Origin of the sequence: Rickettsia endosymbiont of Ixodes pacificus, assembly GCF_000965155.1 — a bacterium.
GTDB classification, from domain to species: domain Bacteria; phylum Pseudomonadota; class Alphaproteobacteria; order Rickettsiales; family Rickettsiaceae; genus Rickettsia; species Rickettsia tamurae.
Genome location: NZ_LAOP01000001.1, coordinates 460,686 through 518,356, shown reverse-complemented (window position 1 = coordinate 518,356; position 57,671 = coordinate 460,686). Strand labels below are relative to the sequence as shown.

Sequence of the window (57,671 nt, the reverse complement as noted above, 5' to 3'; positions counted from 1 at the left end):
GGAACTATATGAGATGGGCGGAGAAGCGGCTCTTGTGGATATGAGTCGTAAGAAACCTATAGTAAAGAATCGTGTATCAGAACATATAGAACAAGCAGTAATAAATCTTGCTATAGAGAATCCTGCTCTTGGTCAGCTTCGTGCGAGCCAAGCACTAATAAAGCAAGGTATTATAGTGTCATCCAGTGGTGTACGTTCTATCTGGCTACGCAACGATCTTGAAACTCTAAAGAAACGACTCAAAGCTTTAGAAGCTAAATCTGCACAGGACGGTATCTTACTGACAGAAGAGCAGATATCTGCTTTAAAAAAAGCAAAACAAATTAAAGAGGCTCATGGAGAAATTGATACTCAGCATCCCGGTTATCTTGGTGCACAAGACACCTATTATGTCGGTAATATGAAAGGAGTAGGTAGAATATACCAACAAACCTTTATTGACACTTATTCTAGAGTGGCTATTTGCAAACTCTATACTGATAAATCTGCAATAACATCCGCTGATATTTTAAATGATAAGGTAATACCTTTCTTTAATAATCATGATGTACCACTACTGAGAATCCTTACAGATAGAGGAACGGAATATTGTGGTAAGGTAGAACATCATGCTTTTGAGTTATATTTGGCTATAGAAAATATTGATCATACTAAAACTAAGGCACGTTCTCCTCAAACTAATGGAATATGCGAAAGATTACATAGAACTTTAAAAGATGAATTTTATGATATAGCTTTCCGTAAAAAGATTTATAGCTCATTAGAGGATTTACAGATTGACTTAGATCAATATTTAAACAAATATAACAATACTAGACCGCATTCTGGAAAGTTCTGTTATGGAAAAACTCCTATGCAAACTTTCAAGGATAGCATTAAAATTGCTCAAGATAAGTCTATTAATTCTTACTTATCTGACAGCACTTTTGCTGCTTAATCAATCTCTACCTGTCAGATCAAGTGTACGGGCTGTTGAAAAAATCAACAAGGTTGCAAATACTTTAATATTTTTTTATCTTTAATAGCAGTAGATAAAAAAACCAAAAAATAATTTTAAGTATCCGTTTAAAATTTTGTACTATCGCAATCATCAGTATTTGAATCTGTGTTTTCTGTACACTTCTAAATTTTGCTCCTCGTAAACCATGATTCTCCTTAGCTTCACCAAATAGACCTTCTATTTTCCACTTTCTCTCAATTAGTTTTTTCTTAAAATCAATTCTATTCTGTCTGACCTTTACCTCATCTATTTCATCCTGATAAGGATTACGATAAATAAATCGTCCTCTATTACTATAATTATCAGAAATACAACCTGATTTTAGAGAGCAATTTTTACAATGCCCTCCTGTAATACGATAACGTTTTATTTGTTTTTTATCTAATTTATCATACGGATAAAGATAATGTCCCTGTGGACACTTATATCTATCCTGTTCTCTATCATATTGAAATTCCCCCCTACTTATTTTTCCTTCACCAAGATTATCTACATGTAAAGGTATATAAGTTGTAATTCCAAGTAATTTAAAATATCCATAGGTTGGACCTCTACCATAACCTTTGTCTGCTATCCATTCTTTTACTCTAAAAGAAAAATTATTTAATATATTCCAAACTCTACTTGGAAGTACAATACACTCATGTTGTGATCCTGTACTTACATAACAATCTATTATAATACGTGAATCTGAATCAATTGAGTAGTGGGTCTTATAACATAGCTTTTTATAACCATTAGTTCTTGATACAAGACTACAATCAGGATCTGTCCTACTGACATGAGTTTGATTAGATATTTTCCTTACTTTTTTCCCTTCTCGGAAATCATGATAACGACGTTCATATTTTTTTAATTCTCTCTTTTGTGAATCACCTTGATCTTTTCTTAATATTAGGCTATTCATAGAGGCATTAGATTCAACTAAAGAGGCATCTGAAATAATTGTTTCTCCTTTTATAATATCTAGTTCATACCATTGCTTAATCAAGCTTATAAATATTTCTTGAAATAGTTCTACCCCAAATCTATCTCTTATCCTACTTAATGATGAATGATCCGGTACTTTATCCTCTAAACTTAAACCACAAAACCACCTATATGCTATATTTAACTGAATTTCTTTACATAATCGTCTATTTGACTTTATACCATATAAGTAACTTATTATTTGCATCCTAAAAAATAATACAGGATCAATTGATGGACGTCCGTAATTAGCACAATAACGATTCTTAGTTATTTCATAGATAAAAGAAAACTCTAATTCTTTAGCTTCATGAATCCTCACTAATAAATGATCATTAGGTATCATGTGCCTTAAGCTAAGGCTATTACATCTCACACTTTGATCAAGCTTATAACCCTGCATCTTTACACCTTCATTTAAGCATAAAAATACAGCTTATTCCTTAGATTAACTCTTTTCTACTTCTTTTTATAACTTTTTCAACAGCCCGTGTAGAGTTTTACAAATAATTTAGAAAAATATAGTAATTTGACAGGTATGCAACAAAACATTTCTCCACACAAATTACGTCATTTTTTATTTACTTGGCTTAAAAAAAGAGGAATAGACGATGCCCTTATTCAACCATACTCTGGTCATGAAACCCGCAAGTCTCTAGAGATTTATTCAAAATTATCGTTATCGGAAGCTCAAAAAATATATGAAGAAAATATAAAAAACTTCCCAGTTTAGGCTCCTCAACTTTGCCGCTCCTTGCACGATCTTTAGTATTGGGCCTATTACTGGACGTCTTAATGATTTAGAGCAGTTCCTTAAGAAATTAATTATAGATTGGAGAAAATTTTCTTTGAAAGATAAATATCGTAAAACCAGATTATCTTCCTTAAATACACTAAAATTATTAACAATTATGGCTTAACTTGATGCGTATGGTAAAACCCACTGTGTCACCCCGTGGTCAAGCCACGGGATGACAGAGATAAAATTGATCCACGCAACAATGCTTTGCGAGCAGCCGTAGGCTTCTGAGATTGCTTCGTCAATTGCTATGCAATTTCCTTACAATGACGGAAAATTACGAAGCAATCTATAGTCAATTCAGCCCCATTTGGTGACAGGCGTGAGAGTAGAGCCTATAATAATAGGCGAAAGGGCGAACAACGTGCTACCTCGTTCAAATCAATTGACTATACATAACAAAAAAGCTAGAAATATTAATATTTCTAGCTTTATATTTAGTATTTAAATAGTTTGAAATTTTATTCATCAAACATTTTTTTACGAGCAAATTTTCTCTGTCTTCTCGCTGCTTCTTGTGCTTTACGAACACGCTTCGCTGAAGGTGTTTCATAATAACGCTGTTCTTTCATCTTACGAAAATAAAGCTCTCTTTGTAGCTTTTTCTTAAAATTCTTAAGCGTATTATCACAATTACCGGCGTGAACATTTACTAGTATCACTAAAATTACTCTCCTTAAAAGATATTGTGGTTTATTGAACTATACCCTATAATTAAGTTATATGTCAAGGTTAAAAATATGAGCATTCAAGAAGAACACCATATCAAAAAAATAAGCTTCGTGCAATCTTTATTAGAATTATTACCGTTTAATGAATGGAATAATAAGCTATTCGAAGAAGCAGAAGAAAAATGCGGCTTTGCAAAAGGTTATGCTTTAATAGTTTTTCCGGAAGGTTTATCTGAAATAGTAGAATTCTTTGAAAGCTACTTAGATAATATTATGTTAGAAAGCTTAAACACAATAGAAGAACCAAAAAAAATAAGAGAGAAAATATTTTTAGCCGTAAAGATCAGAATCAAAACCGTGCTTCCTATTATTCATAGTAAGAATGCCGCTTATTTTGCATTAAACCCAATGCAAGGCACTCAAGTTGCATTCCGTAGTTGTGATGCTATTTGGCGTTATGCCGGCGATAAATCTCTTGATTTTAACTATTATACCAAAAGAGGCTTATTACTCTCGGTTTATGTCTCATCTATTCTTTTTTATATCCAAGACGAATCGGAAAATTATATTGAAACTGATAAATTTATTGAGACTGCCGTAGAAAATATAGTAAAAACTTTCTCACAGATGAAAAAATTACTTGATCCTTCAAATATCCCCATAGTTAGAATGTTTACGTAGATATACTTAAATGGGGTAAAATATATTTTTATGTAATATTGGTAGGCTTTAAATAAATACATGATTAATAATTGACACTATATGTATATTATAATATTCTATTTTAGAATTTATTAAGTGATATAATTATGAAAGCTTTACATAGTAGCATTGATAAAAACGGTAGGTTATTAATTCCTCATCAAATTAGAAACACTATGAAACTTAAAGCCGGCGATTCTTTCATTATAAATAAAGTTAATAATGAACTACATTTAGTAACTCTTCATAAGGCTGTAAAAGAAGCTCAAGCATTGTTTAAATAACATGGCTCTAAATCAGAATCATTTGTTGATGAATTTTTAAAGCAGAAATATCAAGAAGCAAATAAAGAAAATTCTAAGTTTTAATTTGTGGTTCGATAATGTCTTCTCATAACGATAAATCTGTGATTCTAGATAGCTCTTCCTTGATAGCTTTACTTGCTGAAGAAAAAGGACAGGAAAAAATTATAGAAGTACTACCTTACGCTGTAATGAGTACTGTAAATATTGCAGAAGTAGTAAAATTCTTGATAGACCGAAAAGGTTTAACAAGAGAGCAAACACATAAGCTAATACCAAATCTTATTCCAACAATTTTACCGTTTGATGAGGAGCAAGCTTTTTTAAGCGGAGAGCTAATAACTAAAACTAAACAACTAGGATTATCACTTGGTGATAGAGCTTGTCTTGCTCTATCAAAAATTATCCCGTATATACAGCAGATAAAGCTTGGGCTAACTTGCAATTAAGTTGCAATATTGTTTTGATTCGCTAATTTTTATCAAAAAAATATTTTTATAGAGCTTAAATGCTTCATTTAAAAAACTTTTCTGATTCTTTTGCTGATAACCACTGTGGTTGTTGTTCAATATTTGCCGCTGTTTTCCCCCAATAATTATCTTTAAGATTTTCTATCCAAGCTTTATCTCTTATTTCTTCAAAAGAAAGCTCATTATTTTTCTTATATTTTGAAAATATTCCTCCCACATCCGGAATAGGAGATAACATAGCTTGGTTATTATTAATTTTCTTATTAATAATATTAATGTTAAAAGGTTCTCTGATTTTCATTTGTTCATTAAAATTAAATAGTTTAGTACAAATTATGTATTTATCTCTTAGTCATTATCTATTATTATAGACCAAACTATTATAATAATTTCTAAAATAATGACAAATACTAAATATTATCCTGAAGTTAGTTCGAATGCTGATTTTGCAGGCTTAGAGCGAGAGATACTAAAATTTTGGCAAGACAATAATATATTCCAAAAATCTATTGACGATAGGAATGGAGAGGCGGAATTTATTTTTTATGACGGTCCACCTTTTACAAACGGTTTGCCGCATTACGGTCACTTGCTTACCGGCTTTGTTAAAGACGTGTATGCTAGATACCAAACCGTAAAAGGTAAGAAAGTCGAGCGTCGCTTTGGCTGGGACTGCCACGGTCTACCTGCTGAAATGCAATCAGAGAAAGAACTTGGTATTTCAGGACGTCTTGCAATAACTAATTTCGGTATAGAGAAGTTTAATGCACATTGCAGAGCTTCGGTAATGAAATATGCTAGCGATTGGGAAGAATATGTAACTCGTCAAGCAAGATGGGTGGATTTTAAAAATTCTTATAAAACGATGGATAAGAATTTTATGGAATCCGTCCTTTGGGCGTTTAAAGAACTATATAATAAAGGGCTATTATACGAGTCAATGCGGGTAATGCCTTATTCTTGGGCATGCGAAACACCGCTTTCTAATTTTGAAACAAGGCTTGATAATTCTTATCGTGAGAGAGCAGATAAAGCAATAACGGTGAGTTTTGTACTATGTCATCCCGTGGCTACGACCACGGAATCTTTTAAAGAATACCGTATACTCGCTTGGACGACTACGCCTTGGACATTGCCATCGAACCTAGCCCTCACAGTCGGTAGTGATATAGATTATGCATTAGTCCCCAAAAATGGTGTTTGTTATATTATAGCTGCTTCTTCCGTCTCTAAATATGCTAAAGAATTAGGACTTAGCGGTGAGGAAAATTTTGAGATAATTAAAGGCTCAGAGCTTCAGGGATTAAGTTATAAGCCTTTATTCGACTATTTCGAGAATCATCCAAACAGCTTCAAGATATTTGCAGGTGATTTCGTGGTTGAGGGTGACGGCACGGGCGTTGTTCATATGGCTCCAGGCTTTGGTGAAGATGACCAAATACTTTGTGAATCAAAAGGGATCTCACTTGTTTGTCCTGTTGATAATAGCGGTAAGTTTACCAAAGAAATTCCTGATTTAGAGGGTTTGCAAGTATTTGACGCAAATGACAAAATAATTATCAAACTGAAAGAGCAAGGAAATTGGCTAAAAACCGAGCAGTATATTCATAATTATCCTCATTGCTGGCGAACAGATACACCTCTTATATATAAGGCTGTTCCGTCATGGTATGTAAAGGTTACACAGTTTAAAGATAGAATGGTAGAATTAAATCAGCAAATAAATTGGATTCCATATCACGTTAAGGATAATTTATTCGGTAAGTGGCTTGAAAATGCCCGTGATTGGTCAATAAGCCGTAATAGATTCTGGGGAACGCCGCTGCCTGTATGGAAATCAGACGATCCAAAATATCCACGCATAGATGTTTACGGCTCTATAGAGGAATTAGAGAAAGATTTCGGAGTTAAAGTTACTGATTTACATCGTCCGTTTATCGACGAACTTACTAGGGCCAATCCTGATGATCCAACCGGTAAATCAACAATGCGTAGAATCGAAGACGTGTTTGATTGCTGGTTTGAAAGCGGCTCAATGCCATATGGGCAAGCCCATTACCCTTTTGAAAATAAAGAATGGTTTGAGGATCATTTTCCGGCTGATTTTATAGTTGAGTATTCAGCTCAAACACGCGGATGGTTCTATACTTTAATTGTGCTATCTACCGCTTTATTTGATCGTCCACCATTTTTAAATTGTATATGCCACGGCGTAATTTTGGATGCTACAGGTCAAAAACTTTCAAAACGTCTTAATAACTACGCCGATCCGCTGGAGCTATTTGATAAATACGGCTCAGATGCCTTAAGAGTTACGATGTTATCTTCAAACGTTGTTAAAGGTCAGGAGTTATTAATTGATAAAGACGGTAAGATGGTGTTTGATACGCTTCGTCTATTTATCAAACCTATATGGAATGCTTACCATTTCTTTACGATGTATGCTAATGCCGATTCACTTAAAGGCGAGCTTAATTTTGCTTCCGAAAACGTGCTTGATGTTTATATATTATCCAAGCTTAAAATAGCCGTACAAAAAATTGAAGAGAGCTTAGATAATTTCGATACGCAAACGGCTTATCATGCAGTTTCAGAATTTTTTGAAGTATTGAATAACTGGTATATAAGACGAAGTAGAGCTAGATTTTGGAAAAGTGAAAAAGATACAGATAAGCAAAATGCTTATAATACTCTGTATTCATGCCTTGAAACCATGGCTATTGCGATGTCAGCACTAGTGCCTATGATTTCGGAGGCGATATATAAGGGATTACGTCATTGCGAGGACACTCTGTCATCCCGTGGCTTGACCACGGGATCCAGTAAATCAATAAACAACAACACTACAAGTTGTTTTTTGGATCCCGTGGTCAAGCCACGGGATGACACCCCATCAGTGCCTCGCAATGACGAGATTAGTGTACATCTCTGCAACTACCCTACTCTCTCAGACTTTGAAATAAATCATGAGCTAGTTGCTACTATGGATAATGTGCTTGATATTTGCAGTAATAGCCTGTTTATCCGAAGCACTGAAAATATCAGAGTAAGGCAACCACTAGCTAGTATAACTATCATTAGTAAACATAATGATAACCTTAAAGATTTTGAAGATTTAATTAAAGATGAAATTAATGTTAAGGCGGTAATTTATCGTGACGATCTAGAGAATTACGCAAGCAAAAAACTATCGATTAATTTCCCAATGCTTGGTAAACGTTTGCCGCATAAAATGAAAGAGATTATAGCCGCTTCTAAAAAAGGTGAGTGGGAAGCTATCGCAGGCGGTTTAGCTATATGCGGTGAAACCTTAAATAGTGACGAATATAAGCTAGTTTTAGAGCCATATTCACATATTAAAGGAGCAGCAAGTTTTGAGAATAATAGTAGCTTGTTAATACTTGATTTAGAGCTAACACCTGAGTTAATAGAAGAAGGATACGCAAGAGACATTGTACGCTTCATACAACAGGCTCGAAAAGATGCCGATTTTTCTATAACTGACAGGATTTTAATTGAGATAATAAGCGAGTTTGATTTATCCAAGATAATTGATAATTATGGAGACTTTATTAAAGAACAAACTTTAGGCGAGTTTGCTAAAAATTTCACGCCTGATTATGTAAGTAAAGTAGAATTAGAGAACCATCAAATACAACTTAAAGTTAAGAGATCATAAATTATTTTACTATCAATTAAGATATTGATAATTTACTTAGATTAATCTATAGTACGCACGCTATAAATTAATTTAAGGTAAATTATGCATAAAAGCTTCTCTTTTAAAGCTCTAAGAGATTCTTTGAAAACTGAAAAACAAAAATGATAGTCTTTATGAAGCGGTTCCTTCAAGGTCGTTTAGATTTAGTTAAATATTTTATTGAAGAAAAAGGGTTTGATGTTAATACTACAATTGATGATCCTGTATACGGAAGTGCTATATTTAAGTATTGCTACTATGGAGGAGCATACTGATGTAATGGATTACCTCCTAACAAAAGGTGCTATCCCATCTCAAGGTGTTATATCCGCAATAATAAAAGTTAATGTCAAAATTTTAGAAAAGTTGTTTGAATATGGTGCAACAGCTCGTGGTGATTATTCAGAAGATCCTGTTGCTTTAGTAGTATGCGGTGCGATCGAAGCCTATGAACCCAATTATAATAAAGCCCCACCTAAAGAACAAGATCTGCTTAAGTATGTAGAAATGCTTAAATTTTTATTAGAGCATGATGGTAACCTAATGCTCTAATTTTAGAAAGAGGTATAGTAGTCCTTGTAGCATTAAATGCACTTATAGATAAGCCGGAAAATCCTATATATAAAGATATTTGCAAATTATTAATTAAGCATGAAGCTGATACTTCGAGATTTAAGCATAATAATGATAAGCATAAGAAAATATATAGCAATTATAGAAAAGTTAAAAGCAGAAATAATACAAGAAACAAGCATAAATAATGTAAATGTTTCTGAGGCTAATATTGAAACTAAAACAGGTTCTAGATTAGGAGAAACTGCTAAATCAAAATTCTTTTCACTTGATGAAATTAATACACTTGGTGAAAGTCAAACTCCTTTAGGCGGTGATATAAAAGATATATTTAATTCTGAGCTTGAATAATGTTATTCCTACGGAGAGGAAAGTATTGTTGAGTAGATACCCAATTCGTCATTGCGAGGAAAAACTATAAGTTTTGACGAAGCAATCTCAGGAGTTTGTTATTATTTCATGAGATTGCCACGCAGCCTACGGCTGCTCGCAATGACGATTTGCTATCCATGCTGGAGTGATATCAACTACTTTATGCAAACTCCAATAATACCTGCCCTCTTACAACATTATCCTTTTCATTAACAAAAATTTTAGCTATTTTTCCGTCTCTTTCGGCTAAAATAAGATTTTCCATTTTCATAGCAGTTAAAATCATAATTTCTTGTCCTGCCGTCACTTCCTGCCCTTCTTTTACCTTTATTGCAGCAATCTGACCGCTTAGAAGAGCTTGTAGTTCGGAGCTTTCTTCCACCACTACTTTTGAGACCATCAACGCTTCAAGTTCTGATATACGAGGAGAGCGTACAAAGGCTTTTACGCTAATACCGGCATGCGATAATAAATAACCGGTTCTGATATTTTCAATTTTAACATTTGTCTTTTTACCATTAATGATAGCCGTAAAAAGTTCATTACCTAAATTCCAGTTACTACGAATATATATTCTATCGCTTTCGTGACGTATATTATAGCCGTTTTCAACAGGTGTAATTAATACGGGGAATAGTTTATCATCGATAGTTACTACCCACCTTGTACCTATTTTGTTAGCCTGATTGTTAATATTGCCGGAAATTAAAGAAGCACGTCTTTGCTCCGATATATAAATAAAAATAGCCGTTGCTAAAAATACGGTAGTTACTTCTGAAGTTAGACTAGCCCCGGAAAAACCGTCAGGATATTCTTCTTGAATAAAGGCAGTAGAAATATCGCCGCTAACAAAGCGTGGATGTAGCATTACCGCTTCTAAGAAACTGATATTATGAGCAATACCGTTAATTATATAAGAACTCAAAGCAGAACGCATTACTTCAATTGCCTGCTCTCTTGTTTCACCGTAAGTACATAATTTCGCAATCATTGAGTCATAAAACATACTTACTTCACCGCCAAGCCCAATCCCTGTATCTATACGGATATTAGGACTCTTTGCAGGTTCGGAATAAGCTATAATTCTACCGCTAGAAGGTAAGAAACCTCGGCTTGGGTTTTCGGCACAAATTCGTGATTCAAATGCCCAACCTTTTAATTTTACATCATCTTGCGTAAATGATAATTTCTCGCCGGCTGCGATTTTTATCATCTCTTCAACGATATCTATACCGGTAATTAGCTCAGTAACAGGATGCTCGACTTGCAACCTAGTATTCATCTCTAAAAAATAGAAATTTTTATTGCTATCTACTATAAACTCAACGGTACCAGCCGAATAATATCCCACTTTTTGAGATAAGGATATTACCTGCCGATACATTTCTTGCCTTATATCTTCGGTAATAAAAGAACTTGGTGCTTCTTCAATTACTTTTTGATGGTGACGCTGTATTGAACATTCCCGCTCTCCGAGACATACACTATTGCCGTATTGATCGGCAATTAGCTGAATTTCGATATGACGGGGAGTTTGAATTAACTTCTCAATAAATAATCTATCGTCACTAAAACTATTGGCTGCTTCAAGCTTTGCCGACTCAAAAGCATTTGCCATTTCAGCGGGATTATTCACTACTCTCATACCACGTCCACCGCCGCCGGCAGCCGCTTTTACTATTACCGGAAAACCAATCTCTTTAGCAATATCCACCGCTTGCTTAACATCGTTTATAGTTCCCATATAACCCGGAACGGTACTAACTCCGGCTTCTATCGCTATCTTTTTTGCTTCAATTTTATCGCCCATTTTTTTAATAGTTCCGGCACTCGGTCCTATTAAAACAACACCTTCTCTTTTAAGAATATTAGCAAAATTTGGATTTTCCGATAAAAAACCGTAACCTGGATGTACTGCACTTGCTCCACTTTCACGAATCGCCGAAATAATATTTTTAATAGATAAATAACTTTCCGTTGCAGGGGAATCACCTATATAATAAGCCTCATCTGCATGCTGCACATACATTGAGTTTGTATCTGCTTCAGAATATACTGCAACCGACTTTATCCCCATCTTTTTTAAAGTACGTATTATCCTAACGGCGATCTCGCTACGATTAGCAATTAAAATTTTATCAAATAATGGTTTATTCATAGTTTTTTGTTACAATTTTAGTTTTTGTCATTGCGAGAAAAATTACAAAGTAATTTGACGAAGCAATCTCAGGAGTTTGTTATTGTTTCATAAGATTGCCACGCAGCCTACGGCTGCTCGCAATGACGATTTGGTATCCACACAGGAATAACGGTTATAACGGCAAGTTATCATGTTTCTTCCAAGGCAGTTCTACTTTTTTAGTACGCAGGAAATTTAATGCCTTACATATTCGCCATCTAGTATTTTGCGGTCTTATAATATCATCTAAATATCCCCTAGATGCCGCAACAAAAGGCGATGTTACTACTTTCCTATATTCATCGATTTTTTGTTTTTTAGCTTCAGGGTTTTTACATTCTTCCTTAAATATTATCTCGGCTGCTCCCTCTGCCCCCATAACGGCGATTTCTGAATTAAACCAAGCATAGTTTATATCGCCTCTAAGATGCTTGGAGTTCATAACTATATAAGCACCTCCGTAAGCCTTACGGGTAATTACGGTAATCTTCGGCACTGTAGCTTCCGCATAAGCGTATAACAGCTTAGCCCCGTGCTTAATAATACCATCATGCTCTTGAGATGTACCAGGCAGAAATCCAGGCACATCAACAAGGCTTACTATAGGAATATTGAAAGCATCGCAAAATCTAATAAATCTTGCTGCTTTTCTCGAGGCGTTTATATCTAAACATCCTGCTAAATACAAAGGCTGATTAGCCACAAATCCTACCGGATAACCTTCCATATAACCAAAACCAATAATGATATTCTTAGCAAAATCAGGTTGTAGTTCAAAAAATTCTCCCTCATCAACGATACGCTCAACAAGCTCTTTCATATCATAAGGCTTATTAGGAGTGTTAGGTATTAACGTGCTAAGAGACATATCGACTCTATCGGCAGGATCAACAGTCGAACGAACAGGGAGAGGACTACGATTGGATGACGGAAGGAAATTAAAGAACTTACGAATTTCGAGCAATGCTTCTATATCATTGTTGAATGCAAGATCGGCAACGCCGCTTTTAGTGGTATGCATCCTAGCACCGCCGAGCTTTTCTTGGCTTACTTCTTCACCTGTAACGGTTTTTACTACATCGGGACCGGTTACAAACATATAAGAGCTATTCTTAACCATAAATATAAAATCGGTTAAGGCAGGAGAATATACCGCACCACCGGCACAAGGTCCCATAATTAGGGTAATTTGCGGGATAACACCCGAAGCTAAAACATTACGCTGAAATAATTCACCGTATCCGGCAAGAGCATCAACCCCTTCTTGAATTCTTGCTCCCCCTGAATCGTTAATACCGATTACGGGAGCACCGGTTGCTATAGCTTGATCGATAATATCGCAGATTTTCTTAGCATGATATTCGCCTAGAGAGCCGCCGAGTACGGTAAAATCTTGGCTATAAATAAATACCAATCTACCATTTATCGTACCATGTCCCGTTACAACACCGTCACCTAAAAACTTTTTATCCTGCATCCCCAAATTATCGCATCTATGGGATACAAACATACCTGTTTCGGTAAAGCTATTCGGATCTAATAATACTTCTATGCGTTCTCGTGCAGTTAACTTACCTTTTTGATGTTGTGCGTTGATCCTAGCTTCACCGCCCCCTTGCCTTGCAATATTTTTTCTCTCATCCAGTAACTCAGGAGAGATTATATTACTTTGATTCATAGATTATTTATAGTTTTATTTTCCAAAATATCCAATATAATATAATAATGCTAATGTGAAAAGATAATTATTTATGTCATCTACCGAAGATACCAAAGAAAAACCTTCAATAGCTAAACCGGCAGCTAAATTTAATAACTTATCAACTGCTTTAAAAAAGAATTTACAAAGAAGAAAGAAAGTACAAAAAGAAAAGAATAATAAAGAAAAAATTGATACTAGGCTCTGTGAACATTTCTAATTGATTTGTTATTTTGAGGAGAATAAAATATGAATTTACATGAAGTAATAATTAAAATTAGTAAAATTTTTTCTCTTTATTATTCCCAAACAAGATATAAAGCAATCTAATAATAATATTCCTGCTAATAGAGAAGCAATGCACGATTATTATGAAGATTTAAATAATCCTCATTAAAAAGTATTTATCTATATGCAATTTGACATATTAATATAAATTGCTAATATTATTTGACAAAAACCTTAGGTTAGGGTAATAGTTAGGAACTATGACATAATTAAAGTAATATGACAAAATGGTAATTTATGCAAACTATGCGTACTAAACTTGGAGAAGGTGGCAGAATTGTTATTCCTGCATCATTCCATCAGAATCTTCACCTACTACCAGGTGATGATATAGTATTACATATGAAAAAAATATAATCTATATTACAACCCCAAATCAAGCTCTAGCTGAACTACAAGCAATGGTAAAAAATTACACTGATTCTACAGGAGAAAGAATCTCTCTTGTAGATGAATTAATAAAATCAAGACGTTTAGAAGCAAGTCATGAGTACATAGAGTAGTACTTGATACTTCAGCACTTTTAGCCTTACTACAAAATGAACCAGGTAGCACAATAGTTAAGCCTTTGATACAATTTTCTTGTATGTCTACAGTAAATATTACAGAAGTATTAACTTCATTGCAACGTATGAAAATTACTATGGATACAGCTTACACCTTAGTTACAGAAATAATACCGTCTATTATTCCATTTGATCTAGAGCAAGCCGCTCATACAGCCCAATTACAACCACCATACGCATCAAGTTAAGCCATAATTGTTAATAATTTTAGTGTATTTAAGGAAGATAATCTGGTTTTACGATATTTATCTTTCAAAGAAAATCTCCCCCAATCTATAATTAATTTCTTAAGGAACTGCTTTAAATCATTAAGACGTCCAGTAATAGACAGGAATAATTCTCTTGACCTTTTCTGTAGTTCAATAAATGCTTTGGTTAAACTAATTTCTCTATCATTTGCTAATTCTACACAATTCGATAATCCATGAAAAATAAGCACACTACATAATTTACCATATAATTCACACAAAACTCTTGCAGGTTTACTTCTCCCTTTAAGATTTTCAATTTTTGCATGACTTTTATATAATTTAAATAATAATTCAATTTGCCATCTTGCTCGATAAATTATCATTATATGCTCAGCATTAACCATATCCTCTGATATATTAGTGATAAATATTGACCAATCTAGTAATCTCTGGTTTCTTGAAGAAGATTTATATTTATGAGACTTAGCTAATAAATTAGCCTTCCTTCTTCTACCAATAGCCTGTTCATCAGTCAATTTATGACATATAATCCGTAGCTTAACTTTTGCTTGTTTACCTAAAAGTACATCTTTTGATAAAAAGAATTTATTATCTAATAGGTTTAATAAATCAATTTTTTCCTCAGTGATAGGGTCATATATATTAGTATCTGCTTTATAACGACTAATAAAATATGCACCAAGTTCGATAATTTGAATAAATGAAGCTGGGACAAAATAACCTAAATCAGATATTAATAAGTCCTTAGTAGATATGTTTGATAAATGTTCTCTATATCCTTGATCAGCCCTTATACCTTATCCGCCATATTGGCAGGTAGAATAATATGGCTACTATCCAATAATTTAACGCTATTAAATTGCTGCAAAATGTTGCATGCTGCAAAATGTTGCAATCAAGCGGCATAGTATTTCTAAATAATTTCAAGCATTGTTCATACATTGACTGCATAAATTTTACTGCTACCTCAGTAAACCTAAAGTCTAAGCCTTGGGCAGAAATATCTATAGTTTCTTCACTTAAAAAGTTACGCATTCCATCAAGACTACAATTACTATCGCTCATATTACCAAACACTATAGCTTTTAGAAAAGCTGAACCAGTTATTTTTCGTTGTCTCTTAATAAATCCTGTTGTAATGGATAAATTATTGGCTGTCTCTCCAAAAAACTCTTGGCATAGTTTTGCTAAGTTTACTATTTTCCCCATAGGATAAATTCTCACAATTTAGTTGTTAATCTTGCAAAAATTTATACCATATATTAGCTTCTTTTTAATTCATAATTTACTACCGTAATACCAGTATAACCTACTTGCTTTTCTTAACTTGATGCGTATGGTCACGGGTGTTGTGCGACTTATTATTCCTCTCTGTGTCATCCCGTGATTTATTCACGGGATCCAGCAAAACATATAGTGCAGTAACAATGTTGAAGTTATTTTTTCTAGACTTAGTTAGCAAGCAAACTAGATGACAGTGAAAAACTCGTAAATACCCACGTTTTGATACAGTTATTCCTGTGCCAAACCTAATGGATACACATCCTTTGTTTCCTCAGTATCTAATACCAAATTAGGTATGTTTTTAGGGGAATCTTGAATTGCTTCAGTAATTTTTGCTGCTTCTTCATCATAATTTGCTTTTTTAACAAAATAATAAGGTCTTCATATAATGATTTTTTATTTGGATTTAACCCTATAGCTCTTTTGATAGAAGCGAGTGCTTCCTCTGGATTTATTCTATGTAACTTATTAAAAAGCTCTTCGTGGTAGTATGCTTTACTTGGATCTAGTTCCATAGCTTTCTTTAATGATTTAATCGCATTATCTTGTTGTTTTTCCATTAAAATAGAACTTAAGCTATGAAAAACTTCAGCTTCCCTATTGTTATATTTTTCAGTTTTATTATAAGTTTCAATAAAATTTGAAAGTTCTTCAGGATCAGTTTCAACGAATTTTCGTAAATTGTCTTTTTCCTCTTGATATTGATATCTGTTATGAAGAGCAAGACATTTTTTAAACAGCTCCGCAATTTCATCTTTAGTCATAATCTATCCTCTATTAATCTACTATAATATAAAAAAACTAACTTGGTAAAGCTAATATTTACCCATATTGTTTTTTCCATTCTATTTTCATCTTTTTATATTTCTTATTATCTTCTGCCTCTTACCATTTTTTGAAAAATATATAGGCACTTTTCACTTTTTTTGGATCCCCCTCCTCTTTCTAATTTCTTATAATCATTTTCTTTGTCATATTTTTCCCCATCTTTATAATTAGCATAACGTCTACTTTTAGTAAAACCCATCTGCAAATATTTACGAGCCATATCAGCTCCAACAAAATCATTATCCTCTAAGTATTTTAAAAATATTTCATATATTTTTTCACTACTTTCTTTAGCAATTTTAGGAGTTTTAAACTTCCAATAAGGCAAAATTTCATTTTTATATGGTTGACAAATTAATACTCCTTGCTCACCTTTACCTACTCTATAACTTTCCAGGCATTTACGATAATCAATATCATTTTTCCATTTATAATTTTTATTATCAAAATTTAGATAGCTTGGTTTTTCCATAACTTATGATATATTTGTAATTAATAATTTATAACTACAATTTCGATGTAAGTAAATAAATCTGAAGTTTGTGAAGCTAAGTAAGTATTTTAAATAAACTTTAATTTAAAATCGTATGATTAAAAAAATAGTACAAAATACGAAAGCATGTACGTCCTAATGAAAGATCAGCTGATTACATAACACCTAACTTCATATATGGCTGTGCCGGAGGTTACAGAAATAGTTATTGTTATGTTATGCGTCATAACTATGAGACATTATATATAAATGAAAATATAGATCAAATACTTGACGTATTGGATAAACATATAGCAAGTTTACCGACTAAAATTTCCAATCAAACAGATTCTAAATATTGGACATATGATATAGGTTGTTCTACTGATGTAAGTTTGCATTGGAAACACACTAATTGGTTAAAGATATTTAATTTCTTTAAAGAACATCCACGTGCTAAAGCAACTTTTGCTACTAAATATGTTAATCCTAAACTGCTTAATTTTAATCCTGAAGGCAAAATAAGGATTAGATTTAGTTTGATGCCGGCAAGGATAAGCGAGATATTAGAGCCAAAAACGAGTCCGATTATTGAGAGAATAAAAGCAGTGAATATTTTTATTGAAGCAGGTTACGAAGTTCATCTAAACTTTTCTCCTATTATTGCTTATGAAGGCTGGCTCACCGAATATGCAAAGTTATTTGAAGATTTAGATCAATACATAAATAACCAATATAAACCGTTTATAAAAGCGGAATGCATATTTTTAACACATAACGACAAGCAGAATGAAAGAAATATTGCCTCAAATAGATTAGAGAGTGAAGCTTTAATTTGGCAACCAAACATACAGGAAAATAAAGTAAGTGAATACGGAAGCAAGGCTGTACGTTATAAAGCCGGTATTAAGAGTAATTTTATCCAACGATGGAATGTATTGCATAACAGATTGATCCCATGGAATCAAATCCGATATATCTTCTAACTCTTCCTACTTATCAAAATTACGAAACAAAAGAATAAAATTTGAAAATTACAGTTATAAATAAAAAATCACTTGCATAAAAATAAACTTATGATATGTTTCTTCACGTTGGGTTTCAATTTTATCTCCCATAAAAGTAACCCAACACTATTATCTCTCAACTGATAGGGGATATAGTGTTAGTTGAGTACAAAAGTAAAAATATAAAAAACAAGTAAAATATCGAATAGGCAAAAAATCGTTTAGCTTGTTTGTTATCAGGGGTATCATAGAATAAAGAACCGGAATAATATAGAAATACTAACCCAAGAATACCGGAAATTATTAAATATATAAAATTATTCATTCCGATAAAAAAAGGCATTAGCGAAACAATAAATAAAAGAATACTGTAAATTAGAATTTGTTTTTTAGTATATAAATTCCCTTTTACTGCAGGCATCATCGGTACTTTACAGTTTTTATAATCTTCGTTACAGAATAAAGCAAGAGCCCATGAATGCGGCGGTGTCCAAATAAAAATAATCAAAAATAATATAATCGACTCTAGAGATATAGTATTGCTTACCGCTGCATAACCTATCACAGGAGGTAATGCTCCCGATACTCCGCCAATAACAATATTTTGTATAGAACGACGCTTTAACCAAATAGTATAAATACAGATATAATAAAAAATAGTGAATAGCAGTAAAAAGGATGCAAGTAGATTAACACATAAAGCCATAAAAAATACTGCAAAAAATCCCGTTATCAAACCAAAAGATAAAGCTTCATCAGGTTCTATAGCACCTCTGACTATAGGTCTTTTTTGAGTACGTTTCATTAAGCTATCGATATCTCTATCGTACCACATATTAATTGCCCCTGCACTACCTGCACCAAGAGCTATGCAAACAACTGCAATACCGGCAATAAAAGGATGCACGGAATAAGGAGCAAGCCACATACCTACAAAACCCGTAAAAATCACAAGCGACATCACACGTGGTTTCATTAATAATATATAGTCTTTAACTGTACTCTGAGAGTAATTTATTTTACCTAAATTTATTGATTTTACCAAAGAACTCATACGATTTTTTTATTTAAGTATAAAAAGTTTTAGGTTAAAAATCAATGATTGACTTTGATGTAAGAAATGTATATATTTTCTTACAAAGCTAGATTCAAAAAGCTTTAGACAAGATGAATTGACGACTGAGCCTGCGGAGCGTACAAAAAGTACGTGAGCAAAGGCGAATGTCAGAAAATTCGCTTGTATCAAGCTTTTTGAATGACGCTGTAATTCAAATAAAAGTTAAGGATATTATCAGTGACAAAAATTGTTCGTTCTAAATATAAAGCTAGTAGAAGACTTGGGGTAAGTCTATGGGGTGATAGCAAGGATGCTTTCAATACACGAAATTATCGTCCCGGACAGCATGGGCAGAATACCATGATTAAAACTTCAGATTATGGTTTACATTTAAAAGCTAAGCAAAGATTAAAATGCCACTACGGTCGTGTCACTGAAAAACAATTTAGGAATATTTTTGCACTTGCTCAAAAAATGAAAGGTAATACCGGTGAAAACTTCATTGGGTTACTTGAAAGCAGACTTAATACTGTCGTTTATAGAATGAACATAGCTCCAACTATTTTTGCTGCAAGACAGTTAGTTTCACACGGACATATTAAATTAAACGGTAAGAAAGCCGATATAGCAAGCATACGACTAAAGGAAGGTGATGTTATAGAAGTTAAAGAATCCGTAAAACAAATACCGCTTATCCAAGAATCCGTTTCAAAACAAGGTCAAACAACACCGGGCTATTTATCATTTGATGTACCTTCATTAACCGGTAAATATTTAAGAGTTCCTGCTCTTTCTGATGTTCCATATCCTTTTGAAGCAGAAGTTCATTTAGTAATCGAGTTATATTCTCGTTAATACATAATACTGTCTTTACAAATTAAACCCACTAAGAATGTTCGTAATGTCATTCCCGCGAAAGCGGGAATTCAGTTAAAAATACTAACATTATTAGTATTTTTAGTTGTTTTTTGGATACCATGGTCAAGCCACGATATGACACTGAGTGCTTTTTTCGATACACGCAACAACGCCCGCTCGCAATGACTATATCTATTTTTAATAAACAATGCCCCATATATAGCTAGACCATAGTAAATAGGTACAGTTAAATAAACTTTAGTACGTGTTCTACAGCCATACTGATATCTTGAATTGCCCCGTAACTTTTCTTATTTCGTTCTTAATCTTAAACCAATAATGTTCTATAGGATTTAAGTCTGGGCTATATGTAGGTAAGAATAAAATTCTGCACCCAACCGACTCGATTAATTCTCTTATTATATTATTCTTATGGAAGTTGATATTATCCATAATTACTGTTTGTCCAGGATGTAATTCTTTAGTTAATATAGTCTCTACATAGGTTGTAAATATTTCTTTATTACAATTTCCTTCAAATATTACTGGCGCTATAATTTGATTATTACGAAGCCCCGCTATCATACTGATCCTGGATTTATGTTGATACACTTTGTTTCCATAACATCTAGTACCTTTTATACTCCATCCATATTCTCTACAAGCATTATCTTCTATTCCTGACTCATCAATGAATACTAGAGTTTCTTTAGAAATTTGCTGTATCTTTTCTATAAATTCATTCCTTAAACCAATATCCCTTCTGGGATGAAGATGACTTTTTTTTATAAGTGTACCCTAGTAGTTTTCTATAGTAATTTATTCTAGTTCTTTGTAATCTATTACCTAGTATAATACTTAATTCTTTAGCTGTTTTATCATGATTATTGATAATTAATTCTTCAAATTCTTTGAGATTTATTTTTGCATTATAACCCTTTGCTGGACCATAAGGTTTTGCTTTTATATCTCCTGTTTCCCATTTAAGAGTTTTCCATCTATATATAGTGTTACGACCTATATTGAATATTTTACATGCTTTAACAATTGAGAGCCCATCATCTAGAGCTTTGAATAGTTTCATTCTTAAATCGTAACTGTAACTGCTTGCCATAATTTATTTATTATCATTTATAACATATATATTAGCATAGTATGTACCTATTTACTATGGTCTAGCTATATAATAATTGTTTCTACTTGCGTATTATTTTTAAGAACATATAATGCCATAATTTTTAATAAAAATTATGATGTAATAAATGTACCAAGTGGCGGTCAAAAGAAAAAAATTGGAATCATTAAAGCTATAATTTCAAACCCTAAAATATTAATTTTAGACGAGGTGTTTGCCAATCTTGATAAAACATCTATAGAAAATGCACAACAAGCTTTAAAAGAATTTTTACCGGAAACTTTAATGCTTGTAGTACATCATGACGGTAAATTCATGACTATAATAATTTTTATGATCAGTATATAAATCTTGAAGATTTGTATGCCGGAATAGAATTATTAGGAGAATAGTCATTCTATTCAACCCTATATATTTCGAGTAAATGAAGAGTAATCTAGTTTTTTATATATGTTTTTTCTTCCTTCCCGCCGTTGCTGGAAGGTATTGTTGCGTAGAGCGTTTTTTCCGTTATTGCGAGGAAATTACGTAAGTAATTGACGAAACAATCCAGTAAAAAATTCTGATTTATAGAATTTTTTTTGTTATTTTTTTTGGATTGCCACGCTCCTTGCAGTCGCTCGCAATGACGATTAGGCGTCTACGCAACAATGCCACACGGGAATGACATAAACCACACTACTAACTAATAGCGATTATAATAAAATTTTAATTATGGGAGTTTTTTAAGATTTCTTTATAGACTTCAAGGTTTTTTCTTAGCATCAGATCAAAAGAGAAATTATTAATTACCGTATGTCTTGCCGCTTCTTGGATTTTCTTAGCAGTATCAGTACCTAAAATTGAGAAACAATAATCGATTTTCTGTGCTAACGCTTCGGCATTATTTGGTTCTACGTGGAAACCGGTTATATTATTATTTATCGTTTCTACTGCACCGCCGATATTAGTTGCAATAACAAGCTTCTCCATCGCCTGCCCTTCTATAATAGTACGACCGAAAGCTTCAGGCTCGATTGAGGCAGAAACGATAATATTGGAAATCCCATATAGGTTTATTATATCCGAATCATTACCGAAAATTTGAATTTTATTTTGAAGTTTTAGAGTAGCTATAAGCTCTTTTACTCTATTAGTAAAATTGGGATGTCTAGATATATCACCGACCATTAAACAATAAAAATCTCTATGTTTTAACTTACTTAATGCTTCTACTAAAACAAGATGCCCTTTCCAGCTTGTCATTCTAGAAGGCATTAATATTATCGGCACGTTGCTCGGTGCATCATATTTATCACGACATTTTTTAAGTTTTTCGGATGTTAAATTTGCCGGATTAAAATAATCACAAATTACTCCACGTTCAATTACTACTATTTTATCTTCATCAATTTTATAGTTTTCAAGCAAATGTTGTTTTACAAAATTAGATACGGCAATAACTTTCTCGCCTTTTAGCATTATGCTATTATAATATTTTTTAAAACTATTCGGAATATTATAAACCCCATGAAAAGTAGTCAGAAATTTAGCATTAGTCCATTTTGTTGCTAGATATGAACTCCATGCCGGTGCCCTTGATCTTGTATGAACTATATCAACATTATATTTTTTGATTATTTCTGCTATCAATTTTGCATTATTCAGAATTACAAAAGGATTTTTACTGCTACTATTCATTTTAATATGTAATATATCTTCCTTATCTAACTCTTTAACTAAAGTACCGCCTGCTGAAATTATGATAGGAGTATGACCGAGAATTTTAAGATATTTTGCAACTTCTATAGTACCTCTTTCAACCCCTCCCGAAACTAGAGCAGGAACTACTTGCAAAATAGTATATTTATTGTATCGTTTACTTGACTTTAATGAAGACATTAAATCTCAATCTATTAAAATAATTATTTAAAATGCACAAGCTTTATAATAAAACACAAGACAAATTTATTGTCTATGATAATTATAGAATAATTAATACAAATATTCCATCTGTAATTTTTTTACACAGCTTGATGTCTAGTATGAAATCAACTAAGGCTATCTATTTAATAGATTATTGTAAAAAAAACAATTATAATTTTATTGTTTTTGATAATTTCGGTCATGGAAACGCATCAGGACAATTTGAGGATCAAACAATTAGTGATTGGTTAGAAGGAGTATCACTAATTTTAGATAAATTAATTGATAAAGAGGCGATATTAGTAGGTTCGAGCATGGGAGGATGGCTAGCACTTCTTGCGGCTTTAAGATTTCCTGATAAAATAAAAGGGCTTGTGTGTGTAGCCCCTGCTCCAGATTTTACTGAAAATATTTGGCAAAATATATCTCTAAATGATCAAAATAAGATGCAAAAAGAAGGAATACTAGAAGTAAGCGGTAAAAATTGTGAGCATAAATATCCTATAAGCTATAAACTGATAGAAGATGCAAAAAAACATTTATTATTGACAAAGAAACAGATTGATATAAATACACCGCTACATATAATCCATGGGATGTTAGATGAAGACATGCCTTATAATGTTTCAGTAAAATTATTAGAAAAAATAACGAGTAAACAAATAGTAATGAAGCTAATTAAAGACGGTCACCATAATTTGTCTAGAGAAGAAGATTTAAAGGTAATGACAAATTCCTTAGAAGAAGTAATTAGCCTCTCTAATATTAAATAAATAATAAATATGTATAGCAAAATAAATAAAGTTCACAATTTTAAAGAAGTTATAGAAGCGGTAAAACAAGCCGATAATACTAACTTGGTGCTTTTTGATGTAGATGAAGTAATTGTAATGGATAGTGATGAATCTAGGTTAACACATGATTATAGAAAAGAATTAATGAAGAGCATTGAAAAAAGACTTACTAGAAAAGAATGTGAATTATTACTTAGCATCGTTCTTAAAGATAGAAAAGCTAGATTTGTTAATCAAGATATATTAACAATATTTGCTCTACTTAAAGAAAAAAATATACCCGCAATGGGTCTTACTAAACTTCCTACCGGTAAATTCGGCGTAATTGAAGATATGATCGAATGGAGAATTCGTGAACTCACTGAATTAAAGGTAATTTTTCAAGAATTTTCACCTTTAGAAGATGAGATAATAATAGAAGATTTTAATGCCGGCTGCGGTAAACCTACATTAAAAGACGGCATAATTTACACCGCAGAATATGATAAAGGAAGCGTACTTGAATATGTATTACGCAAAACAAATTATTATCCGCAATCAATAATATTTATTGATAATATAGAAGAAAATTTATTATCATTACAAGAAACTTGTAAGAAACTTAAAATTAACTATCAAGGATTTGAATTTATGGGTTCTGCTATCGTTCCTGAACCTGATCTTGATGAACAATTAGAAAAAATCAGATTTGAAATTCTAGAAAAAGAATATAAATGGTTAACAGATGAGGAGCTTAAAAAGCACACTTTGTCATACCGTGGCTTGTCCACGGTATCCAGCTAAAAATGTTACAACAACATACGCTTTTAGTTACCTTCCCTAGATGCCGTGGACAAACTACTAGAATAACACTTATTCACCTTAGAGTATAATATTATGCCTGCAAAACTTATTGTTCTTTTTACCTTACTTATCTCACTTTCTACTATGGCAAGTAAAAAGGAAGAAGGAAAAATTACAGGAGTAAAAGCAACTAAAGTACAAATTGCCGAGCTTTACGACATATTTAATATTGTAGGGCAATGCCAGAATGATAATAGCCGTGATTATTATGCTAATGCCACCAGAGTAGTTGAAAAAGTCTCAGCACATCAAGGAGAAATAGTAAAAAAGGGGATATATTGCTGGTTATAGATAAAAACATAGCAGAAACTACTAAATCTAGAGCAGCAGCTTTATTAAATACAAAACAAGAAGATTATAATAGAAAAGAAGCTTTATTTGCTAAAAAATTTGTAAGCAACGAGGAATATAAAAGGTCAAAAAGCGAACTTGAAGATACAAAATTTAATTATTCCAAAACTCTAAAACATACAACGACATGATAATTACTGCACCCTACTCCGGTAAAATAGGCGTAATTAAGTCTATGGTTGGCGATGAAGTAAAAATAGGCGATTATCTTTTTAGCATTACCGGAACAGAAAACTCACAAAGTATTTTTACCGGAGTCTTTAAGCGGAAAAGTTGGAGTCGATACTGAAGTTTTAATTGCAGGAAAAATTAAAAGCACAATCGGAGCAGTATCGCATTACTTATCAGATAACGGTACTTTAACAGCTAAAATTATTTTACCTATGGGTACAAGAATCCTGCATAATAGCTTTGTAGATGTGATGCTTATACTTAATCCCCATAAAAATCTAACCGTCCCCGAAAGTTGTATTCAACGAAATAATCAAGGTAACTTTATCTATAAAATAGACAGTGATACAGTAAAACAATTATATGTAAAAATCGGTACACGTACAGAAGGTTTAATTGAAATTACCTCTGACGATATTAAAGAAGGTGACTTAGTCGTTACCGAAGGTATGACTAAAATCAGCGACGGCTCAAAAGTTAAGATACTTGAGGAATAGTTATTTATATATGCTTTCTAAGCCATCTCTGTATTCTAGAGATTGTTGTACGTATTCCTTCTTGCCTTATAGAAGTAATAGTTAATAAAATCAAAATTTTTGTCACAAAGCAATAGGTTCGTATTTTTTGAATTACATAGTTATTTTTGAAAAAAAAAAATATTACTTTTTTTATAGTCTTCATTTTTATTTTCTAGTAATCTTAATTGTGTAACAGCTGCTAATAACAAATTAATAGTAAACGGACTAAATTTATTTAAATAAGAATCATTAAGAACATAAGAAGTAATATTTATTAAACCTACTGAATATTTATTTGGGTCCATAAACGTATTAGTACCACCGCTAATTCGTACTTTAGACAATTCTTTGTCTATACCGCCTATTGAGTTTTTACTAGCAATAGATATCCATAAACAACAATCTTCACCGCTTCTTATATTTTCAGGGAATAAATTTTCTTGGAATAACGTCAAAGTTCCCATAACTGTCGGCGTTGCTATTGGACAAGTTTGTATGACTTGAGGAAAAACATTTCCACTAAAAAACCCGGAATGAACAGATTCTATATATTTTCCTTTTTCATTTATTTTTTTATATGAAGTATGAGAAAATATAAAATTATTTTCTTCCATAAACTTTAATTGGATTTCTATTTTATCCCCATAAAATAAATCGTCCGAATCAAGGAAAGCAATATATTTTCCTATAGCATTTTTAATACCTAAGTTACGTGCAGCAGCAGGTCCTTCATTTTTTTTATGAAAATATTTTATTCTTTTATCTTTTTTGCATATTGAAGTTAATTCTGATATATCATCAGTCGATCCATCATCTATTATAAGTATCTCAAAATTTTTGTGTGTTTGAATAAGTACACTTTCTATAGCTTCAATTGCCCAATTTATTCTATTATATACCGGTATAATAACACTAACTTTAGTATCATGTAGTACTTGCTTAGCCATAGTATTTGCTAAATTACAGGCTTTATTATATGGAGTATTATTTGATAAAAAATTAGCTGTACGAGTTAAAAATAAATAAGAAGAACCTTCCATTTTAATCATTTCTTCTTCTGTTAACTCACGAAGAAACGATGACCATAATACATTACATTCTTCGTTATGATTTGATATTTTTTTACTACCTTGCTCTGAATGAAAACGAGATTTAATTAGGATAGACTCATCAAAATGAATAGGAGCAACACGGAAAATTTTAAACCATAAATCATAATCTTGCGTTGTCGGTAAAGCTTCATTAAATATACCGACTTCATGAAAATATTTAGCAGGAATTAATAACGAACAACCATGTATTAATCCTCGTAATAAAGGTAATAAAGAAATATTAAGTTTATTTATATGTAGCACACTATCCGGTTTAATATAACGTAGAGAGTTTCCTTTTTCATCAATTAATTCATAACCGCCATAAATGATAGTATCTTTATTATCTAATTTATTTAATATGTTAACTTGATACTCGATTTTATTAGGATAATATATATCATCATGGCTAAGCCATGAAAAATACTCCCCTTTCATGTTTTTTATACCATAATTTAAAGCCGAACCGCAGCCGCCGTTTTCTTTATGAAAATAGCGTATTTTATCACCGTATGATAATGCTACGCGTTCTGTCTCTCCATTATCTTTTGAACCATCATTAACAACAATAATTTCAATATTTTTGTAAGTTTGTGCTAAAGCACTATTTATAGCTTCTTTCATATAATTAGCCCCATTATAGACAGGTATAATAATGGAAACTAAAGTATGATAAATATTTAGAGGTTTATCTTTTCTAGTTGTCATAACTTTTAAAAATAATTTATAAAATGTTAGTTTTATTGTTTAAATTTTCTATAGAGCTTTAAAAAAATAGATTTTTCTTCTTCACTAATAATTAGTTTATTTTTAAGAATTTTTATTTCTTCTAAAGCATTATTTAGCTCTGTTACAGTATTATTTAATTTACTTTCATAGTTTAAGTTTTTCTCTTCGCTATTTTTAAATGCATCCCTAGTTTGCAGCAATTGTTTTAATATATCTTGGAATTGCAAACCTAACTTTTCTAAAAATTCCGGGTTCCAAGCTGAGATTGGATAGTTAAATAATTGTTTTATAGGCTTTAAATCTGAGTTACTGGATATACAGATTATAGAATTAGGAGGATTTTTTTCAGAATACGTGTCGTTAGTTACGCCATCTAATCCTTCATATAAAAATTCTTGGTTCTGATATGATTCAAAATCTTTTTCAGTAATCCAATTAACTAAATGATATATATTCCCTTCCGGTTCATTAAAAGGTACATTTACTATTAATCGTTTTTTATATTTAAGATTAAGCACCAGATTTAACCCATCTTTAATATGCTCAAGTGCATGTCTTGATACAATATAATCATATTCTTCTGCCTTTTTAATAAAACTAACTAAATCAGATTTAATATATTTTATATTAGATGCTCCATAATTTTGTTCAGCATAAATTATAGATTCTTTACTGATATCTATTGCTATAATTTCTACTCCTAATATATCGCTAAGCATGAAAGTTCCGTGTCCTGTTCCACAACCTATATCTAAAATTTTTATTTTTTGATTTAGCATTAATGGGCTATTAAGTATATCGACTTCTATAATTTTTTTAAAAATCTTATAGCTACTTTTATGACGAATTACCTCTAAAATATCATGAGTTTCTCCAGGAATTAATCTTTCTCCGTCATTATAAATTTCTTCTAACATAAATTATTTAAACTATTATAATTTTAATAAATATTCGGCGATAAATGCAGCAGGGTTTTCTACAGGATCAAGCATCTTTTTAAATTGATTTCTGCCGCTACTATTTTCATGATAAGGCAAATAATGATTTTGCTTAATAAATTCTATATAGTTAATAATATCTTGCGGCTCATAAGCAAAATACATATATTTTTTTAATTCTTTAGATAGAGCATTGCTATTAAATTCATTATTCCAACCATTACTTAAGTAAATTATAGGCTTATCGGCAACTACTACTTCAGCAAGAGATGAAGTACCGTCACTTATTACAATATCTGACACCATTATATCATCTAGTAACGACCTGAATGCATGTGCAGAAACAGTAACATTCTTTAAAGAATTAAATCTACTTAATATATTATCCATATCACTTTGGCTTAAGTAATTTTTACCGACCGCATAGGTAAATAGTGTAACATGCGGTCTTATAATAAAATGAATATTAGGATGTTGTAATGCATAATTATAGAAAAAATAGTGATAATTTAAGAAAGTAGAACCTCCTTCATATAAATCTCTATTTTTAAATGATAATTCCCATCTAGGAAGCCATAAAATGGTTTCCGAGTTTGGTTTTTCTTTAATATTATAATTTCTTACTTCATAGTATGGTTGATAACCTGAAACAATAACTCTATCCTTAGAAAATTTATAATTACTAATAAAGATATCCTTTGTACTTTCTGAATCAACAAATACCGTCTCTATGAAACTTGATAACTTATCATCATCAATATTTTTTTGATGAAAGATATGCGGACCATAGACTATATACATAATTTTTGTTTTAGTTCCTCTAAAGCTCTTATACAAATTAGCAGCCGTAAAAGGTTCTGATATATAGCCTTGGAAATTTTCGTAAGGGTTTTGCGTAAAGATAAAATCCGGCTGATAATTTTTTAGTTCAGAAATTTCACATTTTGTATTAACATTTGAATAAGAAGCATACTTACCGCATGGATATATCACATCTTGTGTATCAAATTTACTAATAAACCCGGTATCTATTCCTCCTTGAATATTAGGATGAGGATGAGGTACTATTACAATTTTGACATCATGACCTATTTTTTTCATCTCATTATACATTGCGTATACACCTTTGCCGCCGAATGTCTCTGTACTAACAAGGAAAACTATTCTTTTATAAGAATTTTCGTTGGAATAGCAAAAAGAAGATATAAGAGTTATTAGTAAAAAAACACTTAAAAATAAAGTGTTAAGTTTTATTAATTTAAAGAATTTCATGTTTTTGATATGGTAATAATGAATAGGATTACTTTTTAAACCACACTGTGCGATTAACACAATCCACATAACTTAAAACTATACGCAATATTTTCTTTGATACAAGACCTGCTTCAGCATAATCCGGTACAATATCTTGCGTATTTTTATTATTCTCGTGTTCTTCCGTAATAGCTTTTACCGATTGCAGCACCCGCTCAGCCTTAAAACCTGACATAATAAGCGTGCCGGCGTCCATACCTTCAGGACGTTCATGTGCTTCTCTAATATTTAAAGCAGGTAAATTAAGTATTGATGCTTCTTCGGTGATAGTACCGCTATCGGATAAAATACAAAAAGCATTCATCTGAAGTTTGATGTAATCCGTAAAACCAAAAGCCGGTAAAAACCTTATTTTATCACCAAGCTCCTTAAATCCCTCTAAATCCTCAAGCCTTTTTTTAGTCCTTGGGTGTATTGAGAAGATTACGGGGAAATTATACTCTTTAATAAGCGTTTGTAAACTACTTAATAATTCTTTCAGATTATTTTTGACATCGACATTTTCTTCACGATGTGAACTAATTAAAAAATATTGCTTAGCGGTTAATGATAATTTATCTAAAATATCAGACTTTAATATTTTAGGCATAAAGCGATCAAGGACCTCAGGCATATGCGAACCTGATTTAAAAATAAGCTCAGCAGGTAGTCCCTCAGCGATTAAATAACGTCTTGCATGCTCGGTTAACGTAATGTTAACGTCGCTAATATGATCAATGATTTTACGGTTTATTTCTTCAGGTACACGCTGATCAAAACAACGATTTCCTGCTTCCATATGAAAGATCGGAATTTTACGGCGTTTAGCGGCAATTGCCGATAAACAAGAGTTAGTATCACCGTAAAATAAAACGGCATCGGGCTTTTCTTTCTCAAGTACTTCATCAACTTTTTCAATAATAAGCCCGATAGATTTTGCCGTATTATCTGCCGCTACTTCTAAGAAATAATCCGGTTTTCTAATTCCCATATCATCAAAAAAAACCTGATTTAATTCATATGCATAATTTTGACCGGTGTGAACTAGGATGTGATTAGTATATTTATCAAACTCGGAAATCACACAGCATAGTTTAATAAGTTCAGGACGAGTACCGACAATCGTCATTACTTTAAGCATTTTTTAGCTCCTCTTGCACATAATCAAGATTTAGTAGCAGCTCTTTTACTTCTTCCAAATTTAAACGTTTTGTATTATGAGAATTGTAATCCTCTAAAAGAGCTACTTTCTTTTCACCCTCAACAAAATATTTGGCATAATTAAGATCACGTCCATCCATAGGAATACGGTAATAACCACCTAAATCATCAGCTTTTGCCATTTCTTCCGATGATACTAACGATTCATAATGCTTCTCTCCGTGACGTGTACCAATAAAGCGTATTTCATTTTTGCTACCGAATATTTCTTGTAACGCTCTTGCAAGTACCTCGATTGTACTTGCCGGAGCTTTTTGTACAAAAATATCGCCTTGACGTCCATGCTCAAACGCATATAAAACTAAATCTACGGAATCTACAAGCGACATTAAAAAACGTGTCATTGAAGGTTCAGTGATGGTAAGGTCTTTATCCTGCTTAATTTGATTGATAAAAAGAGGAATTACTGAACCACGGGAAGCCATAACATTACCGTATCTAGTGACACAAAGCACGGTCTCACCCTGGCTACACATACGAGCTTTTGCTACTGCTAACTTTTCCATTAACGCTTTAGATAATCCCATTGCATTAATTGGATATACAGCCTTATCGGTACTCAGTACTATAACTTTTGCAACTTTATTATTAATGGCTGCACTTAAAACATTTTCAGCCCCTAAGACATTAGTATTTATTGCTTCCATAGGATAAAATTCGCAAGTCGGAACTTGCTTTAAAGCAGCGGCATGGAATACATAATCTACACCGTGCATTGCCTCATCAATACTTTTATAATTGCGTACGTCCCCGATATAGAATTTAAGTTTCGGATTATTTAAAGCAATACGCATATCCTCTTGCTTTTTTTCATCTCTACTGAAAATTCTAATTTCTTTAATATCATTAATAATATCGGATTTAAGAAAACGAGAAAGCACCGCATTACCAAACGAACCGGTGCCTCCTGTAATCATTAAAGTTTTATCTACAAACATTATATATAAATACCCATTTTGTTATTATTCATTCTGTCATTGCGTAAATCGAGAAACACTCTAAGGTAGTCATCCCGTGGCCAAGCCACGGGATGACAAGAGTGGACAAACCTATATTCGCAATGACGGCCTTACTACCCAAACTCACACATACGCTTTACAAGCTCACGCCATTCAGGAGGCGTATATCCCGTTACCTCGTTAAAACGAGTAGCATCTAGTGATCGATCTATTACAAGCTCATCTGACGGAATAATATCGATTTCTTTATTATATATTTCCGCTACTAATTTTAATAATTCTAACTTGTTAATCGGTTTTGATGCAACATGATAAAGCCCATGCAGCTCTTTATTAGGTAACACAAAATCCCTTATTATTCTTGCAAGCTCTACAGTCGGGAATCCTGAATAAATAGCTTTCTCAAAACCTTTCACTTGCCCTTCTGCACTTAAAAACCAATTTATTAAGCTTCTATTGCCTGCCAGCTCATGACCTATAATTGAAGTACGCAAAGTGATAGCATGAGGATAATCTACCTCACCAAGAAACTTAGAACGACCGTAAAGGTCATAACAATCAGGAAAATCGCTTTCCTTATAATTACCTTTTTTTCCTGAAAATACACAATCCGTACTAATATGGATTAACCTTGAATTAGCTAATTTACATAAATTAGCTAGCCTATGCGGTAACAAACTATTTATCGGCAATGTTTTTAACGGATCGTTTGCATCAGCTAGTTGTTTTACAAGCCCTATACAATTTATTAATATATCGGGTTTTGCTTTATTAAATACCTCAACTAACGAATCATGGTTCTCAACATCTACATTTGTAATTAATTTATCGGATAAATCCTTAGAAAAATAAGAACGAGCGGAATTATTTCGGGCTGTCGCAAAAATGTCAAATTTTTTATCACTACTTAAAAACCTGAATATGCTATTACCTAGCATACCGGTAACACCTAGAATTAATATTTTCATGGTATATCTTATTTATTTTTACCGGATCGGTTTTATCATAAATAATATATCTTTACAATAAGGTTTTTGAAAAGCTAGAAAGGCATTACTTAAAAAAGGGAATAATTTAAAAAGTTTACGTCATTGCGAGGAAGATTACAAAGTAATTGACGAAGCAATCCAGTTAAAAATTCTGATTTACAGAATTTTTTTATTATTTTCTGGATTGCCACGCTCCTTACAGTCGCTCGCAATGACGATATTCAATTAATGATAATCTAAAGTTTTTTTATAGAATCAAGCACGGTTTCAAGAATCATACTAGCAGCTACTGCATCATCGTTATTATTACGGTCTTTTCTTTTCACGCCGAATGATTTAAGGAAATTATTTGCAGCTTTTGTAGTTAGTCTTTCATCTTGTAAATATATAGGCAAGTTTATAGATTCTGCTAGCTCTTCAGCAAATTTCATCACTATATTTGTTTGCTCCGTTACTGCTCCGCTCATATCAATCGGTAGACCTATTACCACGCCACAAACTTTATATTTTTCGATGATATTAAGCAAGGAAGTAATAACAATTTTTTTATTTATCTCGGTTATAGTATTTAAGGGCATAGCAATACTACGTTCTTGATTAGATAATGCGATTCCTAATTTTTTGCTTCCGTAATCAATAGCGATAAGCGGAGCATTTGGTATTAAAAGCCGATAAAATTCTTGAAGATTTTTTATGATCATGATAGTTATAAAAATTACTTTATTAATTATTATATATGCTAAAAACTATTCAAAAACACATAGATATCAAATTAATTAAATTATCGGCGATTTTAGCCTTTATTTATTGTTTGTTATTTAATACCGCAATATTGATTTATAAATTTGATTATTATAAAGCAACGATCTTTAGAGGGATATTAGAGTTATCAAAAGATTTTTGTTATATTTATATATTTTCTTTTATAGCATTTTTTGGTCTTAGCGTACATAGATTAGTGTTAAAAATCGGCGTGGGGTTTTTATTTATAACATCCGCTATTGCTAGTTATTACATTTATTTCTTCAAAATCAATCCTACTAAACAAGTAATAGGTAGTTTTTTCTCAACAGATTTAAACGAAGTTTATGAATTAACCAGCATTAAGTTAATAATATGGATAATTTTTTGTCTTTTTACTTGTTTTTATACTCTCAAATCTTTTGCCGCCGAAAATTCTAAATCATTCGTAACAAAACTATTATCTGCCGCTTGCTTACTTATTTTTGTATATAATATTATTACTCCTTCATTTAAGATACTAAAAAATCATTTTCCCATTCAGTATTTACATAATAGCTACCTTAATTTTGCTGGAAATTTCGGTGATAAAAATTATGCATGTATAGATATTAGCAAACAATATAACTTTATAGATAAGTCAGATAAAGATATTATCGGTGTTTTAGTTATAGGAGAATCAGCAAGATTTGATCATTTCGGTATTAACGGTTATGAAAGAGATACGACCCCTTACTTAAAGACTACTCAAAACCTAATTTCTTTCAAAGCTAAATCTTCTTCTAACCTTACCTATCTTTCCGTACCGTCATTACTTTCACGTTATCCTGCAAGTCAAATTGAAAATACTAGACAAGAGAACAGCTTTTTATCAATTTTAACAAATCTTGGATTTAATACTACCTGGATCGGTACTCAAACTTTAATGAGGAGTTTTGCAAATTTTGACCTCAGTAATATATATAACGACGTTAATTTTACTATAGTACCGGGCGGCTCTGCCCTATTCTCTTTAAATGATTATGATGAAAAAATATTGCCTTTTATAAAAGAAATAATAACAAATTCAGAGAAACAATTTTTAGTAGTTCACACCTCAGGAAGTCACTGGAACTATAACGCAAGATATCCAAAAGAGTTTGAGTATTTTACCCCTACCTGCCCTATTAAGGTTAAGGGGGATGCAAGTGATTGCGATAAGTTTGCTTTAGTTAACAGTTATGATAATTCAATTTTATACACCGATTTTTTTTTATCTAATTTAATAGATTTGCTTAAAGATAAAAATGCATTTTTATTATATGTATCCGATCACGGCGAATCGCTAGGAGAAAATGGTTATTACGGTCACGGTGGCCCACTACTTGCAGAACAAATAACCGTACCTCTTATAGTTTGGGTATCGGACGATTTTAAAGCAAAATATCCTGACTCAGTATCTTCAATTAAAAATTATGCTAATACCGAAATTAGCCATGATTATGTATTTCACTCAATCCTTGACTGTTTAAATATAGATTCCGACATAGTAGATAAAGACTTAAGTATATGTAAATCTAGTTAAAAATTATTGAATTATTAAAAATTAATATATAAATTAAGATCTCAATAATTATATGATTTATTATTATGTCTGATATACCTAAACTAGACGACTATTATTATAGATTTTTACAAAATATTTTACTTAAAACACTAGAACAAAATAAAGCTGCTGAAACTTATTTATTACAGAAAGATTTTAATAGTGCTTTAAATGAGATAAAAAATGTAAATGAACAACTTGAAGAATATTCAAGCATTCTTTCTTTACTCAAAGTAATTAAAACCCATTTTATTGATAAAAAAATATATAATTTAAGTACCGTTTAACTTTAATCCTTTTTTTATAATTAAAAATAATATAGAGTGGAAATAAAAAAAGTATTGAATTATGGAATATGCATTATTAATTTTCAGTATTATAGCGATTTTAGTTATAATACAAATGGTTAAAGTTGTACCGCAACAACAAGCATGGGTAGTAGAAAAATTGGGAAAATTCGATAAGGTACTGCAGCCTGGCTTAAATTTACTAATCCCTGTCATTCAAAGAGTAGCATACAAACATACTTTAAAAGAAGAAGCAATAGACGTTACCGCTCAAACAGCTATTTCAAATGATAACGTAACATTATCTATTGATGGCGTTTTATATGTTAAAATCATTGATCCAATGGCAGCATCTTATGGTGTTAATAATCCTTACTATGCCATAACACAGCTTGCTCAAACTACTATGCGTTCGGAAATCGGTAAACTCCCTTTAGATAGAACTTTTGAAGAGCGCGAAACTTTAAACGTAGCAATTGTAGCAGCTATTAATCAGGCTGCTATAAATTGGGGTATACAATGTATGCGTTATGAAATTAAAGATATTCAACCTCCGCAAACTATACTTAAAGCTATGGAATTGCAGGTAGCAGCAGAGCGTCAAAAAAGAGCTCAAATTCTAGAGTCGGAAGGTAATAGACAAGCAAAAATTAACCATGCAGAAGGTGAAAAAGCACAAATTGTACTGAATTCAGAAGCTTCTTATACGGATCAAGTTAACAGAGCAAAAGGTGAAGCTGAAGCAATAGGCTTAGTCGCTACCGCTACAGCAAATAGTATTGAGATTGTCGCAGCTGCCGTACAAAAAACGGGAGGAAGTGAGGCGGTAGCTCTTAAAGTAGCTGAGCAGTATATTAGTGCATTCGGTAATTTGGCTAAAGATACCAACACTGTAATTTTACCCGCAAACCTTTCAGAACCGAGTAGTTTTGTAACCGGAGCATTAACTATATTTAACCAATTAAAAGCTTCTTCGGAAAAGAAAATAGATAAGTAGCAATTTATATTGTAATAATAATTAGTTTTATATATCATATCAGATTATTAATTAATAAAAGGTTATGAATATGTCAGTATTTGTCGGCAAAACTGCTCCGGATTTTACAGCTAAAGCTATTATGCCTAATAATAATATAGACGATAAGTTTAAACTTAGCGATTATGCTGCGGGGGATAATATAGTGTTATTTTTTTATCCCCTAGATTTTACTTTTGTTTGTCCATCGGAAATTATAGCATTTCACAATAAGCTTGGTGAATTTACCGAAAGACGTACTAAAGTAGTAGCTGTTAGCGTTGATTCTCATTTTAGCCATTTAGCTTGGAAAAATACTCCGCATAATAAAGGCGGACTTGGACAAGTACAATTCCCAATGGTTTCCGATATAAAAAAGGATATTTCTTCAAAATATAACGTACTTAATGAAGACGGTGTTGCTTTGCGTGGAGCTTTTTTAATTGATAAGGATTTCATAGTACGTCACATGCTAGTTAACGACTTATCTATCGGTCGTGATATTAATTATACATTAAAAGTAATCGATGCTTTAACTCATCATCAAAAACACGGCGAAGTTTGTCCTGCCGGCTGGCATAAAGGCGAGGAAGCAATTACCCCATCACATGAGGGTATAGCACATTATTTAAGCTCACATGCCGAGAAGCTGTAGTTGCTCTTATTTATGTCATCCCGTGGCTTGACCACGGGATCTTGTATCACAGGCTGTGTCCTGAGATCCTGAGATCAAGTTGCGGGATGACACTAACTCATATCAAATAACCCTAAATAATATTGAAACAATTAATATTTTACGTCTTATTAGGAGTGAAAATATCGGTCCTAAAACTTTCTTTAGTTTAATTAAATTATTCGGTGATGCAGCAACTGCCATAGATAACGCTCCGGATTTTTCATTTGCGAGGCGGAAAGTCAAAACCAATTAAAATTTTTAGTAAAAGCGATGCTGAAAAAGAGTTAGAACTTCTCGAAAAAGATAATGCTAAGATCATCACATATAAATCTCCGGAATATTCAAAATTGTTACTTGAAATTTATGATCCACCGCCAATATTAAGCTATAAAGGTAATATAGAGTTATTAAATCATAATAAATACGTTGCAATAGTAGGTGCAAGAAACGCTTCTGCAAACGGAAGAAGCTTTGCTCATAAAATTGCAAATGATTTAGTAAAAGAAAGTTATATAACCGTTTCAGGGTTAGCACAAGGAATAGATAGCAGCGTACATCAAGTAGCAGTTTCTCGAACCATCGGAGTCATTGCCGGAGGTATTGATCATATATATCCACCGGGAAATAAAAAACTATTTGAAAATTTAGCAGAAGAAGGTTTAATATTAGCTGAGTTACCTATTGGCTCTACGCCGCTTGGAAAACATTTTCCACAGCGTAATAGGATAATATCGGGACTAGCCTTAGGAGTAGTGGTAGTAGAAGCAAGCTTAAAATCCGGTTCATTAATAACTGCAAAATTTGCACTTGAACAAAATAGGGAAATATTTGCTGTTTCCGGCTTTCCTTTAGATCCAAGATGTCAAGGTACAAATAAATTGATTAGAGAAGGAGCATATTTAGTGGAATCAGCGGAGGATATTGTAGCTAATTTACCGCAATATGAAAAATTTATCAAAAAAGATGATGGGTTATTTAAGGATTTTGTTGAGCTAGGAACAGTAAATACGAGATATGTTAAAGAACCGTCACAAAAGGAGCGTACTGCCTATATTGGAACTATTATCGGCAGTACCTATAGATTTTGAATATTTACAAAAAGAAATAGAATTACCGCTTCCTATCATATATACGGTAATATTAGAATTAGAACTCGCCGAGAAAGTAATGCGTCACGCCGGTAATAAAATATCATTAGTTTATAATAAGTAGATGAAATTAGTAATAGTAGAATCGCCGGCAAAGGCAAAAACGATAAATAAATATTTAGGTGATGAGTTTAAGGTCATTGCATCATTCGGTCATATTAGAGATTTACCTTCTAAAAAAGGCTCGGTGTTACCTGATGAAAATTTTGCAATGAAATATGATATTTCCGATAAAGCCGGTAAATATGTAGATGCCATAGTTAAAGATGCTAAAAAAGCTGATGCAGTATATCTTGCAACCGATCCTGATCGTGAGGGTGAATCTATCTCATGGCATGTTGCAGAGGTAATAAAAGAAAAAAATAAGGTTAAATCCGATGATTTTTTTAAAAGGATAGCCTTTAATGAAATCACTAAAAAAGCAATTATTCATGCCGTTGAGAACCCTAGAAAACTTGACACTAACTTAGTAAATGCCCAGCAAGCAAGAAGAGCTTTAGACTATTTAGTCGGCTTTACCCTTTCACCTCTTTTATGGCGTAAGTTACCGGGATGTAAATCGGCGGGACGTGTGCAGTCCGTGGCTCTGCGATTAATATGTGAACGAGAAGATGAAATAGAGCGTTTTAAGTCAGAAGAATATTGGGATATTAGCCTTAAAATGCAAAATAGTAATAACGAACTATTTACTGCTAAATTGACTCACGTAAACGATCAGAAACTAGAAAAATTCTCAATTATTAACGAAAAAGATGCCAAAGATTTAACCGAAAAATTAAAATCTCAAAATTTTCATGTTGATAAGATAGAAAAGAAACAACAAAAACGTCAGCCTCAACCTCCTTTTATTACTTCATCACTACAACAAGAAGCAGCAAGAAAACTAGGTTTTAGTGCTAAAAAGACTATGCAAATAGCACAAAAACTTTATGAGGGCGTTGACATAGGTAAGGAAACTATAGGGCTTATTACCTATATGAGAACCGACGGCGTTACATTATCAAATGATGCAATAGCAGATATACGCAAGTTAATCGATAAAAGTTACGGCGATAAATATTTACCGACTAGCCCTAGAATTTATAAATCCAAAGTAAAAAATGCTCAAGAAGCTCATGAGGCGATAAGACCGACGAATATTACTTATACTCCAGATAGCTTAAAAGAAAAGCTAGAAAAGGATTATTATAAGCTTTATGAACTAATTTGGAAAAGAACTATAGCCTGCCAAATGGAAAATGTTATAATGGATTTGGTAGTTGCAAATTTAGCTTCGGAAAATAAAGAATATTTGGCAAAAGCAAACGGATCGACTATAGCTTTTGACGGGTTTTATAAGGTTTGTCGTGAAAGTGTGGACGATGAGGCTGAAGAAGAAAATAAAATGCTGCCGCCTTTAAAAGAACAAGAACCACTTAAAACTAAAGAAGTTATTCCGAATCAGCATTTTACCGAGCCGCCTCCAAGATATTCGGAAGCAAGTTTAGTGAAAAAACTTGAAGAGCTTGGGATCGGTCGTCCTTCGACCTATGCTAGTATTTTATCGGTTTTACAAGATCGAAAATATGTTTCTCTTGAAAAAAAACGATTTATACCTGAAGAGCTTGGACTTTTGGTAACGGTATTTTTAGTCGGTTTTTTCAAAAAATACGTTGAATATGATTTTACGGCAGGACTTGAAAATGAATTAGACGAAATAGCAGCCGGCAAGCTTGAATGGAAAGCTGCCTTAAGTAATTTTTGGAGCGGTTTTAACCATAATATTGAATCGGTAAACGAGCAGAAAATAACCGAGATTATTAGCTATGTACAGAAAGCCCTTGATTATCACTTGTTCGGTGAGAATAAAGAATCTAAAGTTTGTCCATCATGTAAAACAGGCGAGCTTAGCTTAAAGCTTGGTAAGTTCGGGGCATTTTTAGCATGTAGTAATTACCCTGAATGTACTTTTAGAAAATCTATTGTTAGCGGTAACGATAATAACGAGAATGAAGGCGAGCCTTCCGCTATTCCTAATGAGAATAAAGTTTTAGGTACGAATAAAGACGGAGTAGAAATATATCTGAAAAAAGGACCTTACGGACCTTATATTCAACTTGGCGAACAAGAAGGCAAAGTAAAGCCGAAACGTAGCCCCGTGCCTGCTAGCCTGAACCAAAACGATATTACACTTGATATAGCATTAAAGCTTCTAAGCTTACCGCTTAAAATCGGCGTGCATAAAGATAGTAGCGAGGAAATTATGATAGGATACGGTAAATTCGGTCCTTACATAAAATATATGGGTAAATTTATTTCAGTGCCAAAAAAATATGATTTTCTAAATTTAAGATTAGATGACGCAATGAAGCTAATTGAAGACAATAAGCGAAGTTAGAGAAGAAACAGGCGTAAGAATGTCATAATCGTCATTGCGAGGAGGCATTGTTGCGTGGATCAATTTCACCCCTGTCATGCCGTGGTCAAGCCACGGCATAACATAGTTTTTTAGTAGGATGACAATTAATAAAATTACTTATTTATGACAAAAGTTATAACACGATTTGCTCCGTCACCGACCGGTATGTTACATGTTGGGAATATCAGGGCAGCACTGCTTAACTGGCTATATGCAAAGAAGCATAACGGACAGTTTATTTTAAGATTTGACGATACGGATTTAGAGCGTAGTAAACAGGAATATAAAGACGCTATCGAGGAAGATCTAAAATTTTTAAATATTAATTGGGGTCAAACGTTCAACCAATTAAGCCGTTTAAATAGATATGATGAAATCAAAAATCTATTACTAAACAAAAAAAGATTATATGCCTGCTATGAGACTCCTGAAGAGCTAGAATTAAAGCATAAATTTCAATTATCTAAAGGTTTGCCGCCGATTTATGATCGAGCTAGCTTAAATCTAACTGAAGAGCAAGCAAAGAAATATATAGAACAAGGAAGAAAACCGCATTATAGATTTTTGGTAAATCATGAACCAATTAGCTGGCATGATATGATCAAAGGCGAAGTTAAATATGACGGCAAGGCTTTAAGTGATCCAATAGTGATAAGAGCAGACGGTAGTATGACCTATATGTTATGCTCGGTTATTGACGATATTGATTATGATATTACTCATATTATTAGGGGTGAAGATCACGTTAGCAATACCGCTATTCAAATTCAGATGTTTGAAGCATTAAATAAGATTCCGCCGGTTTTTGGGCATTTGAGTTTAATAATAAATAAAGACGAGAAAATTTCTAAACGAGTGGGAGGGTTTGAGATCGCAACTCTTAGAAAAGAAATCGAAATCGAAGCTATGGCAATTGCTAGCTTTTTTAGTTTACTTGGTTCATCCGCACAAATCTTGCCTTATAAATCAATAGATAAGCTAGCAAATCAATTTGAGATAAGTAGTTTCTCTAAAAGTCCAACTATCTATCAGCCGGAAGATTTAGAAAGATTAAATCATAAATTACTTATAAGTTTAGATTTTGATGAAGTAAAAGAACGCCTTAAAGAAATAGATGCCGAGTATATTGATGAAAATTTTTGGTTATCGGTAAGACCTAACTTGCAAAAATTACGTGATGTAAAAGATTGGTGGGAAATTTGCCATCAAACTCCGAATGTTCAAAATCTAAATTTAGATAAAGAATATTTAAAGCAAGCAGCAGAATTATTACCGCCAGGTGAAATCACTAAAGATAGCTGGAGCATTTGGACTAAAGAAATAACAAATATAACAGGCAGGAAAGGTAAGGAGTTATTTTTACCTCTTCGCCTTGCTTTAACCGGCAGAGAATCAGGACCAGAAATCGCAGGCGTTTTACCTTTGATTGATAGAGAAGAGATAGTAAAACGATTAATTTGTCACCCCGTGGCTTGACCACGGTATCCATAAAAACAATAAAAATACTAGTATTTTTAACTGGACCCCGTGGTCAAGCCACGGGGTGACAGAGGCGGAATTGATTCACGCAACAATGCCTCCTCGCAATGACGATTGAGTATGACAATATTTCAACTCTATCATGTTAGTATTAATAACACCGGCAAGCTCTGCGGTATCACCGTAAATATTATAGGCAATAAGAGAAACTATACCTTCTGCTACTAAACCTTCCACAGTTTCATAAGCTACATATCCTGCAGTTAGTCCTGCTTTTACTGTATTTTTTACACATTCGATAGAATCGGACAGCGAAATTAAAATTGCTCCTAAGGCAAGAGCACCGATAAGAACCGGAGATTGTAATAAGCAAAAGTTGCAAGGCTTGCTACGGTTGCTTGAGCAAATGTAGATACAAAAGAATAATTAGAGTTGTTCACCTCAGAAACAAAACCTTGAACGGAACATACAGTTTTGCACCGTTTTCTATTACATTAATAGCATGTTCCGTTGCTAAGATAGCATAGTCGCAGCTTTGGTAGCATTTTGAAAATGAATTGTAGCACTATCAAAGTAACTAGATGTTTTTTTTGAGGTTTGTGGCCACGTATAGTTTTTTGTCATGATTTTTCCCCTTAAAATTAAATCATGACGCAATTATAACTTAAATGTTGGGTTGTGTCAATGGATATTATTAATAAATGATTAGATTATTAATAATACTTTAAGATAAAAGGAATGTTTAGCTGTTAAAAAACTTTTTGATTTTTAGCTTATCTTCTTTAGATAAATTAGGCTTGAACCTATATATCTTTTTTATTAGCACTTTCAGGTCTAAATTTAAACTCGCCTTTAGTTGTTTTGATTGTAACTATCTGATCAGGAGAACCCCATTTAGGAAAATCATATTTTATAACTATATCCCCGTTTCTAAGTCCAGATTTATAAACATTATTATTTTCGTCAATATTTTTTATTGTATAATTATTTATTAAAGCATCTCTATCAAAACCACTATCATATGCCCCCATTTTTATTTTCTCGATCGGCAGCACTTTAGCAACATCAGCTAAATCTATAGTTTTACCTTGTTCTATATATTCGTTTATCTCTTTATCTATCCCTTTTGGGACATAATTTTTAACTATTTTTTTAAAATAATCGCTTGAAAATTATTGTTCTTTTGAGGTTTTAAATAAATCAAGCATAACATTATCCAACGATTTACTCTTATTATTCTCTTTAATTAGGCTGTCCAAATAAAGTGCAAGAACAAATCCACGATAATACGGTAATTTCTCTACTGCATAATCTTTCCAGTTATCATCTTTTATTCTGCTATTAGATTCATTTATAACAGGTGATAAATAATAATCCTCAAAGAATTGATTAAATTCTTCTATAAATTCCTCAAGCGTTATAACACTGGAACGTAAGGCTAAAACCCTGCTATAATAATCGGTAAACCCTTCACTCCACCAATAATTTAATCCTTCTAAGTTATTACGTATTTTCTTCCCTGTCCAATTATGCATATGTTCATGAGCAAGTAACGTCATATAATCCTGTTTGTCTAAACCTTGAGGAATAAACGCAGTAAAACTATGAGTTAAGCCCGTTGTAGGTTGATCGCCTTCGAGCAAGCTTATTAGATAATAAGGAAAATCATTATCATGGAAAAATGTTCTTTGTCCCTTGATAATTTTATTTATATAAGAAGCTATTTCTTCATCTTTAAGATCAAATTGACCATGTAACGAAAGATATACAGGATTTTTTTGATCGACAATTTTGTAAACACGTAAATCACCCGCTGCATAAACTACACTATATAATTCAATCAGCGTAGCTTTAAATTTCACCCTTTTACCAAGACCATAATCTGATATTGTTTTCCAGCTATCAGGAATATTATTCCATTCAATATTAAACTCTACTATGTCATTTCCATTTAGATCGCCGGGAGTAGCAAAAAGCCCATAACCCGGTAAATGAATTAAATTTTGTCTAATTATTGCTTCGTGGATATCACAAGGATTACCGGCTTTTTGATATATTTCATAGCTTAAACGGATAATATTAATTTTCCCCGTATTTAAAATAGCTTCATTAGAGTCTTGATTTCTAAATTGTAATTTTCCAATTGGATATTCAAGCTTAACATTTTTGATTTGCTTGTAATATGTAGCATTTGCCCATGCATAGGGTAAATCTAAAATAATCTCGCCACTCATATCGCCTATTATTTCCGTCTCAACTTTGATAGCTGAAACAGGCGTGTTAGACAAAGGTGTTATTTTGTAGTTTATTTGCTGATAAGTGTTTGCGGATACTAGATTTGGAATTAGAATTACAAGTATTATCAAAAAATTTTTTAGAAAGTACATTTTCAAAACTCATGGATTTTGAGGATTATTTAGAACGTTGCCTACTTAGATTCTTTTATGTTATTCTTAGCTAGAAGCGGCGTTGTTGTATGACTTTGATGTCATTCCCGCCTTCGCGGGAATGACATCGAGTAGGTTTTTCGAGCCATGCAATAATGTCTATGCGGGAATGGTCTCAATCTTATTTTTTAAACTTCTGAATACACCCAAGTAGAATCATGTATTTTATTATTTTTAAAATCATCTATCCCTTCAGCAATACTTGCTCTTTAAAAGCTTCTAATCGCCTGAATTCTTTATCAGACATATTAATAATCATTATTGTGATCCTTTTAAGTTAAATTATTCCTAACCATTAACCCATAAGCTTCTTCATCTTCAAGCCATTTAGCATTTTCTATTAAATATGATTCTTGAAATTCGGCGAGTTTTGGATCAGGTTCACCTGTTAAATGTTTAAGCCCATCAAATAAAATACCTAAAAAACCTATATTATTCTTTTTACAATAATCTCTTACATCTTCAACATGCTTCGTACGATCATCAACAAATACAATAAAGCTAGCCTTTAACTTATCAGAAAATTTTGATAAAATACCGCTTTTTGAATGATTACCTGTTATGAATATCCCTTTATAACAAATAGCATCATCCTTTTGTCCTGAGTTATAAATTGCTAATTCTTCATTATCTGAAAATTCTATACCTAGACTCTTTAATTCTTTATATCGCCAATCTTGCATAGAAGGAATATTGCCGAATTCTCCCGTATTCATTTGTGTAAGACCGTAAACCGGAAACTTTGTTTTGAGCTTGTTTATAACTTCTACCCACTCTTCATCAATTAATATTACTTTTCGCTGCAGACGCCAATTACTGATAATTTCCTCATAATTGTCATAATTACTTTTATTTTCCTTAATTCTGTCAATCATTTGATTATAAGGTGGCTTCTTAAAAGTTTTTGATTTAGGAGTTATAATAGTATCGTCAACATCAAGGAGTATATATGCATCAATAGGGGCATTTTTTATTATTAAATCATAGATTTTTGCAGCACTGTCAGCAGTTTCAAAATTTTTCATATATATTCCGAAGTAAAATGAAGAGTAGCCATACGAAGTTCAACTTGGAAAAGAGCAAGGAGTCTGTAAGCCGAGGAGCGGAGCGTATATTAAACGTTCAGCATCCGAGGTCTTACAAAGACGACATAGCCAATTTTTCAAGTTCAACGAGTATCAAATTTAATATTAAGTTCTTCAGTTAAAATAGCCATTAATTCAAGCCCTGCTCTATTTTTCCATTCGCCTTGTTCATAAAAAAAATGATGAGGACCGCTAACCGGCGACGACAACCAAATTTCTTTGGCAGCACTTTGTTTATTTATTACATATATACCTTTATCAGTATCAAGATTTAATATATCGCCTTGTAAATCTATATCTATACTTGCTTCTTCATCCTGCTCTTCTATCTTGTCTGCTATATATGCAATTGTTGTCTCGGCTATTTTACTAAATTCACTATTATTCATGATAACATCCCTTAAGTAGATAAAAATATACGAAGATCAACTTCAAAAAGAGCAAGGAGTCTGTAAGCCGAGGAGCGTATACTTAATACGTGAGCACCACAGATCTTATAAGACGACGTAGCCAATTTTTGAAGTTCATCGAGTAGATGGTTTTTCAGGATCAATTTCCGGCTCAGGTACTTTAATCAAACTTTTTCGATAAGTTTCAACAAATCTATTATGATCATTAAGATTATTAGAAAAATTATGCCCGCCTTTACCGTCAACTACAAAAAATAATGCATCCGTCTTAGCAGGTTTTATCACTGCTTCTAAAGATCTTAACGACGGACAAGAAATCGGACCGGGTGGTAAACCTTTTATATAATAAGTATTATAGGGTAGTTCTTGCAATAAATCTTTTTTTGTTAAAGCTCTTGCTAATTTAAATTTTCCTTCAGTCAAAGCATATATAGTAGTCGGATCGGCTTGTAGCTTCATATTTTTCTTTAAACGATTAATGAATACTGCTGCTATAATAGGCTTTTCTGCATTTGAGCCGGCTTCTTTTTCAATTATTGAAGCTAGCGTTAATACCTCAAGTCTAGTTTTTAACGGAGAATCTGGTGCAAGATTTTGCATTACTTTATCTAAATTAGCAGACATTAAATTTCTCATTTGATCGATTATCTGCTCTTTTTGATCACCGTAAGAAAAAAAATACGTGGAAGGCATTAAAAAACCTTCAGGTATTATCCCTTTTATTTCTCCAAGTAATCGACTTTCTTCATTAATTTTCTTTATAACCTCACTAACTACCGTACCTTCCGGTACAATTATCTTGTGTATTATAGATTTACCGCTTGCTAATATTCTTAAAGTTTGCAGAGGCGATATATTACGAGTAAACACATATTCACCGCTTTTAAGAGGTCTTTTTATAGAATAAATTTTAGCAATTACCTTAAAAATTCTCGGATATTTGATTACTTCATTAGAATAAAGTTTTGTAACTATTTGATTTACGGATAATTTAGGTTCAATAATTATCGTTTTATTTTGAGTAAGATTACCCGGCACAAAAATATAAAATATACTAAAATTTAGCAAAGTAATAAATATAGTTAGAGATACTATAACTAAAAAAAGTTTAGTTTTTAATAGTTTTTTTAACATAATAACTATTATTTTTATAAGGCTTAGAAATATTGCCACGAAATATGGTTTTTTCTTGACATTTGAAATAACATATAGTTAAATTAACTTAAAGTTTGGTTGAAGTTAAATATTTGCTAAATTTAAATTAAATAGTTTTTGCTAAATAAATCAATAGTTTTAATATTTGGTAATTAAAATATTAAAATTAGATGACTAATGAGCAACAAATTAATAACGTAAACCAATTTACTATAACAATAGTATACTCCTGTAAAATGAAAAGTTGGAATTTTTATTACAAACAAAAAATACAAATCTTTATTCATAGTTTATATTACTAGCATTAATACTGATCTTATAATGGGCATTATATATTATGATACAAGATCACAATACCGATCTAAAACACGAAGAACATAATGAAAGGTTAAAAACTTTACAAAATAAGTTAGGAAACTTATCCGGTTTCTTGACAACAATGCGTTCTGATAACAATGAGGACTACAAAAAAATTTCCAATGATTTAGAAATTTTAATGAAACAAATTAATACTATAAGAAAAAACATGGAAATATATTTTGTTATTATATTAATATTAATGTTTATTATAATTCAGAAAATGTTGTGGATCACCGGTTCAAGTACTAATCTTTCTCTTTTAACAACTTTATTTTAGGTTCTAAGAACTCCTGTTTAATAATTTCTGCAGCTATATAAGAAGGTACAGCGTCATCTCGATCACTTGATACAAGCGAATTTTCCAAGCTAAGCCTGTGCTCACGTACTTTTGTACGCCTATCTAGCTTGCCTTTAAATTCATCGTGTCTAAAGCTTTCTGAATTTAGCTGTAATCGGTTTGATTTAAATCCTAATTGCTGCAAAATTTTTTGGCTTTCTATTACCTGCTCATAAGCTTTTTTAGAATTAAATAATAACTCTTGAAGCTTATTACTAATAAGACTAGCTCGGCAATTAAATTGGATAAATTCCGGAATTATTTCTTTATCGGCTATAATATTTATTAACGTAACATATTTTATTTTTATCAATAGCCTAATGATAAGAAAACTTAAAATATTAACCTTATATGCTACAATCATAGGGGTACCGGAAGCTGCTATCTCTAAAGTATTAGTACCGGATTTTGCTAGAGCTACATCCGCAACAGCATAAGTTTTAAGTCTCTCACTTGAAAATAAATAATTAAACTTAACATCTTCTAAAAATGGTTTTATTATTGCCTCATGAGCAGGATTTGCAAGAGTAAATATAACTTTAAGATTATTACAACTCTTAAATATTTCTTCAATAGAAGAAACAAAAACCGGTAAATGCTTTAGAATCTCTCCTTTTCTGCTTCCGAGAGTAACACATAAAACTCTCTCATTCTCGTCTATTTTAAACTCTTCACGTAAAGCTATTTTATCGCTATAAAACTCCTGCTCCATAATCGGATGACCTATATATCTACAATCAAGACCGACTTTAGTAAAATATGGAGGCTCAAACGGTAGTAAAGCAAATAAACAATCATAAATTTTAGCGTATTTTACTGCTCTACCCTCTTTATATGCCCAAACTGACGGCGCAACGATATGAATCATTTTCAGCTTTGGTAAAAGTTTTCTTACCCGCTTTGCCACACGATAAGTAAACCCTGGTGAATCTATGGTAATTAATAAATCAGCTTTACTATTTATTATATCCTCCACAGTTTTATCAATTAATTTTTTAAGCTTAAAAATATGAGACAAAATTTCTACAAAACCCATTAAATTTATGGAAGTAATAGGAAATAAGCTTTTAAAGCTACCAGCTTCCTCCATATATTTGCCGCCAACACCAACAAACTGTACAGCATCATTCACAAAGCTTGATACAGGCGAATTTTTTGAGTTAAGTCTATGCTCACGTACTATTTGTACTGCTTTCGCAGACTTACTCTTAAATTCATCCTGTCTGAAGCTTTGTGAATGATGCTGTACTCCTATATTGTTTTTTAAATGCTGAATTATACGACCACCTACAAAGTCTCCTGACACCTCACCGGCTATAAAGTAAATTTTTGTCATTAAAGATAGTTATTTTTTAAGGTTCTCAATTTCTGCTTTTAATCGCTCTATTTCTTTTATAGATACTTCAGTAATCTCATGTATTTCTTCTATCGAGTTTTTTTCATTAACATCTTTTTTGCTATTTTTATACTTTTTGTAACTTCGCCTTCTTGTATCCCTTCTTGTCTACCTTTTTTCCTCCCTTCTTCTATTCCTTTTGCCATACCTTGTTCTCTACCTTTTTCTTCAGCGGAAACTATATAATCACGCTCTTTAAAGCTTTTATTCATATAGGCACGATAAATAATTTGCTCTTTAGGAGTCATCTTAAGTATATCAAGACGCTTTGCTACTTTCTTCATATATGGTGATTTAAAATCTTTCTTAACTTCAGAATGTTTTACTACATATAGCCATTCATCCAATTCATCTCTTATAACATCATTAAATAATGGTACTGATATTACAAAATATTCTGGAAATACATTACATAAATCAAATATTTTACCTCTCATATCTCCCAAAGAAAATTTCATAGGGTGTTTTTATCAACTTCTCTAAAAATAGTCTTACCGTGATATAAAGGTGCTTTCATATTATCAAAAGGAAAATACAATAAATTAATATGAAATATTTTTTTATAGTAGAATAATCCTCGCTCTTAGAAATACTATCAACTATTAATCTACTAGAATTAAAACAAGCTTTATGCATAAAAAGATTTGTATAGGATTTATCTATTTCTACTATATATTTATGCCCTTCTTCATCTTCCACAATTACATCTGCTACGCTAGATTTTAAGCTATAATTTTCTTTATTGCTGCTACTCTCAAGTAATGCTTTTATTTTAACGGCACTATAACCGGCATCTTTAAGTATTGCCGAGATAAATCCTTCAACTATCTCGTAATCACCTTTATCCTTAAGCAAATATTTTATAGCATAATCAAAACTTATTATAGTACTCATATCTTTTATCCTTAAATCATCTTAAATATATTGCAAAAAATGAAGACAGTATACGAAGATCAACTTCAAAAAGAGCAAGGAGTCCACAAGGCGAGGAACGCAGCGTATACTTAATACGTGAGTATCGAAGCTCTTGTAGGACGACGTAGCCAATTTTTGAAGTTGATCTTCGTATACATATTATTAAATTCCATTTTACGATAGCTCAAAGCTTCAGTAATATGAATTTTCAAGACCTTATCAACATTCTCAAGATCGGCAATCGTGCGTGCTACTCTAAGTATTCGGTTATAAGCACGCATTGATAAACGAAATTTGCCGCTTCATTCAGTAAATCTCTACCTTCATCCGCAGGCATAGCGTAATCTATTAATAACTGCCCGTCTAATTTGTTATTTGTTTTAATATTATAGCCCTCATATCTCTTTTCTTGAATCAAACGCACTTTCTCGACTCTTGCAGCTATATATTCAGATTCTTCCTCAGAGTTATCTACAATCAAGTCATAATTATAAACATTAATACTAGATACTTCTATATGCAAATCAAATCTATCCATAATAGGTCCCGATACTTTCATTTGATAGTCGCTAGCACATTTTGGAGCTTTCATACATTCTTTATAAGAATCGCCTAAATAACCGCATTTACAAGGATTCATAGCTGCTATTAACTGGAAATTTGCCGGATATTTTATATGAGCGTTTGATCGGGAGATTAGTATTTCACCATTTTCAATAGGTTGTCTTAATGCATCAATAACATGCTGTGGAAATTCAGGTAGTTCATCTAAAAATAATACTCCGTTATGAACTAGCGTAATTTCTCCAGGCTTTACTTTTTTTCCGACACCGCCGCCGACCATAGCGGCAAGTGAGCATGAATGATGCGGAGTTCTGAACGGCCTTGCTTTGGTAAGTTTACCGTCTAAAAATTTTCCTGCAATACTTGTAATCGTGCTGCATTCTAAAATTTCTTTTGTAGACATTTTAGGTAGTATACTGGGAAGACAGGCAGCAAGCCTTGATTTACCGGTTCCGGGAGGACCAAACATTAAAAGGTTATGCCCACCTGATGCTGCAATTTCTAAAGCTCGTTTAGCAATTTTTTGACCTTTTATATCTTTAAAATCGGGATAATTTATCGGCTCATCTTGCAGCTTAGCTTCCGGAGGAGTTAAAACTTGTGAACCTTTAAGCGGTAAGTATCGAACAAGCAATCGCAAGATCAAAATGGCTTCCTTCTTTTACTAAATCTGCCGGAGCTAAATTTATTAAAATCTTTTTAGTAGGTAGTGCAAGCCCTATAGAAGATAACGCTGCTTTAACTCGTTCTTTTGATTCAGCTATAGTTTTATCGGCAAGCCCTACTATAATAAAAGCAGGGATACCCGGTGATATTTGTACCTGCACGTCAACATCAATAATATCAATTCCATTAAACGTTAGACTTGCTATATGAATTATCATGAAATTTTTCTTAAAACGCCATTTTGCTAGGTTGTAGATGTTATTGCATGGATACTAAAGTCGTCATTGCGAGCAGTCGTAGACTGCGTGGCAATCTCATGAAATAATAACAAACTCCTGAGATTGCTTCGTCAATTACTTACGTAATTTCCTCGCAATGACGAAAAATAACAATCTTAGCCCAATCATTAATTGAAAAAGCATACTATAGAACAAACTTAGCTAAGTCAAGATTAGTCATTATTTTTGATAATTGATTTTCTACGAATTTATCATCGATAGTTATTTTTTTGTCTTTCATTTCGCTAGCTTCAAAGCTTATATCCTCAAGCAAATTCTCAAGTATAGTATGCAGCCTTCTAGCCCCTATATCTTCGACTTCTAAATTAACGGTGATCGCATAATCCGCTATCTTTTCAATAGCAGAAGCAGCAAATTCAAGATGCACGTCTTCAGTACCTATTAACGCCGAATATTGCTTTATTAAACTAGTTTCAGGCTCAAGCAATATTTTAATCATATCATCTTTGGTAAGCGAATTTAATTCTACTCTCATCGGTAATCTTCCTTGTAACTCCGGTAATAAATCAGAAGGTTTAGCAATATGGAAAGCACCGGAAGCAATAAATAATATATGATCGGTTTTAACCGGTCCATATTTAGTATTAACCGTCGTTCCCTCTATCAAAGGTAGCAAATCTCTTTGCACTCCCTCTCTACTTATTTCGGCATTTTTTGCTCCGGAACTACCGGTCAAAGCTATTTTATCAATTTCGTCAATAAAAACTATCCCGTCATTTTCAGCTAAATTTATAGCTTGCTGAATAATTTTTTCTTGGTCTATTAATTTTTCTGATTCCTCAGGTATAATAATAGCCATAGCATCTTTAACTAGCATTTTTTTTGTTTTAGTCTTACTGCTACCAAGGGCTCGTCCAATCATATCGCCAAGATTAAGAATGCCCATAGATGCTCCCGGCATGCCCGGTATTTCAAAACTTCCACCGCCGACAGGTGTAGTATCAGCTACACTAATTTCAATTTCCGTATCATCAAGTTCGCCGTTTAAAATTTTTTCTTTGAACTTTTCTCTAGTCTCACTACTAGAAGTTTTACCTACTAAACTATCTAATATTCTCTCTATCGCTTTCTCACGGGCATTAATATCTACTTCTATTTTTGCTAAAGTTTTTTCAGTATTAACGGCTATTTCGACTAAATCACGAATTATTGATTCTACATCACGCCCTACATATCCGACTTCGGTAAATTTAGTTGCTTCTATTTTATAGAAAGGAGAATTAGTCAGCTTTGCAAGGCGTCTTGCTATTTCCGTTTTCCCGACACCGGTTGAACCAATCATTAAAATATTTTTCGGTACTATTTCATTACGTAAATTACCTTCTACTCTTTTACGACGACAACGATTTCTAAGTGCAATAGCAACGACTTTTTTGGCCTTTTCTTGACCTACGATAAACCTATTAAGTTCATTAACTATTTGAGAAGGGGTAAGCCCCATAGGGTCTTTTTTATAAGTAGTTTTAGTAGCTTTCATACAACTTTTTCCATTATAATATTATGATTAGAAAATACACACAAATCTGCAGCTATATTCATAGATTTTAAAGCAATTTCTTCAGCAGTTAAATTATTCTCGTAAGACATTAGAGCGCGAGCGGCAGATAGTGCAAATAAACCGCCTGAACCTATTGCTGCAACATTATTTTCAGGCTCTACGACATCACCGTTACCGGTTAAAATTAATATATGACTACGATCAGCAACAATCATCATTGCTTCCAAACGTCTCAAATATTTATCGCTACGCCAATCTTTTGCAAGCTCAACTGCACTTCTAAGTAGATTATGCTTATGTTGCTCTATCCTTACTTCAAGTTTTTCAAATAACGCAAGACCATCAGCCGTAGAACCCGCAAAACCGGCAATAATTTTATTATTTGCTATAGTCCGAAGTTTTCGTGCTGTAGATTTTAGTACGGTATTACCATGCGAGACTTGTCCATCTGCTGCTATAATTATTTCTTCGTTCTTTTTTAAACAAAGTATTGTTGTGCCGTGTAAGGCTAAATTATCTGACATAATATAAAATTTATTGATATTAAGTTGTTAATTAAGTACTATATAGTATTAGAATTACTCCTAAATAAATGAAGAGTTATTATACTTCGACACAACTTCAAAAAGAGCTAGGAGTTCAAAGTCCTCGGAACGGAGCGTATACTTAATATAGTTCGTACCGCAGCTCTTTTGTAGAACGATGTAGCCAATTTTTGAAGTATCAAAGGTATACTTGACTGATTCAATTTAATTAATAATTATTGTCCCTTGAATTTTCAAGGCTTAAACTTAAATAATGAATATATACGCAATATACATTAACTCCACACAAAAAAATAATAATTTTATTGTTATTGAAGAAGGCTTTTCATGGATAGCTGCTCTTTTAAGTATATTTTGGGCATTATACCATAAAATGTGGTTAGTTGTTGCTATTGCCGTAATAGCGAATATAATCGTTACGGAGATTAATATCGAAGAGTTAAAGTTTATATTTAAGATAGTCTTAATATTAGGCTTCGGCTTTTTTGCTTCAGATATTAGAGAAAATTATTTAAAAAGAAATAATTACCGACTAGAAGATATAATAATTGCCAATTCTAGAATTGAAGCTGAATTAAAATTTCTAAAACGTAATATACTCGTTTAATGAATAGAAAAATGTCCTTAATGTCATTCCTAGCTAAAAGCACATGAGTGTCAACTTAAGGATCGATGTCATCCCCGCATGGCATTGTTGCGTGGATCGATTTTTCCGTCATTGCGAGGAAAAATTGAAATTTTGACGAAGCAATCTCAGGAGTTTGTTATTATTTCATGAGATCGCCACGCAGTCTACGACTGCTCGCAATGACGATTAGGTGTCTACGCAGGAATGACATAAACGAGCCATGCAATAAAGCTTTTAACAGGAATAAAATGATGTATAACAAAGAAAATGTTTTTGCAAAAATCATAGGTAAAAATCTTCCGGCAGAAATAATTTATGAAGACGAACAAATTTTAGCATTCAAAGATATAGCACCCGTAGCACCTGTACATATTATCGTTATACCTAAAAACGAATATATAGATTATGCCGATTTTATCTCTAAAGCTTCTATAGACGAAATAAAACATTTTTTTGCTAAAATTTCTGATATAGCAAATGAAGCGGGTTTAGATAAAGACGGTTATCGTTTAATAACTAATAAAGGCGAGAAATCGGGACAAACTATTTTTCATTTCCATTTCCATATTATCGGCGGTGAAAAACTCATCGGATTAATAAATAAAAATGACTGAAAAATACAATATTGCAGTAATTGGAGCTACAGGAAATGTAGGGCGTGAAACTTTAAACATTCTAGCTGAGCGTAATTTCCCCATTAATAAAGTTTATGCTATAGCTTCAGATAGCTCTCTAGGGCGGGAAGTAAGCTTTGGAGAAAAAATACTACAAATTAATAGTTTAAAAAATTTAAATTTTGACGATATCGATATTGCTTTTTTTTGTGCAGGTTCAGAAGTTTCAAAAGAATTTATACCAAAAGCTACTGCTAGTAATTGTGTAGTTATCGACAAATCCTCACTTTTTAGAGTTGACGATCAAGTACCGTTAATTGTACCTGAGGTTAATTTATCAACACTTAAAGAGTTTAATACTAAAAATATCATAGCTAACCCTAACTGTATAGTAATTCCGCTTGCAGTAGCATTAAAACCGCTAGATAATGAAATAAAGATTAAAAGAGTAGTGATATCTACTTATCAATCAGTATCAGGAGCAGGTAAAGCAGGAATGGACGAACTCTACGACCAAACAAAATCTAAATATGTTTTTGGAGAGAATGATCCTAAGAAATTTCCAAAACAGATTGCATTTAATCTTTTTCCTCATATAGGTGATTTAAATAAAGATGGCTATACAAGTGAAGAAGTAAAAATTGCTTTTGAACTAAACAAAATTATAGGTAATCACTTTAAAGCTAGCGTTACTTCTGTTAGAGTACCGGTATTTATCGGTCATTCTATATCGGTTAACATAGAATTTAACGACAAAATTGATGCCAAAGAAGTCGAAGAAATATTACAAGATGCCGATGGAATTGTTACAATTTCTAATAATAATGACCTTGCTTATATCTCACCCGTTGAAGTGGTAGGCGAAGATGCCGTATATGTCTCCCGCATTAGAAATGACGTAAGTAAACCTAATACGATAAATCTATGGATCACATGTGATAACTTACGTAAAGGAGCAGCTTTAAACAGCGTCCAAATTGCTGAAGAACTAATTAATAATTATTTATAATATAACTAATATGGATAATAAAAATAATAATCTAAATAAAAAAAACCCGCTAGTAATAGCATTAGGCGAATGTAGAACAGCTTTTTGGATAGTCTTTTGGTTTGCTTTTGTAATTAACTTACTAATGTTAATTACTCCTCTTTACTCACTACAAGTTCTTGATAGAGTCCTTGGAAGCGGTAATCTACAAACATTATTATTTTTATCAATAATAATCGCATATATTTATTTTGTTTATGGATTATTACAAATTGCCCGTTCTTTTACACTTATAAAGGTAGGAGAATGGCTTGATAGAACAGTAGCTCCCGTAATTTTTGCTTCTTCAATTTCTGCAGCTGCAACACGAGCAAATATGGGTTCTAGCCAATTATTACGTGATTTTCAAGCCGTCAAAACATTCCTAACAAGTACCGGAATTAATACCTTATTCGATGCCCCTTGGAGCCTTATCTATATTGCGGTTATTTTTTCAATTCATCCATATATCGGTCTTATTACCGTTTTTGGTGCAATTATAATAGTTTCAACCGCTTTCTTTAACGCTGCAGCTACTAATAAAACGCTCGGTGAAGCTACCGAATTTTCGATAAAAGGTATGACACAAGCCGATATTGCAAACAGAAATGCAGAAGCAATTGAAGCAATGGGAATGATGAAGAATATTACAAAAAATTGGCATAAATTTAACATATTAGCACTTGATAAGCAATCGGTTGCTAGCTATCGTAACGGTGTTATTTCTAACTTTTCAAGGTTTATTCGTAATATAATGCAAATGGCTGTTACCGGAGTCGGTGCTTACATTGTTGTAAAATCTCATAGTGCAGATATGACTCCCGGTAATATGATTATGAGTTCTATCATAGTCGGTAGAGCTCTTGCTCCTTTCGATAATGCTATTGATTTATGGAAAAGTATGAGCGGTGCTATTAAATCATACAAAAACATTAATAATTTATTTAACACTTATTCTTCTAGAGACGAAGCGATGCCAATTCCGAACGTTGATGGTCATCTTACTGTTGAAAATATTTATTATGCTCACCCTATACCGAAACATTTACCGCAACCTCCCGTACCGGAATATATCTTAAAAGGTGTTAGTTTTGCAGTACAACCGGGCGAAGTTTTAGCAATTATCGGTCCTTCAGCTACAGGAAAATCAACTTTAGCTAAAATCATAGTCGGGGTATGGAAAGAATCATCAGGTTCCGTACGTTTAGATAGTGCTGAAATTTATCGTTGGAATAGAGAAGATTTCGGTAGACATGTCGGCTATCTTCCTCAAGGAATAGAACTTTTTAGCGGTAGTATTAAACAAAATATAGCTAGAATGGAAGAAGATGCCGATCCACAAAAAGTTATTGAAGCAGCTAAAATAGCCGGAGCTCATGAAATGATATTAAGATTCCCTGATGGTTATGATTCTGATATCGGTCCTGCAGGCTCTAATCTATCAGGTGGTC

General features: G+C 32.5%; 52 protein-coding genes and 16 pseudogenes (2 of these 68 cut by a window edge). 33 read left to right on the top strand and 35 right to left on the bottom strand.

What is annotated here, in order from left to right:
* On the top strand, nucleotides 1–937 hold the 3' portion of the coding sequence (locus REIP_RS02805; RefSeq protein ID WP_045803566.1) for an IS481 family transposase. Its footprint begins 128 nt before the window's first position; 937 of the gene's 1,065 nt are visible here — the last part of the coding sequence; its start codon lies beyond the left edge, outside the window; it ends in the stop codon at nucleotides 935–937.
* A gap of 64 nt (nucleotides 938–1,001) precedes the next feature.
* On the opposite strand, the gene REIP_RS02800 is transcribed toward REIP_RS02805, so the two are convergent.
* Nucleotides 1,002–1,907, bottom strand: coding sequence for a transposase (locus tag REIP_RS02800; RefSeq protein WP_410525699.1), 906 nt, complete (start codon nucleotides 1,905–1,907; stop codon nucleotides 1,002–1,004).
* 107 nt (nucleotides 1,908–2,014) lie between these two features.
* A pseudogene (locus tag REIP_RS13590) lies at nucleotides 2,015–2,219 on the bottom strand (transposase); the annotation flags it as partial.
* Between the two features lie 264 nt (nucleotides 2,220–2,483).
* Here REIP_RS13590 and REIP_RS02795 point away from each other — a divergent pair.
* Nucleotides 2,484–2,702 (top strand): annotated as a pseudogene (locus REIP_RS02795) (tyrosine-type recombinase/integrase); the annotation flags it as partial.
* A gap of 527 nt (nucleotides 2,703–3,229) precedes the next feature.
* Here the strand turns inward: REIP_RS02795 and rpsU are convergent.
* Nucleotides 3,230–3,430: a 30S ribosomal protein S21 gene (gene rpsU / locus REIP_RS02790; protein WP_012148483.1), complete on the bottom strand. Its 201-nt coding sequence runs from the start codon at nucleotides 3,428–3,430 to the stop codon at nucleotides 3,230–3,232.
* A 78-nt stretch (nucleotides 3,431–3,508) separates the two neighbouring features.
* Here rpsU and REIP_RS02785 point away from each other — a divergent pair, with 78 nt between their 5' ends.
* The 3 genes and pseudogenes from REIP_RS02785 (at nucleotide 3,509) to REIP_RS02775 (ending at nucleotide 4,892) form a co-directional block, all read left to right on the top strand.
* Complete coding sequence (locus REIP_RS02785) at nucleotides 3,509–4,120, top strand: COQ9 family protein (RefSeq protein ID WP_045803774.1); 612 nt, start codon at nucleotides 3,509–3,511, stop codon at nucleotides 4,118–4,120.
* 128 nt (nucleotides 4,121–4,248) lie between these two features.
* Nucleotides 4,249–4,509: pseudogene (locus tag REIP_RS13145) on the top strand (AbrB/MazE/SpoVT family DNA-binding domain-containing protein).
* Nucleotides 4,510–4,523: 14 nt separating this feature from the next.
* Nucleotides 4,524–4,892: a type II toxin-antitoxin system VapC family toxin gene (locus tag REIP_RS02775; protein ID WP_231569190.1), complete on the top strand. Its 369-nt coding sequence runs from the start codon at nucleotides 4,524–4,526 to the stop codon at nucleotides 4,890–4,892.
* Between the two features lie 64 nt (nucleotides 4,893–4,956).
* On the opposite strand, the gene REIP_RS12275 is transcribed toward REIP_RS02775, so the two are convergent.
* The gene (locus tag REIP_RS12275) at nucleotides 4,957–5,214 is read right to left on the bottom strand and encodes a hypothetical protein (RefSeq protein ID WP_023507733.1); all 258 of its coding nucleotides are present in this window, start codon (nucleotides 5,212–5,214) and stop codon (nucleotides 4,957–4,959) included.
* A gap of 99 nt (nucleotides 5,215–5,313) precedes the next feature.
* On the opposite strand from REIP_RS12275, the gene ileS reads away from it, so the two are divergent.
* The 4 genes from ileS (at nucleotide 5,314) to REIP_RS08440 (ending at nucleotide 9,537) form a co-directional block, all read left to right on the top strand.
* Nucleotides 5,314–8,592: an isoleucine--tRNA ligase gene (ileS, locus tag REIP_RS02765; protein ID WP_045803773.1), complete on the top strand. Its 3,279-nt coding sequence runs from the start codon at nucleotides 5,314–5,316 to the stop codon at nucleotides 8,590–8,592.
* Nucleotides 8,593–8,747: 155 nt separating this feature from the next.
* On the top strand, nucleotides 8,748–8,888 hold the full coding sequence (locus REIP_RS10775; RefSeq protein ID WP_156147404.1) for a hypothetical protein: 141 nt from the start codon (nucleotides 8,748–8,750) through the stop codon (nucleotides 8,886–8,888).
* A 4-nt stretch (nucleotides 8,889–8,892) separates the two neighbouring features.
* The gene (locus tag REIP_RS08445; protein ID WP_156147403.1) at nucleotides 8,893–9,165 is read left to right on the top strand and encodes a hypothetical protein; all 273 of its coding nucleotides are present in this window, start codon (nucleotides 8,893–8,895) and stop codon (nucleotides 9,163–9,165) included.
* A gap of 132 nt (nucleotides 9,166–9,297) precedes the next feature.
* Nucleotides 9,298–9,537: a hypothetical protein gene (locus tag REIP_RS08440; RefSeq protein ID WP_052691083.1), complete on the top strand. Its 240-nt coding sequence runs from the start codon at nucleotides 9,298–9,300 to the stop codon at nucleotides 9,535–9,537.
* Nucleotides 9,538–9,718: 181 nt separating this feature from the next.
* On the opposite strand, the gene REIP_RS02755 is transcribed toward REIP_RS08440, so the two are convergent.
* Both REIP_RS02755 and REIP_RS02750 read right to left on the bottom strand, forming a co-directional pair.
* Nucleotides 9,719–11,716, bottom strand: coding sequence for an acetyl/propionyl/methylcrotonyl-CoA carboxylase subunit alpha (locus tag REIP_RS02755; RefSeq protein WP_045803772.1), 1,998 nt, complete (start codon nucleotides 11,714–11,716; stop codon nucleotides 9,719–9,721).
* Between the two features lie 154 nt (nucleotides 11,717–11,870).
* Nucleotides 11,871–13,415: an acyl-CoA carboxylase subunit beta gene (locus REIP_RS02750; protein WP_023507729.1), complete on the bottom strand. Its 1,545-nt coding sequence runs from the start codon at nucleotides 13,413–13,415 to the stop codon at nucleotides 11,871–11,873.
* Nucleotides 13,416–13,488: 73 nt separating this feature from the next.
* Here REIP_RS02750 and REIP_RS11570 point away from each other — a divergent pair, with 73 nt between their 5' ends.
* Nucleotides 13,489–13,656, top strand: coding sequence for a hypothetical protein (locus tag REIP_RS11570; protein ID WP_197069188.1), 168 nt, complete (start codon nucleotides 13,489–13,491; stop codon nucleotides 13,654–13,656).
* Nucleotides 13,657–14,235: 579 nt separating this feature from the next.
* A pseudogene (locus REIP_RS13355) lies at nucleotides 14,236–14,478 on the top strand (hypothetical protein); the annotation flags it as partial.
* On the opposite strand, the pseudogene REIP_RS02740 reads toward REIP_RS13355, so the two are convergent.
* The 3 genes and pseudogenes from REIP_RS02740 to REIP_RS02725 form a co-directional block, all read right to left on the bottom strand.
* A pseudogene (locus REIP_RS02740) lies at nucleotides 14,475–15,711 on the bottom strand (IS4 family transposase). The pseudogenes REIP_RS13355 and REIP_RS02740 overlap by 4 nt on opposite strands.
* A 353-nt stretch (nucleotides 15,712–16,064) precedes the next feature.
* Entirely contained in the window at nucleotides 16,065–16,550 is a 486-nt protein-coding gene (locus REIP_RS12270) for a hypothetical protein (protein WP_231569189.1), read from the bottom strand.
* Nucleotides 16,551–16,657: 107 nt separating this feature from the next.
* The gene (locus tag REIP_RS02725; protein WP_008580047.1) at nucleotides 16,658–17,086 is read right to left on the bottom strand and encodes a DUF4385 family protein; all 429 of its coding nucleotides are present in this window, start codon (nucleotides 17,084–17,086) and stop codon (nucleotides 16,658–16,660) included.
* Between the two features lie 137 nt (nucleotides 17,087–17,223).
* Between REIP_RS02725 and REIP_RS02720 the strand changes: the two genes are divergently transcribed.
* Nucleotides 17,224–18,072 carry an SPL family radical SAM protein gene (locus tag REIP_RS02720; protein ID WP_410525698.1) on the top strand — a complete coding sequence of 283 codons (849 nt, stop codon included), beginning with the start codon at nucleotides 17,224–17,226 and terminating at the stop codon, nucleotides 18,070–18,072.
* Between the two features lie 157 nt (nucleotides 18,073–18,229).
* Here REIP_RS02720 and cyoE read toward each other — a convergent pair whose 3' ends face one another.
* Entirely contained in the window at nucleotides 18,230–19,147 is a 918-nt protein-coding gene (gene cyoE / locus REIP_RS02715; RefSeq protein WP_045803770.1) for a heme o synthase, read from the bottom strand.
* A 240-nt stretch (nucleotides 19,148–19,387) separates the two neighbouring features.
* Between cyoE and rpsD the strand changes: the two genes are divergently transcribed.
* The gene (gene rpsD / locus REIP_RS02710) at nucleotides 19,388–20,005 is read left to right on the top strand and encodes a 30S ribosomal protein S4 (protein ID WP_045803769.1); all 618 of its coding nucleotides are present in this window, start codon (nucleotides 19,388–19,390) and stop codon (nucleotides 20,003–20,005) included.
* Between the two features lie 49 nt (nucleotides 20,006–20,054).
* Here the strand turns inward: rpsD and REIP_RS13585 are convergent, their stop codons facing one another.
* Together REIP_RS13585 and REIP_RS09175 are read right to left on the bottom strand one after the other, a co-directional pair.
* Complete coding sequence (locus tag REIP_RS13585) at nucleotides 20,055–20,225, bottom strand: hypothetical protein (RefSeq protein ID WP_410525708.1); 171 nt, start codon at nucleotides 20,223–20,225, stop codon at nucleotides 20,055–20,057.
* Nucleotides 20,226–20,255: 30 nt separating this feature from the next.
* Nucleotides 20,256–21,122, bottom strand: a pseudogene (locus REIP_RS09175) (IS630 family transposase).
* Here REIP_RS09175 and REIP_RS13580 point away from each other — a divergent pair.
* Both REIP_RS13580 and REIP_RS12260 read left to right on the top strand, forming a co-directional pair.
* Nucleotides 21,099–21,317: pseudogene (locus REIP_RS13580) on the top strand (hypothetical protein); the annotation flags it as partial. The pseudogenes REIP_RS09175 and REIP_RS13580 sit on opposite strands and share 24 nt — an antisense overlap.
* Before the next feature lie 36 nt (nucleotides 21,318–21,353).
* Nucleotides 21,354–21,491, top strand: a complete 138-nt coding sequence (locus REIP_RS12260; RefSeq protein WP_231569187.1) for a hypothetical protein — start codon at nucleotides 21,354–21,356, stop codon at nucleotides 21,489–21,491.
* A gap of 179 nt (nucleotides 21,492–21,670) precedes the next feature.
* Here the strand turns inward: REIP_RS12260 and REIP_RS10755 are convergent.
* Nucleotides 21,671–21,759, bottom strand: a pseudogene (locus tag REIP_RS10755) (lytic transglycosylase domain-containing protein); the annotation flags it as partial.
* A gap of 92 nt (nucleotides 21,760–21,851) precedes the next feature.
* Nucleotides 21,852–23,024 (bottom strand): glycosyltransferase family 4 protein, encoded by a 1,173-nt coding sequence (locus tag REIP_RS02690; RefSeq protein WP_045803768.1) that lies wholly within the window; start codon nucleotides 23,022–23,024, stop codon nucleotides 21,852–21,854.
* 32 nt (nucleotides 23,025–23,056) lie between these two features.
* Here REIP_RS02690 and REIP_RS02685 point away from each other — a divergent pair, with 32 nt between their 5' ends.
* From REIP_RS02685 to REIP_RS02675, 3 genes and pseudogenes are all read left to right on the top strand, one after another.
* A complete protein-coding gene (locus tag REIP_RS02685; protein WP_045803767.1) occupies nucleotides 23,057–23,821 on the top strand; it encodes an alpha/beta hydrolase in 765 nt (254 codons plus the stop codon).
* A gap of 9 nt (nucleotides 23,822–23,830) precedes the next feature.
* Entirely contained in the window at nucleotides 23,831–24,625 is a 795-nt protein-coding gene (locus tag REIP_RS02680) for a DUF2608 domain-containing protein (protein ID WP_045803766.1), read from the top strand.
* 93 nt (nucleotides 24,626–24,718) lie between these two features.
* Nucleotides 24,719–25,704 (top strand): annotated as a pseudogene (locus REIP_RS02675) (efflux RND transporter periplasmic adaptor subunit).
* 4 nt (nucleotides 25,705–25,708) lie between these two features.
* Here the strand turns inward: REIP_RS02675 and REIP_RS02670 are convergent.
* The 8 genes and pseudogenes from REIP_RS02670 to ruvX form a co-directional block, all read right to left on the bottom strand.
* Nucleotides 25,709–27,524 (bottom strand): annotated as a pseudogene (locus REIP_RS02670) (glycosyltransferase family 2 protein).
* 455 nt (nucleotides 27,525–27,979) lie between these two features.
* A pseudogene (locus REIP_RS12255) lies at nucleotides 27,980–28,462 on the bottom strand (class I SAM-dependent methyltransferase); the annotation flags it as partial.
* Nucleotides 28,463–28,477: 15 nt separating this feature from the next.
* Nucleotides 28,478–29,824 carry a hypothetical protein gene (locus REIP_RS02660; protein WP_045803765.1) on the bottom strand — a complete coding sequence of 449 codons (1,347 nt, stop codon included), beginning with the start codon at nucleotides 29,822–29,824 and terminating at the stop codon, nucleotides 28,478–28,480.
* Nucleotides 29,784–30,917, bottom strand: a complete 1,134-nt coding sequence (wecB, locus tag REIP_RS02655) for a non-hydrolyzing UDP-N-acetylglucosamine 2-epimerase (protein WP_045803764.1) — start codon at nucleotides 30,915–30,917, stop codon at nucleotides 29,784–29,786. Before wecB ends, REIP_RS02660 begins: the two co-directional genes overlap by 41 nt.
* Nucleotides 30,910–31,935, bottom strand: coding sequence for a polysaccharide biosynthesis protein (locus REIP_RS02650; RefSeq protein ID WP_045803763.1), 1,026 nt, complete (start codon nucleotides 31,933–31,935; stop codon nucleotides 30,910–30,912). Before REIP_RS02650 ends, wecB begins: the two co-directional genes overlap by 8 nt.
* 134 nt (nucleotides 31,936–32,069) lie before the next feature.
* On the bottom strand, nucleotides 32,070–32,924 hold the full coding sequence (locus REIP_RS02645) for a dTDP-4-dehydrorhamnose reductase family protein (RefSeq protein WP_045803762.1): 855 nt from the start codon (nucleotides 32,922–32,924) through the stop codon (nucleotides 32,070–32,072).
* A 116-nt stretch (nucleotides 32,925–33,040) separates the two neighbouring features.
* Nucleotides 33,041–33,171 (bottom strand): annotated as a pseudogene (locus tag REIP_RS10750) (lytic transglycosylase domain-containing protein); the annotation flags it as partial.
* Nucleotides 33,172–33,181: 10 nt separating this feature from the next.
* Nucleotides 33,182–33,646 carry a Holliday junction resolvase RuvX gene (gene ruvX / locus REIP_RS02640; protein ID WP_045803761.1) on the bottom strand — a complete coding sequence of 155 codons (465 nt, stop codon included), beginning with the start codon at nucleotides 33,644–33,646 and terminating at the stop codon, nucleotides 33,182–33,184.
* Nucleotides 33,647–33,681: 35 nt separating this feature from the next.
* On the opposite strand from ruvX, the gene REIP_RS02635 reads away from it, so the two are divergent.
* The 9 genes from REIP_RS02635 to gltX all read left to right on the top strand — a co-directional run bounded on the left by REIP_RS02635 (nucleotide 33,682) and on the right by gltX (nucleotide 42,271).
* Complete coding sequence (locus REIP_RS02635) at nucleotides 33,682–35,250, top strand: phosphoethanolamine transferase (RefSeq protein ID WP_045803760.1); 1,569 nt, start codon at nucleotides 33,682–33,684, stop codon at nucleotides 35,248–35,250.
* A 65-nt stretch (nucleotides 35,251–35,315) separates the two neighbouring features.
* Nucleotides 35,316–35,558 carry a hypothetical protein gene (locus tag REIP_RS02630; protein WP_008580067.1) on the top strand — a complete coding sequence of 81 codons (243 nt, stop codon included), beginning with the start codon at nucleotides 35,316–35,318 and terminating at the stop codon, nucleotides 35,556–35,558.
* Between the two features lie 61 nt (nucleotides 35,559–35,619).
* The gene (locus REIP_RS02625; RefSeq protein WP_023508058.1) at nucleotides 35,620–36,555 is read left to right on the top strand and encodes an SPFH domain-containing protein; all 936 of its coding nucleotides are present in this window, start codon (nucleotides 35,620–35,622) and stop codon (nucleotides 36,553–36,555) included.
* 70 nt (nucleotides 36,556–36,625) lie between these two features.
* Nucleotides 36,626–37,228: a peroxiredoxin gene (locus REIP_RS02620; RefSeq protein WP_008580069.1), complete on the top strand. Its 603-nt coding sequence runs from the start codon at nucleotides 36,626–36,628 to the stop codon at nucleotides 37,226–37,228.
* 79 nt (nucleotides 37,229–37,307) lie between these two features.
* A complete protein-coding gene (locus REIP_RS13350; protein ID WP_331385725.1) occupies nucleotides 37,308–37,502 on the top strand; it encodes a DNA processing protein DprA in 195 nt (64 codons plus the stop codon).
* Nucleotides 37,474–38,337, top strand: a complete 864-nt coding sequence (gene dprA / locus REIP_RS09160) for a DNA-processing protein DprA (protein WP_231569186.1) — start codon at nucleotides 37,474–37,476, stop codon at nucleotides 38,335–38,337. The genes REIP_RS13350 and dprA overlap by 29 nt, the downstream gene beginning before the upstream one ends.
* Nucleotides 38,303–38,461 (top strand): hypothetical protein, encoded by a 159-nt coding sequence (locus REIP_RS12250; RefSeq protein ID WP_231569185.1) that lies wholly within the window; start codon nucleotides 38,303–38,305, stop codon nucleotides 38,459–38,461. The genes dprA and REIP_RS12250 overlap by 35 nt, the downstream gene beginning before the upstream one ends.
* A complete protein-coding gene (gene topA, locus REIP_RS02610) occupies nucleotides 38,462–40,774 on the top strand; it encodes a type I DNA topoisomerase (RefSeq protein ID WP_045803759.1) in 2,313 nt (770 codons plus the stop codon). It begins immediately after the preceding gene.
* Nucleotides 40,775–40,918: 144 nt separating this feature from the next.
* The gene (gene gltX / locus REIP_RS02605; protein WP_045803758.1) at nucleotides 40,919–42,271 is read left to right on the top strand and encodes a glutamate--tRNA ligase; all 1,353 of its coding nucleotides are present in this window, start codon (nucleotides 40,919–40,921) and stop codon (nucleotides 42,269–42,271) included.
* 87 nt (nucleotides 42,272–42,358) lie between these two features.
* On the opposite strand, the gene REIP_RS11560 is transcribed toward gltX, so the two are convergent.
* The 7 genes and pseudogenes from REIP_RS11560 to mltG form a co-directional block, all read right to left on the bottom strand.
* Nucleotides 42,359–42,511: a hypothetical protein gene (locus REIP_RS11560; protein ID WP_197069186.1), complete on the bottom strand. Its 153-nt coding sequence runs from the start codon at nucleotides 42,509–42,511 to the stop codon at nucleotides 42,359–42,361.
* Between the two features lie 66 nt (nucleotides 42,512–42,577).
* A pseudogene (locus tag REIP_RS13345) lies at nucleotides 42,578–42,773 on the bottom strand (hypothetical protein); the annotation flags it as partial.
* Nucleotides 42,774–43,077: 304 nt separating this feature from the next.
* The gene (locus REIP_RS12245) at nucleotides 43,078–43,305 is read right to left on the bottom strand and encodes a hypothetical protein (protein WP_231569184.1); all 228 of its coding nucleotides are present in this window, start codon (nucleotides 43,303–43,305) and stop codon (nucleotides 43,078–43,080) included.
* A gap of 141 nt (nucleotides 43,306–43,446) precedes the next feature.
* Nucleotides 43,447–44,640, bottom strand: a complete 1,194-nt coding sequence (locus tag REIP_RS12240) for a M1 family aminopeptidase (RefSeq protein ID WP_231569183.1) — start codon at nucleotides 44,638–44,640, stop codon at nucleotides 43,447–43,449.
* Nucleotides 44,641–44,993: 353 nt separating this feature from the next.
* The gene (locus REIP_RS02585; protein ID WP_045803757.1) at nucleotides 44,994–45,746 is read right to left on the bottom strand and encodes a DUF2608 domain-containing protein; all 753 of its coding nucleotides are present in this window, start codon (nucleotides 45,744–45,746) and stop codon (nucleotides 44,994–44,996) included.
* A 143-nt stretch (nucleotides 45,747–45,889) separates the two neighbouring features.
* Nucleotides 45,890–46,195: an iron donor protein CyaY gene (gene cyaY / locus REIP_RS02580; protein ID WP_045803756.1), complete on the bottom strand. Its 306-nt coding sequence runs from the start codon at nucleotides 46,193–46,195 to the stop codon at nucleotides 45,890–45,892.
* Nucleotides 46,196–46,330: 135 nt separating this feature from the next.
* Nucleotides 46,331–47,350: an endolytic transglycosylase MltG gene (gene mltG, locus REIP_RS02575; RefSeq protein WP_045803755.1), complete on the bottom strand. Its 1,020-nt coding sequence runs from the start codon at nucleotides 47,348–47,350 to the stop codon at nucleotides 46,331–46,333.
* A 358-nt stretch (nucleotides 47,351–47,708) separates the two neighbouring features.
* Here mltG and REIP_RS02570 point away from each other — a divergent pair, with 358 nt between their 5' ends.
* Nucleotides 47,709–48,008: a hypothetical protein gene (locus REIP_RS02570; protein ID WP_045803754.1), complete on the top strand. Its 300-nt coding sequence runs from the start codon at nucleotides 47,709–47,711 to the stop codon at nucleotides 48,006–48,008.
* Here the strand turns inward: REIP_RS02570 and lpxB are convergent.
* From lpxB to REIP_RS09130, 3 genes and pseudogenes are all read right to left on the bottom strand, one after another.
* The gene (lpxB, locus tag REIP_RS02565; RefSeq protein WP_045803753.1) at nucleotides 47,977–49,404 is read right to left on the bottom strand and encodes a lipid-A-disaccharide synthase; all 1,428 of its coding nucleotides are present in this window, start codon (nucleotides 49,402–49,404) and stop codon (nucleotides 47,977–47,979) included. The two genes, REIP_RS02570 and lpxB, sit on opposite strands and share 32 nt — an antisense overlap.
* A 9-nt stretch (nucleotides 49,405–49,413) precedes the next feature.
* Nucleotides 49,414–50,002, bottom strand: a pseudogene (locus REIP_RS11550) (hypothetical protein).
* Nucleotides 49,978–50,358 carry a PD-(D/E)XK nuclease family transposase gene (locus REIP_RS09130; RefSeq protein ID WP_082068212.1) on the bottom strand — a complete coding sequence of 127 codons (381 nt, stop codon included), beginning with the start codon at nucleotides 50,356–50,358 and terminating at the stop codon, nucleotides 49,978–49,980. Before REIP_RS09130 ends, REIP_RS11550 begins: the two are co-directional and overlap by 25 nt.
* Nucleotides 50,359–50,407: 49 nt before the next feature.
* Here REIP_RS09130 and REIP_RS13340 point away from each other — a divergent pair.
* Nucleotides 50,408–50,479, top strand: a pseudogene (locus REIP_RS13340) (ATP-binding protein); the annotation flags it as partial.
* Here the strand turns inward: REIP_RS13340 and REIP_RS12235 are convergent.
* The 3 genes and pseudogenes from REIP_RS12235 to hslV all read right to left on the bottom strand — a co-directional run bounded on the left by REIP_RS12235 (nucleotide 50,469) and on the right by hslV (nucleotide 53,930).
* Nucleotides 50,469–51,827, bottom strand: a pseudogene (locus REIP_RS12235) (YifB family Mg chelatase-like AAA ATPase). The pseudogenes REIP_RS13340 and REIP_RS12235 overlap by 11 nt on opposite strands.
* Nucleotides 51,828–52,032: 205 nt before the next feature.
* On the bottom strand, nucleotides 52,033–53,385 hold the full coding sequence (hslU, locus tag REIP_RS02545; RefSeq protein WP_045803752.1) for an ATP-dependent protease ATPase subunit HslU: 1,353 nt from the start codon (nucleotides 53,383–53,385) through the stop codon (nucleotides 52,033–52,035).
* Nucleotides 53,382–53,930 carry an ATP-dependent protease subunit HslV gene (gene hslV, locus REIP_RS02540; RefSeq protein ID WP_008580094.1) on the bottom strand — a complete coding sequence of 183 codons (549 nt, stop codon included), beginning with the start codon at nucleotides 53,928–53,930 and terminating at the stop codon, nucleotides 53,382–53,384. Before hslV ends, hslU begins: the two co-directional genes overlap by 4 nt.
* Before the next feature lie 274 nt (nucleotides 53,931–54,204).
* Between hslV and REIP_RS02535 the strand changes: the two genes are divergently transcribed.
* From REIP_RS02535 to REIP_RS02520, 4 genes are all read left to right on the top strand, one after another.
* Complete coding sequence (locus tag REIP_RS02535) at nucleotides 54,205–54,558, top strand: DUF2628 domain-containing protein (protein WP_023507769.1); 354 nt, start codon at nucleotides 54,205–54,207, stop codon at nucleotides 54,556–54,558.
* A gap of 272 nt (nucleotides 54,559–54,830) precedes the next feature.
* Complete coding sequence (locus tag REIP_RS02530; protein WP_032139552.1) at nucleotides 54,831–55,193, top strand: HIT domain-containing protein; 363 nt, start codon at nucleotides 54,831–54,833, stop codon at nucleotides 55,191–55,193.
* Nucleotides 55,186–56,202, top strand: coding sequence for an aspartate-semialdehyde dehydrogenase (asd, locus tag REIP_RS02525; protein ID WP_045803751.1), 1,017 nt, complete (start codon nucleotides 55,186–55,188; stop codon nucleotides 56,200–56,202). Before REIP_RS02530 ends, asd begins: the two co-directional genes overlap by 8 nt.
* Nucleotides 56,203–56,212: 10 nt before the next feature.
* Nucleotides 56,213–57,671: the 5' portion of a type I secretion system permease/ATPase gene (locus REIP_RS02520; RefSeq protein ID WP_045803750.1), read on the top strand. It continues 302 nt past the right edge of the window; the window shows 1,459 of its 1,761 coding nt (coding positions 1–1,459); it begins with the start codon at nucleotides 56,213–56,215; its stop codon lies off the right edge, out of view.

Bases quoted from the DNA above. Each gene is read 5' to 3' on its own strand.
- REIP_RS02660 (WP_045803765.1), bottom strand. From the start codon at position 29,824: ATGTGGATTGTGTTAATCGCACAGTGTGGTTTAAAAAGTAATCCTATT.
- REIP_RS02750 (WP_023507729.1), bottom strand. From the start codon at position 13,415: ATGAATCAAAGTAATATAATCTCTCCTGAGTTACTGGATGAGAGAAAA.
- ruvX (WP_045803761.1), bottom strand. From the start codon at position 33,646: ATGATCATAAAAAATCTTCAAGAATTTTATCGGCTTTTAATACCAAAT.
- topA (WP_045803759.1), top strand. From the start codon at position 38,462: ATGAAATTAGTAATAGTAGAATCGCCGGCAAAGGCAAAAACGATAAAT.
- REIP_RS02530 (WP_032139552.1), top strand. From the start codon at position 54,831: ATGTATAACAAAGAAAATGTTTTTGCAAAAATCATAGGTAAAAATCTT.
- REIP_RS13585 (WP_410525708.1), bottom strand. From the start codon at position 20,225: ATGGGGCATTGTTTATTAAAAATAGATATAGTCATTGCGAGCGGGCGT.
- REIP_RS02635 (WP_045803760.1), top strand. From the start codon at position 33,682: ATGCTAAAAACTATTCAAAAACACATAGATATCAAATTAATTAAATTA.
- REIP_RS02645 (WP_045803762.1), bottom strand. From the start codon at position 32,924: ATGAAAATATTAATTCTAGGTGTTACCGGTATGCTAGGTAATAGCATA.
- asd (WP_045803751.1), top strand. From the start codon at position 55,186: ATGACTGAAAAATACAATATTGCAGTAATTGGAGCTACAGGAAATGTA.
- REIP_RS02785 (WP_045803774.1), top strand. From the start codon at position 3,509: ATGAGCATTCAAGAAGAACACCATATCAAAAAAATAAGCTTCGTGCAA.
- REIP_RS02585 (WP_045803757.1), bottom strand. From the start codon at position 45,746: ATGAAAAATTTTGAAACTGCTGACAGTGCTGCAAAAATCTATGATTTA.
- REIP_RS02690 (WP_045803768.1), bottom strand. From the start codon at position 23,024: ATGTCTTCATTAAAGTCAAGTAAACGATACAATAAATATACTATTTTG.
- hslV (WP_008580094.1), bottom strand. From the start codon at position 53,930: ATGTCAGATAATTTAGCCTTACACGGCACAACAATACTTTGTTTAAAA.
- REIP_RS02650 (WP_045803763.1), bottom strand. From the start codon at position 31,935: ATGTTTGTAGATAAAACTTTAATGATTACAGGAGGCACCGGTTCGTTT.
- REIP_RS10775 (WP_156147404.1), top strand. From the start codon at position 8,748: ATGAAGCGGTTCCTTCAAGGTCGTTTAGATTTAGTTAAATATTTTATT.
- gltX (WP_045803758.1), top strand. From the start codon at position 40,919: ATGACAAAAGTTATAACACGATTTGCTCCGTCACCGACCGGTATGTTA.
- mltG (WP_045803755.1), bottom strand. From the start codon at position 47,350: ATGTTAAAAAAACTATTAAAAACTAAACTTTTTTTAGTTATAGTATCT.
- ileS (WP_045803773.1), top strand. From the start codon at position 5,314: ATGACAAATACTAAATATTATCCTGAAGTTAGTTCGAATGCTGATTTT.
- REIP_RS08440 (WP_052691083.1), top strand. From the start codon at position 9,298: ATGATAAGCATAAGAAAATATATAGCAATTATAGAAAAGTTAAAAGCA.
- REIP_RS02625 (WP_023508058.1), top strand. From the start codon at position 35,620: ATGGAATATGCATTATTAATTTTCAGTATTATAGCGATTTTAGTTATA.
- REIP_RS02680 (WP_045803766.1), top strand. From the start codon at position 23,831: ATGTATAGCAAAATAAATAAAGTTCACAATTTTAAAGAAGTTATAGAA.
- REIP_RS08445 (WP_156147403.1), top strand. From the start codon at position 8,893: ATGGATTACCTCCTAACAAAAGGTGCTATCCCATCTCAAGGTGTTATA.
- lpxB (WP_045803753.1), bottom strand. From the start codon at position 49,404: ATGACAAAAATTTACTTTATAGCCGGTGAGGTGTCAGGAGACTTTGTA.
- wecB (WP_045803764.1), bottom strand. From the start codon at position 30,917: ATGCTTAAAGTAATGACGATTGTCGGTACTCGTCCTGAACTTATTAAA.
- hslU (WP_045803752.1), bottom strand. From the start codon at position 53,385: ATGAAAGCTACTAAAACTACTTATAAAAAAGACCCTATGGGGCTTACC.
- REIP_RS02775 (WP_231569190.1), top strand. From the start codon at position 4,524: ATGTCTTCTCATAACGATAAATCTGTGATTCTAGATAGCTCTTCCTTG.
- cyoE (WP_045803770.1), bottom strand. From the start codon at position 19,147: ATGAGTTCTTTGGTAAAATCAATAAATTTAGGTAAAATAAATTACTCT.
- REIP_RS02620 (WP_008580069.1), top strand. From the start codon at position 36,626: ATGTCAGTATTTGTCGGCAAAACTGCTCCGGATTTTACAGCTAAAGCT.
- REIP_RS11570 (WP_197069188.1), top strand. From the start codon at position 13,489: ATGTCATCTACCGAAGATACCAAAGAAAAACCTTCAATAGCTAAACCG.
- REIP_RS02570 (WP_045803754.1), top strand. From the start codon at position 47,709: ATGATACAAGATCACAATACCGATCTAAAACACGAAGAACATAATGAA.
- REIP_RS12245 (WP_231569184.1), bottom strand. From the start codon at position 43,305: ATGGGGGCATATGATAGTGGTTTTGATAGAGATGCTTTAATAAATAAT.
- REIP_RS02800 (WP_410525699.1), bottom strand. From the start codon at position 1,907: ATGAATAGCCTAATATTAAGAAAAGATCAAGGTGATTCACAAAAGAGA.
- cyaY (WP_045803756.1), bottom strand. From the start codon at position 46,195: ATGAATAATAGTGAATTTAGTAAAATAGCCGAGACAACAATTGCATAT.
- REIP_RS12270 (WP_231569189.1), bottom strand. From the start codon at position 16,550: ATGACTAAAGATGAAATTGCGGAGCTGTTTAAAAAATGTCTTGCTCTT.
- REIP_RS02535 (WP_023507769.1), top strand. From the start codon at position 54,205: ATGAATATATACGCAATATACATTAACTCCACACAAAAAAATAATAAT.
- REIP_RS02630 (WP_008580067.1), top strand. From the start codon at position 35,316: ATGTCTGATATACCTAAACTAGACGACTATTATTATAGATTTTTACAA.
- REIP_RS09130 (WP_082068212.1), bottom strand. From the start codon at position 50,358: ATGAGTACTATAATAAGTTTTGATTATGCTATAAAATATTTGCTTAAG.
- REIP_RS02725 (WP_008580047.1), bottom strand. From the start codon at position 17,086: ATGGAAAAACCAAGCTATCTAAATTTTGATAATAAAAATTATAAATGG.
- REIP_RS02755 (WP_045803772.1), bottom strand. From the start codon at position 11,716: ATGAATAAACCATTATTTGATAAAATTTTAATTGCTAATCGTAGCGAG.
- REIP_RS02685 (WP_045803767.1), top strand. From the start codon at position 23,057: ATGCACAAGCTTTATAATAAAACACAAGACAAATTTATTGTCTATGAT.
- REIP_RS12275 (WP_023507733.1), bottom strand. From the start codon at position 5,214: ATGAAAATCAGAGAACCTTTTAACATTAATATTATTAATAAGAAAATT.